Annotated in this window: 46 protein-coding genes and 1 tRNA gene; 10 read left to right on the top strand and 37 right to left on the bottom strand. The window is 47.1% G+C overall.

Features of this window, described 5'->3' with window-relative positions:
* Positions 1 to 225: 225 nt before the first annotated feature.
* The 11 genes from rlmH to IEX62_RS22055 all read right to left on the bottom strand — a co-directional run bounded on the left by rlmH (position 226) and on the right by IEX62_RS22055 (position 16,294).
* Positions 226 to 705 carry a 23S rRNA (pseudouridine(1915)-N(3))-methyltransferase RlmH gene (gene rlmH, locus IEX62_RS22105; protein WP_188778355.1) on the bottom strand — a complete coding sequence of 160 codons (480 nt, stop codon included), beginning with the start codon at positions 703 to 705 and terminating at the stop codon, positions 226 to 228.
* Between the two features lie 1,019 nt (positions 706 to 1,724).
* Positions 1,725 to 3,857, bottom strand: coding sequence for an acyltransferase family protein (locus tag IEX62_RS22100; RefSeq protein ID WP_188778353.1), 2,133 nt, complete (start codon positions 3,855 to 3,857; stop codon positions 1,725 to 1,727).
* Positions 3,858 to 4,381: 524 nt separating this feature from the next.
* Entirely contained in the window at positions 4,382 to 4,549 is a 168-nt protein-coding gene (locus tag IEX62_RS22095; protein WP_188778351.1) for a CxxH/CxxC protein, read from the bottom strand.
* Between the two features lie 290 nt (positions 4,550 to 4,839).
* Positions 4,840 to 6,111 carry a S1C family serine protease gene (locus IEX62_RS22090; RefSeq protein ID WP_188778348.1) on the bottom strand — a complete coding sequence of 424 codons (1,272 nt, stop codon included), beginning with the start codon at positions 6,109 to 6,111 and terminating at the stop codon, positions 4,840 to 4,842.
* 323 nt (positions 6,112 to 6,434) lie between these two features.
* Complete coding sequence (locus IEX62_RS22085; RefSeq protein ID WP_188778346.1) at positions 6,435 to 7,250, bottom strand: MBL fold metallo-hydrolase; 816 nt, start codon at positions 7,248 to 7,250, stop codon at positions 6,435 to 6,437.
* A gap of 6 nt (positions 7,251 to 7,256) precedes the next feature.
* The gene (gene yycI / locus IEX62_RS22080) at positions 7,257 to 8,003 is read right to left on the bottom strand and encodes a two-component system regulatory protein YycI (RefSeq protein WP_188778344.1); all 747 of its coding nucleotides are present in this window, start codon (positions 8,001 to 8,003) and stop codon (positions 7,257 to 7,259) included.
* Between the two features lie 168 nt (positions 8,004 to 8,171).
* Positions 8,172 to 9,539, bottom strand: coding sequence for a YycH family regulatory protein (locus IEX62_RS22075; protein ID WP_188778342.1), 1,368 nt, complete (start codon positions 9,537 to 9,539; stop codon positions 8,172 to 8,174).
* Positions 9,536 to 11,380, bottom strand: coding sequence for a cell wall metabolism sensor histidine kinase WalK (gene walK / locus IEX62_RS22070; protein WP_188778361.1), 1,845 nt, complete (start codon positions 11,378 to 11,380; stop codon positions 9,536 to 9,538). The genes IEX62_RS22075 and walK overlap by 4 nt, the downstream gene beginning before the upstream one ends.
* Before the next feature lie 13 nt (positions 11,381 to 11,393).
* Positions 11,394 to 12,128, bottom strand: a complete 735-nt coding sequence (gene yycF, locus IEX62_RS22065) for a response regulator YycF (RefSeq protein WP_188778340.1) — start codon at positions 12,126 to 12,128, stop codon at positions 11,394 to 11,396.
* A gap of 647 nt (positions 12,129 to 12,775) precedes the next feature.
* Positions 12,776 to 14,344, bottom strand: coding sequence for a peptidoglycan DD-metalloendopeptidase family protein (locus IEX62_RS22060; RefSeq protein ID WP_188778338.1), 1,569 nt, complete (start codon positions 14,342 to 14,344; stop codon positions 12,776 to 12,778).
* A gap of 663 nt (positions 14,345 to 15,007) precedes the next feature.
* Positions 15,008 to 16,294 carry an adenylosuccinate synthase gene (locus IEX62_RS22055; protein WP_188778336.1) on the bottom strand — a complete coding sequence of 429 codons (1,287 nt, stop codon included), beginning with the start codon at positions 16,292 to 16,294 and terminating at the stop codon, positions 15,008 to 15,010.
* 501 nt (positions 16,295 to 16,795) lie between these two features.
* On the opposite strand from IEX62_RS22055, the gene IEX62_RS22050 reads away from it, so the two are divergent.
* Positions 16,796 to 17,779, top strand: coding sequence for a phosphotransferase family protein (locus IEX62_RS22050; RefSeq protein WP_188778335.1), 984 nt, complete (start codon positions 16,796 to 16,798; stop codon positions 17,777 to 17,779).
* Between the two features lie 80 nt (positions 17,780 to 17,859).
* On the opposite strand, the gene dnaB is transcribed toward IEX62_RS22050, so the two are convergent.
* The 10 genes from dnaB to IEX62_RS22000 form a co-directional block, all read right to left on the bottom strand.
* Positions 17,860 to 19,218, bottom strand: a complete 1,359-nt coding sequence (dnaB, locus tag IEX62_RS22045; RefSeq protein WP_188778333.1) for a replicative DNA helicase — start codon at positions 19,216 to 19,218, stop codon at positions 17,860 to 17,862.
* A 2-nt stretch (positions 19,219 to 19,220) separates the two neighbouring features.
* Complete coding sequence (gene rplI / locus IEX62_RS22040; protein WP_188778331.1) at positions 19,221 to 19,664, bottom strand: 50S ribosomal protein L9; 444 nt, start codon at positions 19,662 to 19,664, stop codon at positions 19,221 to 19,223.
* Positions 19,661 to 21,670: a DHH family phosphoesterase gene (locus tag IEX62_RS22035; RefSeq protein WP_188778359.1), complete on the bottom strand. Its 2,010-nt coding sequence runs from the start codon at positions 21,668 to 21,670 to the stop codon at positions 19,661 to 19,663. Before IEX62_RS22035 ends, rplI begins: the two co-directional genes overlap by 4 nt.
* A gap of 12 nt (positions 21,671 to 21,682) precedes the next feature.
* The gene (locus IEX62_RS22030) at positions 21,683 to 22,618 is read right to left on the bottom strand and encodes a DUF2232 domain-containing protein (RefSeq protein WP_268239828.1); all 936 of its coding nucleotides are present in this window, start codon (positions 22,616 to 22,618) and stop codon (positions 21,683 to 21,685) included.
* A gap of 107 nt (positions 22,619 to 22,725) precedes the next feature.
* The gene (locus tag IEX62_RS22025; RefSeq protein WP_188778326.1) at positions 22,726 to 23,172 is read right to left on the bottom strand and encodes a CBS domain-containing protein; all 447 of its coding nucleotides are present in this window, start codon (positions 23,170 to 23,172) and stop codon (positions 22,726 to 22,728) included.
* A gap of 211 nt (positions 23,173 to 23,383) precedes the next feature.
* Positions 23,384 to 24,418 carry an LCP family protein gene (locus IEX62_RS22020; protein ID WP_188778324.1) on the bottom strand — a complete coding sequence of 345 codons (1,035 nt, stop codon included), beginning with the start codon at positions 24,416 to 24,418 and terminating at the stop codon, positions 23,384 to 23,386.
* Between the two features lie 268 nt (positions 24,419 to 24,686).
* A complete protein-coding gene (gene rpsR / locus IEX62_RS22015) occupies positions 24,687 to 24,962 on the bottom strand; it encodes a 30S ribosomal protein S18 (protein ID WP_188778322.1) in 276 nt (91 codons plus the stop codon).
* 21 nt (positions 24,963 to 24,983) lie between these two features.
* Positions 24,984 to 25,478 (bottom strand): single-stranded DNA-binding protein, encoded by a 495-nt coding sequence (gene ssb, locus IEX62_RS22010; RefSeq protein WP_188778320.1) that lies wholly within the window; start codon positions 25,476 to 25,478, stop codon positions 24,984 to 24,986.
* A gap of 44 nt (positions 25,479 to 25,522) precedes the next feature.
* Entirely contained in the window at positions 25,523 to 25,810 is a 288-nt protein-coding gene (gene rpsF / locus IEX62_RS22005; RefSeq protein WP_188778317.1) for a 30S ribosomal protein S6, read from the bottom strand.
* Positions 25,811 to 26,108: 298 nt separating this feature from the next.
* A tRNA-Ser gene (locus IEX62_RS22000) sits at positions 26,109 to 26,200 on the bottom strand.
* 358 nt (positions 26,201 to 26,558) lie between these two features.
* On the opposite strand from IEX62_RS22000, the gene IEX62_RS21995 reads away from it, so the two are divergent.
* Positions 26,559 to 27,380 carry a purine-nucleoside phosphorylase gene (locus tag IEX62_RS21995; protein ID WP_188778315.1) on the top strand — a complete coding sequence of 274 codons (822 nt, stop codon included), beginning with the start codon at positions 26,559 to 26,561 and terminating at the stop codon, positions 27,378 to 27,380.
* A gap of 611 nt (positions 27,381 to 27,991) precedes the next feature.
* Here IEX62_RS21995 and IEX62_RS21990 read toward each other — a convergent pair.
* The 15 genes from IEX62_RS21990 to rpmH form a co-directional block, all read right to left on the bottom strand.
* A complete protein-coding gene (locus IEX62_RS21990) occupies positions 27,992 to 28,216 on the bottom strand; it encodes a DUF951 domain-containing protein (protein ID WP_188778313.1) in 225 nt (74 codons plus the stop codon).
* A 286-nt stretch (positions 28,217 to 28,502) separates the two neighbouring features.
* Positions 28,503 to 29,516 (bottom strand): mechanosensitive ion channel family protein, encoded by a 1,014-nt coding sequence (locus IEX62_RS21985; protein WP_188778311.1) that lies wholly within the window; start codon positions 29,514 to 29,516, stop codon positions 28,503 to 28,505.
* A 42-nt stretch (positions 29,517 to 29,558) separates the two neighbouring features.
* Complete coding sequence (locus tag IEX62_RS21980) at positions 29,559 to 29,810, bottom strand: putative Se/S carrier protein (protein ID WP_188778309.1); 252 nt, start codon at positions 29,808 to 29,810, stop codon at positions 29,559 to 29,561.
* Positions 29,811 to 30,154: 344 nt separating this feature from the next.
* On the bottom strand, positions 30,155 to 30,661 hold the full coding sequence (locus IEX62_RS21975) for a DUF4446 family protein (RefSeq protein WP_188778307.1): 507 nt from the start codon (positions 30,659 to 30,661) through the stop codon (positions 30,155 to 30,157).
* A 289-nt stretch (positions 30,662 to 30,950) separates the two neighbouring features.
* On the bottom strand, positions 30,951 to 32,141 hold the full coding sequence (locus tag IEX62_RS21970; RefSeq protein ID WP_188778305.1) for an aminotransferase class V-fold PLP-dependent enzyme: 1,191 nt from the start codon (positions 32,139 to 32,141) through the stop codon (positions 30,951 to 30,953).
* A gap of 387 nt (positions 32,142 to 32,528) precedes the next feature.
* Positions 32,529 to 33,377, bottom strand: a complete 849-nt coding sequence (locus tag IEX62_RS21965) for a ParB/RepB/Spo0J family partition protein (protein WP_188778302.1) — start codon at positions 33,375 to 33,377, stop codon at positions 32,529 to 32,531.
* On the bottom strand, positions 33,370 to 34,131 hold the full coding sequence (locus IEX62_RS21960) for a ParA family protein (RefSeq protein WP_188778300.1): 762 nt from the start codon (positions 34,129 to 34,131) through the stop codon (positions 33,370 to 33,372). Before IEX62_RS21960 ends, IEX62_RS21965 begins: the two co-directional genes overlap by 8 nt.
* An 80-nt stretch (positions 34,132 to 34,211) precedes the next feature.
* Complete coding sequence (gene noc / locus IEX62_RS21955; RefSeq protein ID WP_188778297.1) at positions 34,212 to 35,030, bottom strand: nucleoid occlusion protein; 819 nt, start codon at positions 35,028 to 35,030, stop codon at positions 34,212 to 34,214.
* A gap of 790 nt (positions 35,031 to 35,820) precedes the next feature.
* Complete coding sequence (gene rsmG / locus IEX62_RS21950; protein WP_188778357.1) at positions 35,821 to 36,543, bottom strand: 16S rRNA (guanine(527)-N(7))-methyltransferase RsmG; 723 nt, start codon at positions 36,541 to 36,543, stop codon at positions 35,821 to 35,823.
* Between the two features lie 2 nt (positions 36,544 to 36,545).
* Positions 36,546 to 38,432 carry a tRNA uridine-5-carboxymethylaminomethyl(34) synthesis enzyme MnmG gene (gene mnmG / locus IEX62_RS21945; RefSeq protein ID WP_188778295.1) on the bottom strand — a complete coding sequence of 629 codons (1,887 nt, stop codon included), beginning with the start codon at positions 38,430 to 38,432 and terminating at the stop codon, positions 36,546 to 36,548.
* 525 nt (positions 38,433 to 38,957) lie between these two features.
* Positions 38,958 to 40,334, bottom strand: coding sequence for a tRNA uridine-5-carboxymethylaminomethyl(34) synthesis GTPase MnmE (gene mnmE / locus IEX62_RS21940; protein WP_188778293.1), 1,377 nt, complete (start codon positions 40,332 to 40,334; stop codon positions 38,958 to 38,960).
* A 231-nt stretch (positions 40,335 to 40,565) separates the two neighbouring features.
* On the bottom strand, positions 40,566 to 41,384 hold the full coding sequence (gene jag, locus IEX62_RS21935; protein ID WP_188778291.1) for an RNA-binding cell elongation regulator Jag/EloR: 819 nt from the start codon (positions 41,382 to 41,384) through the stop codon (positions 40,566 to 40,568).
* A gap of 74 nt (positions 41,385 to 41,458) precedes the next feature.
* Positions 41,459 to 42,313 carry a YidC/Oxa1 family membrane protein insertase gene (locus tag IEX62_RS21930; protein ID WP_188778289.1) on the bottom strand — a complete coding sequence of 285 codons (855 nt, stop codon included), beginning with the start codon at positions 42,311 to 42,313 and terminating at the stop codon, positions 41,459 to 41,461.
* Between the two features lie 76 nt (positions 42,314 to 42,389).
* Positions 42,390 to 42,740 (bottom strand): ribonuclease P protein component, encoded by a 351-nt coding sequence (gene rnpA / locus IEX62_RS21925; protein WP_188778287.1) that lies wholly within the window; start codon positions 42,738 to 42,740, stop codon positions 42,390 to 42,392.
* 287 nt (positions 42,741 to 43,027) lie between these two features.
* Positions 43,028 to 43,162, bottom strand: coding sequence for a 50S ribosomal protein L34 (gene rpmH, locus IEX62_RS21920; protein ID WP_017815451.1), 135 nt, complete (start codon positions 43,160 to 43,162; stop codon positions 43,028 to 43,030).
* Positions 43,163 to 44,304: 1,142 nt separating this feature from the next.
* Here rpmH and dnaA point away from each other — a divergent pair.
* Positions 44,305 to 45,657 carry a chromosomal replication initiator protein DnaA gene (dnaA, locus tag IEX62_RS21915; protein ID WP_188778284.1) on the top strand — a complete coding sequence of 451 codons (1,353 nt, stop codon included), beginning with the start codon at positions 44,305 to 44,307 and terminating at the stop codon, positions 45,655 to 45,657.
* Between the two features lie 206 nt (positions 45,658 to 45,863).
* A complete protein-coding gene (gene dnaN / locus IEX62_RS21910; protein WP_188778282.1) occupies positions 45,864 to 47,006 on the top strand; it encodes a DNA polymerase III subunit beta in 1,143 nt (380 codons plus the stop codon).
* A gap of 439 nt (positions 47,007 to 47,445) precedes the next feature.
* Here the strand turns inward: dnaN and IEX62_RS21905 are convergent, their stop codons facing one another.
* Entirely contained in the window at positions 47,446 to 47,775 is a 330-nt protein-coding gene (locus tag IEX62_RS21905; RefSeq protein WP_188778281.1) for a hypothetical protein, read from the bottom strand.
* 223 nt (positions 47,776 to 47,998) lie between these two features.
* Here IEX62_RS21905 and yaaA point away from each other — a divergent pair, with 223 nt between their 5' ends.
* From yaaA to IEX62_RS21875, 6 genes are all read left to right on the top strand, one after another.
* Positions 47,999 to 48,217: a S4 domain-containing protein YaaA gene (gene yaaA / locus IEX62_RS21900; protein WP_188778279.1), complete on the top strand. Its 219-nt coding sequence runs from the start codon at positions 47,999 to 48,001 to the stop codon at positions 48,215 to 48,217.
* A gap of 17 nt (positions 48,218 to 48,234) precedes the next feature.
* Positions 48,235 to 49,347 (top strand): DNA replication/repair protein RecF, encoded by a 1,113-nt coding sequence (recF, locus tag IEX62_RS21895; protein WP_188778277.1) that lies wholly within the window; start codon positions 48,235 to 48,237, stop codon positions 49,345 to 49,347.
* A gap of 14 nt (positions 49,348 to 49,361) precedes the next feature.
* Positions 49,362 to 49,613 carry an extracellular matrix regulator RemB gene (gene remB, locus IEX62_RS21890; protein ID WP_188778275.1) on the top strand — a complete coding sequence of 84 codons (252 nt, stop codon included), beginning with the start codon at positions 49,362 to 49,364 and terminating at the stop codon, positions 49,611 to 49,613.
* Positions 49,614 to 49,661: 48 nt separating this feature from the next.
* The gene (gene gyrB, locus IEX62_RS21885; RefSeq protein WP_188778272.1) at positions 49,662 to 51,581 is read left to right on the top strand and encodes a DNA topoisomerase (ATP-hydrolyzing) subunit B; all 1,920 of its coding nucleotides are present in this window, start codon (positions 49,662 to 49,664) and stop codon (positions 51,579 to 51,581) included.
* A 433-nt stretch (positions 51,582 to 52,014) separates the two neighbouring features.
* Positions 52,015 to 54,540, top strand: coding sequence for a DNA gyrase subunit A (gene gyrA, locus IEX62_RS21880; protein ID WP_188778270.1), 2,526 nt, complete (start codon positions 52,015 to 52,017; stop codon positions 54,538 to 54,540).
* Between the two features lie 574 nt (positions 54,541 to 55,114).
* Positions 55,115 to 56,182 carry an HD-GYP domain-containing protein gene (locus IEX62_RS21875; RefSeq protein WP_188778268.1) on the top strand — a complete coding sequence of 356 codons (1,068 nt, stop codon included), beginning with the start codon at positions 55,115 to 55,117 and terminating at the stop codon, positions 56,180 to 56,182.
* Positions 56,183 to 57,459 lie beyond the last annotated feature (1,277 nt).

Genomic DNA, 57,459 nt, shown 5'->3' with positions numbered 1-57,459 from the left:
TATGATGAGTATATTCTACAAGCCCTTATTTTTATTGTCCAACTAAGTGTAGCCGATCCAGCATTAACATAAAAAGAGTGATCAGAATTTCTAATCACTCTCTCTATGAGTACCTGTTTTCAGTATCACCTTTAACTCAATCATGGCTTCCGTTCTGGTAGGAAAGTTTGTATTTGAGCGATTGGCCGAGAGGTTTCACCATCCAAAAGTGATGAACGACGATAGTTACTTATGATACGGCTCCCCCCGATTAATCTTCACTGCCCGATACACCTGCTCCACCAGCACCAATCGCATCAACTGATGCGGCAACGTCATCCGTCCAAAACAAAGCCGTTGCTGCGCCCGTTTCAGCACCTCATCCCCAATTCCATGACTGCCACCAATCACAAACACCACATGACTACTCCCATACGTCCCCAGCCGATCAATCTCCGCCGCCATCTCTTCCGAGCTCCACAGCTTCCCATCCAGCGTTAACGCCACCACATGTGCATCCGGCTTGATCTGCGCCAGAATCCGCTCGCCTTCCTTATCCTTCACAATCTTCACTTCCGCATCACTCAGCGTATCCGGTGCCTTCTCATCGTTCACTTCCGTAATCTGAAACTTAATATATGGCGCCAGCCGCTTACTGTACTCCGCAATCCCCTGTACTAGATACTTCTCCTTCAACTTGCCTACGCCAATAATTTGAATATGCATTATGCTCTACCCCTTTTCCTCATTCCATCATTCCTATGTAAAACAGTCTCCAACCAGACCATTCGCACCCCAAAACAATGTTCACTTCAACCCAGTATATCACTCACTGCCAATCCATGACCTTCACTCACCAGCTGGTTAGCTCATTATCTCCTAACCGGCTCCATTGCTAATAGTTCACCTACTAGAATTAATCCATCAATCAAAACCTGGCAAGTAACAGAAAATTTCTCTGCATAAAATATACACTCACACACCAACCCAATACCCGACATCATACTCACTTAGCCAATCTCCTAATTTAAAAACACCCCGCATGCTATATAAGTACTATATAAATTCAGCATAACAACATCAATCAACGCATCCTAAATTTCTAATCTTATAAAATATCGCATAAAGCAATAATCAAAATCTAACGTAAACATATACAACAAATATATATATTAAGCTAAACAACTCACTACTAACACCATCTGATTATGATCCCTTGTCCATAAGCTGCTTTCACTTATAAGCCACTTTTACTCATAAGCTATTTTCACTTGTTCACTATGCACTAGATTGCATGTAGATCTGAATCTATACGCTGGAACAGCGTACACTGCCGCCCTCACCCTAAAGTGATGAGGTTCTCGGCACTACAGAAACTCCATGTACCACTTAGACTTTAGCACTTAGCACTTGTTCAATGATGCACACGCTCGGAACGCAGGGAAGGAAATAAGGGGAAAGCACGCCTTTGGAGGGGCGGGAATCTACATTCCATCCCTCATCCGTAGATTCCCGCGGCTCCACCAAGTGCGTCCCCTTATTCCTTCCCGAAGTGTTCCAGCTCCCAACCAACCGAAGTATCACCCAAAGGGAACCCCACCACTCCCCCACAAATTGAAAACTCCCTCCACACCAACCACCAACAGGTTAGCGCAAAGGGAGCACTTGCCACTCCTATACATTCCTTTAATACTATCGGCACTACGGTTTCAATATTTAATACATTATTGGAATAATGTGTAAAATTATTTTCCTTTGACTGCCTTTGCTACGAGCGTTGCGTACACTCGTGCACCCGCTGGATTCACGTGCACGCCATCGGTTGCGAAGAAGCTATCCTGCCCCTTACTTGCCGAATACCAATCGACTACGGTAATGCGGTTGTCCTCTGCTGCCACCGCATTGATCGTATCGTTCACCAGACTTTCCCATGCACGCGGTACACGCGTATTCACAAGTATGATTTTACGTGCACTGCTCAGCTCATCCAGCAGATCCTCCAGCTGTTCACGGGTAAAGGAACCGTTGGTACCGAGCTCCAGAACGACCGTCGAGCCGAGATGACCACCGCGGCGAAGCTGACGGATCACGTCCGGTGCCTCGGTCATCTGGCGACCGACACGTCCGTCGATCGTGATGCCTGGCATCGTTTGAGTCAGATAATGCGCCACGTCGAGCATAACGGAGTCACCGATCGCAGTTACACCGTTACCGGATACGATCTCCTCCAGATTTTTCTTCGTTGCAGCGGCTGGTAACGATGGGGCTGGGGAATCCAGCTTTTGTCCGTCACCGCTGGTGGAACCGGAATCGCTATTGTCGGTACTGTCTGTATTACCAGTATTCGCATCGTCACCAGACTTGGAATCGTCTGATGCATCACTACCATCTGTGCTGGAAGTATTCTTGTCTCCAGTATCTGCAGCACCCGACGCATCGTCATTGCTTTTACCCGTGTCCTTACTATCTGAGGATGCTTTCCCATCCGCATCTTTCATTGTACCATCTTCCGACTTCGTATCACCTGATCCGGAAGCATTTTTACCACCTGCTGCATCGCCTTCTTTGCCATCCTTGGTCGCATGCGACACATTGGTTGGTGACGTCGAGGACGAGCCGGTAATGAATACCGATTGTGGCTGTTGTTCTGCTTCTGCCGTTTCCGAAGCTGTACCCTTGGTCAGCAGATGACCGAGTACGGCTGCCGACAGGATAAATACCGCAGCAGACGAGCCACCGATGATCCAGCCGCGACGACTGCGCCAGTTGGAACTGCCCACACGACCGAACGCATAGCGGAAGCCTTTGCGACGAATCGGCTGCTCGACGAAGCGCCATGACAGCTCTGCAAGTGCAAGACTGACCAGCACCTGCAACACGGCGCGTATAACCGATGGCTCACCGGTATCAACCTGCGGCGTACTCAGCGTAATAACTGGAAAGTGCCACAGATACAATCCGTATGAACGCTGACCAAGCCAGCGCAGCGGCTTACAGCCTACGAGTACCGCCAGACGGCTTGCTGGATGCGCCAGTACAGCGATCAGGATCGCCGTGATAACCGAGATGAGTACCAGTCCACCACGATACAGGAATGGCTCATATTCGTTCGTGTGCCAGATTGACCACAGCAGCACGAATAATGCAGCTAAGCCTACACCATCCAGCAGCGTTTGTGCTGGAGCAGATACATTTGCTTTTAGCTTCACACTAGGCCATACGATCGCCAGCGCGGAGCCGATCAGCAGGGCGAAGATGCGTGTGTCTGTACCATAATAGACACGGCTCGGGTCAGAGCCTGGCACGTATAAGACTGCCATTAATAGTGCAGAGATAAGCGACAGACTCAGAATCCAGCCTGCCAGATTACCACGCTTCGGCAAGAATTTCAGACCGAGCATGAGCACGAATGGCCAGATCAGATAGAACTGCTCCTCCACCGCCAGCGACCAGAGGTGACCGAGCGGTGAAGCCGGTCCGAAGCTTTCAAAATACGATACCTTGTGGAAAATAAACCACCAGTTACTAATATACAGCAGTGCTGCTGGCACATCTCCCTGTAGTGCAGCCAGACGACCATGATCTCCGATCAGACACCACAGGGCCACAACCGCGATCATCGCGTACATCGCTGGTAGCAAGCGACGTGCACGCCTTTTCCAGAAGTCGACCATATCAAATCGATGATTGCGTTCCCATTGACCTGCCAGTATGTCTGTGATCAGATAACCGGATAATACGAAAAATATGCCAACGCCGAGCAACCCGCCAGGTGCCCAGTCCGTATTCAAATGGTATAAAATAACCGCCAGCACCGCGAATGCGCGGAGTCCATCCAGACCCGGCATATAACGATGCTGCTGGAGCGGCTTAGACATAATCCGTCCACCGCCCTCTATGTATATTCAAGCCGTTGACCACGGCGAGCTTGCAAAAGTTATCCTGCTCAAGCGTCAAGTGTTCCGTTCGTAGCGTCAGATCCTTGATGTCTTTCATATTCTTTTATCCTTTCCAGTGGTCACTCTCATTCCATGCATAGCCTCGCTTGCAGGAACCGACATGTCCCATTATATCCAAGTATGCAGAGTGAATCGTCTCAAACCAGTTAAAATTGGTTTACAGCACCGTCGTATTTTGTCATTTAGCATGATACTTTGTCATTTGCCATATTCGCGCGTCCAGTACGATGCTTCCGTTCGCAGGCACAGGAAAACAAGGACCCGGAAATTCCGGTCCCTGCCCTGGTATTGCGTCATGATCTGTACGCGCTATTGAGAATGTGTAGCTGGTATAAAGTGTAATGTATCGCATTCGTATTCAATCGACCTCAAGCTGAACAGGCGTTCACGCAGAAGTCGGTATCGGATAGCTAGATTCATGAGCGTTTCGGACTGGCAGGGAATCAGACAACGAGAAATTCGCCGTGCTGATCGCAATAGACACACTTCGCAGGTGGGTCCCAATCGGAAAATTCCGTTTCTTTCAGGTCAACCACATCAGGTGCATCCTCGTATTCATCAACAAATGCTTCAAGTGCATCTTCTACGTGTTCTTTGCATACTACATACATTATTATTCATGCTCCCTTTTCCCGCAGTCATAGCGTTATAACGCTGACTGTTCCGTCGTTTCAGCTAGCAAATGCTCGCCTGATTGGGCTGCATTTGCTCGATTACGTGCACAATAGATGAATAATCCATCGTGCCTGCTTTTCTTTATGGTGTATATGATTCTCCAGTCTATCTGCTGGAGAGTCGATGATGTGTTCAGTTAGAGCATATTCGGCATATGCTATCCAGCGCAGCCTTCATTTCATACCGCTATAGTTCACGATTTCAATTTCAAACTAGCTGTACTGTATTACTTGCGCTCAGGCGCATCCTGCAAGGTAGCGATAGCCGTATCTTTTTTACCCTCGCGGTAATACGTTATTTTAATCGAATCGCCGATTTGTTTTTTATCATATAAATATTTGCGAAGCTCCAGTGTTGAGCCGATTTTTTGACCATCGAGCTGAACGATCACATCGTTTACTTTCAATCCGGCATCCTTGGCAGGGCCGCTAACCTCCAGCACAACAGCGCCTTTGGTCACGTCATCGGGTAAACGAAGCTGTGGTGCATCGCTATTATCGTCTTCATCATAGGAGCGATAAGCTGACTCGTTATCCAGATCGATGCTGTACACACCCAGATAAGGACGGCTAATCTTGCCATGCTCCAGTAATTGCTGGACGTTTTGCATCACTTCATTGATCGGAATGGCGAAGCCTAAGCCCTCTACTCCGGTATCGGAAATTTTCATCGTATTGATACCAATCAGCTGACCGCGCATATTAACCAGTGCGCCGCCGCTGTTGCCTTCATTAATCGCGGCATCGGTCTGAATCACATTTTGCTCCCAGTCGTAATTGCCATCCTGATTAAGCGATACGGGAATCAGACGGTTATCATAGCTCACAATGCCTGATGTCATCGTACCATTAAACCCGAGTGGATTGCCAATAGCGAGTACGGTCTCCCCGGGACGAAGCTGATCGGAGTTACCGATGGCGGCGATTTGATCGATATCTTTACCATCAACAGACAGCACCGCAATATCGCTAATAAAGTCCGCTCCGACGACCTTTGCCTTGAGCATCGTGCCATCGTTCAGCACTGCATCGACCTCATCCGCACCGGAAATCACATGATTGTTCGTGACGATATATGCCGTACCACCATCTTTGCGGAAAATCACACCCGAACCGAGCGCGGATTCATCCAGCTTGGATATATCCGGCTCCTTACCATCCTGATAATTCACAATACTCACTACAGCAGGCCGTACCTGCTGGGCAACCTGTACGATGTTATCATACGGATTACCTGACGTTTGCTGAATCGGTAGCAGGCTGCTCGCGGTGGCTGCACCGGAATAATGATCATGATACAGAAACAGCCCGCCCATAATCGCACTGATTGTTACCGCGCTCGTGACAGCACTAATCACCACCACGCGCACCGTAGACTGACCTCGGCGTACTGGCTCTTGAAAAGAGCGAAAGGATGCGTCTCGTCCACCCGACATGACGTGGCGTTTCGATCTCCGTGATACCCGGGTGGAGTAGAATTCGTCATCAAATAGCGCCATGCTCATCGCTCCTCTGCTATATGCCTCAAACGTCATGCCATTACCTATTCTTTCTCATGGAACGGTAAGTCGCCCTCATTCTTGTTCCTGATCTGTGTTCAGCATATACGCTGATTGTTCGTTTACGTGTAGCAGGCATCCTGGCGATGTATCATACAATCGCCGATCTGCTCTGCTAATTTATGTTAGGCTCGCCTATCTACAATAGGCGTCCTTTATATTCACTCCAAAATAGATAGGTGCACCTGTATTCGTATCCATACCTGTATTCAGGAGATACGGCACAAGGCACTTTTCCACTTTATACCATCCACTGTCTCGGTTCAAGCTTCGCCAATCGCATCCCACGGTGTAGGGCGATCATAGTACGTGTCACATAGCTTGAATTCATGCTCCTTATAGAAGCAGCCCCGACTTTCCATCGCATCACGCACCGTCATTTTTGCCAGCTCCATCATATTGTGATCACGGCTCAAATGGGCTAGATAGGTACGTTTCAGCTTTTTACTGAGCAGCTCGCTCAGCACTTCGCCTGCCGTATCATTAGATAGGTGACCAATATCGCTCAAAATGCGTCGCTTCGTATTCCACGGATAACGTCCCATACGCAGCATTTCAATATCGTGATTCGCTTCCAGCACGAGCACATCCGAATCGGTAATGCTCTGCATTACCTTATCGCTCACATAGCCGAGGTCGGTAGCCAGACTGAGCTTCTGCTCTCCATCTCGGAAAAAGTACCCGACTGGCTCTGCCGCATCATGCGAGATTCCGAATGATTCAATCCGCAGTGAGCCAAAGCTTAGAAAATCGCCCGTCTGCATCACCTGCTTTTGCTCGGGTGTAATCTTACCTACTGCCTTTTCCATCGCCAGCCATGTTTTTTCGTTGGCGTAGATCGGCAAATTATATTTGCGTGCAACAGCGCCCAGACCGCGAATATGATCGGAATGCTCATGCGTGATCAGAATACCTTCGAGTTGATCACCGGTGAAATCGCGCTCCTTCATCAATTCATCGATCCGTTTTGCACTCAGTCCTGCATCGATCAGCAGGGCTGCATCCTTGTTGCGAACGATTGTGGCATTGCCAGTCGAACCGCTCGATAATACTGTAAATTGTATGCCAGTGCCTATCATGCGTGTCTACTCCTCATTTTCTGCCGCTGGGGTTGTCGTAACCTCCCCGGTAATACCCTGTACATAGTAAAAGGCTCCGCTCTCCAGCGCGATACGCCATACCGGCACCGCAAGCTGAATGTTGTCGCCGATCGTTTGTCCATAATAACCAAGCGTAATATCTTTAACGACTGCGCCTTCAGGCAGATCGTTTTCAATGACAGTTCCAAGTGCAGTGGAAGCCGATAAAATTTCCTGATTCGGCTTGCTCGCACGATCCTGCTCCAGCGTGAAGCGTGGAGCGGTGTAAGAAATTATCTTCTGATTACTATAATACAGCTCCAGATTCATATTAAACAGGGGTAAATCATTATTTATCAACGGATGCAGAACAAAAATGCCCTGTTTGGCAATTAATGCATCATATTGATATTGTCCTATATTCGGAATCTGTGATGCAAGCTGTACAGCAAGCTCATCCTCATTAAAAATAAGCTGACTATCCACCGGACGCTGAAGCGGAACAGGCTGATTGCCAGAGGATGTCATATGCTGATATGGGATCGGTGCCAGCATCGGCGTCTCGCGTGGAATCTGAGCCGTAACCTGAATTCGCTTATTCTCCAGCGCACGCTGTGCACTTTCACTGAGCGAGGCGATATCCAGATTAGACTGCGCCTGATCGCGGACATCCATCCAGAGCTGGTAGCCCAATACGATATTGAGTAATAAAAAAGCACTGATCAGTACACTTTTGGCTCGTCCCCAATCCATCGTCTTCCTCCTGCCTGTCCATCAGCCTGCGTCGGCTGGGTAATGAATCGATTTTTTAAAGCACAGGCATTGCTGATGTGCCTGCGTATCCAGCCTATCAGCGTCTGCCTGTGCGTATAGATGCTTATTCTTTTTATTGTTCATGCTTGATCTATTGCTTACGTCTATTTATTGCGATGCGCTTGCAGTTAGAAATTGCGTACTGCCATCCTGTAGCTTCGCCATCCAGACTGGAGTCAGCACGACCACGCCGTTACCAAGTGATGGGCGATACACAGGCGATAGATCGACAATCTGCTTGCCAACCGGAATCTGTGTCTTGATCATTTGCAGTAGCTGCTGTCCAGCAGGTAGCTGTCGTAGCTGGGTCGTCGCATTGCCTTGCCCTGCTGCACCGTTCGCTGAAGCTGCTCCTGATGACGATGCAGCGGATGTCGTCTCGGTCTGTGTTGGATTCGCTGCCAGATACAGCATGGAGCGCTCATAGGTCGATACGGTATTACGCTCTACCCCAAGGCGCATATAGCCGAATTTGAATGCATCGGTTTCCATGATCGGGTAAGAGCGATAATACTGACGGAATACGAAACCGTTTTTATCACTACTGCTTGTGCCCATACTTAACGTATACATGCCCGGCCATCCACCATGCTGATTAACAAAATCAACCGCTGATAGCACATTATCACTCACATTGTTGGTGCCCGATGTAGGCGCGGTCGGATCGGTATAGATCATCCAGCGCTGACGGGTGTCCACCTGTAGGCTTCGCTTGCTGTCGGTATAGATTTCGATCCCATTTTCTTCATTAATATTACGTGTCGCACCGGGATCGAAGAACAGATTGCGCTGCATCTGCTCGGTGGTCAGGCTATCCAGAGTTAATGTCACATTCGGTGCAGTAATCGCTGTACGCGGCAGATAATAGCCGGTTGACGTATATTGATAGCTGACGCCATTCGCACCAAGCAATGCACTACGGCTAATATCCTCTGTTCGCAAATCCATATCCGTAGCTTCATACACAACATCACCACTCGCACTGAAAAAGAATGCTCGTACGGTACGATCATCCGGTGCGGTATAGAGCCAGATGCGGTTAACTGCATCCCCCTCGAACAGCGAATCCGGGTTAATCTTCAAGCTGCGTTCCAGCAGACTCACCGGAATACCACTACCAAACATCAGCTCTACCCCTTCATCGTTACGAATCTGATTCCAATCCATACTTTGAAGCGATAGACGACGGAATTGCCCGAAGCTCGCTTTACGAATCGTATCATAAATGGTCGTATACTCCGTAGAAGACGGATAGAAGATCGTATGCCGACTGTTGGCCAGATGCACGATCATTTTATCGGGAAAGATCAGGCTTTCGATGCTCGAACGCGGCCCGATGTCCTCTGCCTGCACATAGCCTGCCTCCGAGTTGACGACAGAATCTGCCCCTGGCATGCGGTAAATGAGGAAATAGCTCTGCACAAGGCTAATTAGAATGAGCGCAGCAAGCAAGCCGGATTTCATCTTCTCCTTCATGCGTCCACACTTCCTTCCTCATGCAGTGGTAGCCATACCGTTACCGTTGTGCCCTGATCCAGCTCTGAATCCAGCTCAATGGTACCGTTATGAGCGAGCACTATTTCCTGGGCAATAGACAGTCCAAGTCCGGTTCCACCCATATTGCGTGAGCGTGCTTTGTCTACACGATAAAATCGTTCAAAGATACGATGCAGATCCTGCTTCGGAATTCCGATTCCGGTATCCTGAATGCGAATCGCCAGCATATCCTCGTCCACAGCGCTGTAAGCACCGAGGGTAATACTACCGCCCTCGATCGTATATTTGAGTGCATTCGATACGAGATTATCCAGCACCTGATCAATCTGGTCGCGATCAATCCACACACTTCCCACACCGGGCTGTAGATCAATCGTGCATTCGATTTGCTTTTGCTTCATTTGTACATAGAAACGGTCGGCTGTATCCTCCAGCAGCTCCAGCACATCGGTACGCTGCTTACGCAGGGTCGCTTCACTGGAATCCAGACGTGACAGATGCAGCAGATCACTCACCAGTCGGATCATACGCTGCGTCTCATTGCGGATCACGCCGATGAATCGCTCGGCAAGCGCGCGTTCATCCAGCGCTCCATCCTCCAGCGCCTCGGTATAGCTCTTGATCGTGGTCAGCGGTGTACGTAGCTCATGCGATACATTGGCGACAAATTCACGCCGTGCCGCCTCCAGCTTCTCCTGCTCGGTCACATCCTGTAGTACCGCGATCACACCTGCATGACTGATCTCCTTCCGTCGATGCACCGGACTGAACGTCACCCGTACAACCGAGCTGCTGCCTTCCTCTGATGAGCCTAGATTGAGAATCGTCTGGCGCAGCGTGCCATTTTGCAGCTTTGCTTGATCCTGCTCGGATAAAGGCAACAGACTACTTAGCTCTTTGCCAGAAAGCTGTGATTCCATATCGCCCAGCATCGCCGCAGCGACACGGTTCACCAGAATGATGCAGCCATGCTCATCGGTGGCGATTACACCATCGCTCATATTTTTCAGAATAGAGGCAAGCTTCTCCTTCTCTTCCTCATTCTGAGCCAGCGCATCCCGCAATCGACTGGTCATATAGTTAAAGGCTTCACTAAGCTGACCGATCTCATCATTACTGTACACAGTCATATGATGATCGAATTCACCCTCTGCGACCTGCTTCGCTCGCTTGGTCATTTCCTTGATCGGCTGTGTAATCGTATGCGCCAGAATCACACCCAGCACCGCCGTCATGCCTAAGGCGATCAGAATACCGGATAGGAAAATACCATTGATGCGCTTCATCGTATCATACAGCTCTGCCATTGACGCGACGATATAGACCGCACCTACGGTACGATTTCCACTGATGATCGGCTCAGCGACAACGCGCTTGCGCTCACCGGTATCATCGATAATATACTCCTCGTTATCGCTAATGCCCTGCAATGCACGGCTCACGACCGTCTGCGTATTCCTGCGCGCCTCACTACCCGAATCGGTCTTGAGTGAGGAGATCAGAATCCGTCCGCTCACATCGAGCACCTGAATCTCCTGAATTTGCGTACCGCTCATATTGTACAGATTATCCACCATTAGCTTCAGATCATTGACCGAGTTGGAAACGTTCTCTCCACTGCCCGACCATTTATCCGCAGCCAGCACCGACAATAGCTGTGCACGCTCCTGCAAATCCTGGGTAAAATTACTCGTCAGCGAGTTCTTCATCGCACTCACAAAGTACACACCAATGAGCTGCATCGCAATCAAAATCAACAGCACATAAATAATAATCAGCCGCGCCTGAATTGTGCGGCTGAAGCCGGGTAACAGACGCAGCTTGCGCTTCACCTTACATGCCTCCCACTTTTGGACTGCGCATCATATAGCCGAGTCCACGCCGGGTTAAAATATACTCCGGCTTACTTGGATCATCCTCGATCTTCTCGCGCAGACGGCGAATCGTCACATCAACGGTACGCACATCGCCAAAATATTCAAATCCCCAGACCGCTTGCAGCAAATGCTCACGAGTCATCACACGACCTGCATTTTTCGCCATATAATACACGAGCTCATATTCACGATGGGTCAGATCAAGCGGCTCCCCATCCTTATATACCATATACATATCTGTATCGATAAACAGACCGAACAGCGCCAGTCCATTTTTCGGTTCATCCACCTCAGGCACCGTTACCGTAGCAGTAACTGGCGCTTGCTTCTGGCGCCGACGCATATGTGCCTTCACCCGTGCCAGTAGCTCGCGCGTACTGAACGGCTTGGTCACATAATCATCCGCACCAAGCTCCAGACCGAGTACTTTGTCGATCTCGGCATCTTTTGCCGTTAGCATAATGATCGGCATATCGAGCCGGGTTCGCACCTCACGGCATACGTCCATACCGTCCTTGCCGGGCAGCATCAGATCCAGCAGCATCAGATCAGGCTCCTCTGCGAATGCCTGCTCTACTGCACTAATGCCATCAAAGGCACAGATCACCTCATAGCCTTCTTTTTCAAGATTGAATTTTAAAATATCTGCAATCGGTTGTTCATCGTCAACGACCAGAATTTTCCCCTGCATGGTGCTTCACCTCATCACGGCTTTGATTTTTTTATTCTATCATATTCCCGGGGCTTGTTCTCATTACGACATGTACATAAACTGTTTTTGCTTGGAGAGACACCACTCCATGAAAGAATAAGGGGACGGACTCCGGTCTCGCACAGGAATCTATGGAGTAGAAGTGGATGGTGGATTCCCGTGCTCAAAAGTCGTCCTTTCCCCTTACTTCTTTCCTTCCGTGCAGCTTACACTTATAAAAGTTTGCATAAACGCTATGGAAACATTCAGATCCATATTCGTTCAAAAAGAGTAATTTATAATAAATAAAAAAGACCACCTAATTTTATATCGTGGATGGTCTTGATCTAAAAGGGAATACATGCTCTGCAAATTGATAGTACCTGATTAGGGTTAGTCTCTGTTTATTGCACCTCGAATCCTTTACAGTCAAATCGCATGTTTTTAATCACTCGATTTGCCTATCAGCAGAAAGCACAGATTTTAAAGAAAGACTGGTATTCCTTCACAAGCTCCTAACAAAAAAATGGCCCACCCTTTTATGCATCAGATCCATAACGATCTGCTAGGCCGGGTGGGAACTGTTATTTATAACATACTATAAAATTGCGTTTCATTCAGCAATTCACGATTAAATCCAACCTAGATTAACGCAGATAAGACAGTGGATTTTGCAATGCTCCACCACTATGCACCTCAAAGTGCAGATGCGTACCGAAGGAGTGCCCAGTATTGCCCATCACACCGATATGCTGACCCTTCTCCACGACTGTACCACTGCTCACATCAATCTGGCTCAGGTGACCGTACAGTGTCTGATAGCCATTGCGATGGTCGATAATGATCGCATTACCATAGCCTGTCATCGTACCTGCAAAGGTCACGAAACCATCATCGGCTGCCATTACAGACGAGCTGCCAACCATATCGATCCCTTTGTGCATCCGACCCCAACGCTGACCAAATGGACTCGTTACCGTCGCGCCGCTAACTGGCCAGATAAAGTTACCGCTACCTTCACCGACAACGACCTTTGTACCTTTGACGATGATTTTCGGCGACGATTCCTTCACGACTTCCTGACCTACCCATTCCTCACGTAGCACCTGACCGTTTTCCTTCACGACACGATAGTCGATCCGTTTTAGACCCTGTGAGCCGCCAGAGATCACTTTACTCTCGCCTGCACGCATATTGTCGCTCTTACGAATCTCGACGTCTGGCTCGGTCACTACCTGCTCGGAATAATCCTCCACTGTCGTTACAGTGATCGGTGGCTGTGGCACGGTTAGTGTCAGCTCGTCTCCAATTTGCAGCGAGGTTTCTTTAATACCCGGATTATGCTCAAAAATTTCCTTTTGCGAAATATCATAGCTGGACGCGATCGAGCTGATCGTATCGCCCTCACGCACGTTATATTTCAGTGGAGCCTCCACGCCAGTCAGCATCACCTTGGCAAGCTCCTTGCTGCTGAGCAGCTTTTGTGGATTCGCCTTGATCTGATTGGCAGCTACCTTCTGGTTGATCTTTACCGATTCCAGCTTGTTTACTTTTTTACTGTACGCATAGCTTTGCGCCAGCTTTTTAACCGAGCTTTTATTCATATTAGCAGCTGCGGCTTCGGCTTTCTGAGTGTACGTTTTTTGGACGATTTTCAGTGCCGAATCGATCGTTGCCTGATCTTTAACGACACCGATCTTTGTATCGCCTACTGTAACCTCTACACCTTTGGCATACGCTGTCAGCATTTTATCTAATTGCTTGAGTGTACTTTGCGAATCGATCTGTGCTTTGAACGCTTTTTCCTCGGTGGTTGTGATGCCATTCGTATTCAGTACCATACTGGCATCTGGATACTTTTTCTGATAAGCAGCACGCTTTTGCTGGAATAGCTGCTCCAGCTCCGATTTGTTCAAAATACTACCAATCGCCTGACCTTTAACCGAAACGACATAATACGGAACGGTATTCGCTGTCACATAATGATTTCCCGCCAAAACAAGTCCGCCTGCCACAGCCACACTGCCAATTACAAGCATAAGGCGCGTGCGTACTTTGTTTTTCCCCTGACGAAGATGATCAACCGTGATCGTATACCATTTACTTCCCTGTGGATCCTGCTCCCCAGCAGGTGACTGTGCCTGTTTCCCCGGCTTAGCCTTTGAAGCATGCTTTGATGTCAGCTCTGCTTCTTCTTTTCCTTTCAAACTTTTCATGACCGTCTCCTTTTGCTTTCCATGCTAAAATTCAATACGTATATTCCGTTTCATGTCCATTAGATTCCCAATTCGTCTGCAAATAGAGCGATTCGTTATGTCGCTATCATCGCGGTGTATGCCATTATCATCTATACGATGAAGCCTCGTCCTTAGGTAGTCTGGAATGATCATCAGCGAGCATTTCACAGGAGAAGAAGCTATCGTGGCAATTCACAGGAGGATAGGCATAGCAGCCTAATAGGCAGACGATCATCGTGTACGATGTGTAGTGCGGTGATGTATAGTACGATCCAATACAGCCATAATTATTAAAATCTGTCATACAAAAGTGTCAAAAAATTAACCTTTTTGACTCCCCGTTTACTTTACCATAATCTCTGCCCTGGTTTCAACTTTACAATTCATATAACAGAATCTTCTCCAAGAGCCGACCAAGCCGCGTCCTACATACAAAAAAGGCATCCCCGTAAGGATGCCTTCCTCTAAAAATTAAAGATGATAACAGGCGATTGCCCGTATTTTTCGTAACAACTCGATTGAATTCAGCGATTTGATAAGGGAATCATCGTCGGTCTATTCCCACTAACTGAACAGTAACCGGAAAATACTGTAACAGTACCCTCTATATCTCCAATTCAATCGATATCATAATGATGCAAATTAAACGTAGATTGGAGCTACCTGATTCGTCTGCTCACGGTTACGTCCAACCGAGAAAATCGCGATCGGAATACCTGTCAGCTCGGATACACGGTTCACATAATTGCGAGTCGTTTCAGGCAATTCTTCCAGCGTCTTCACACCTGTAATGTCCTCGCTCCAGCCCGGCATTTCTTCATATACTGCTTCACAGTCAGCCAGATGCTTCAGGCTTGCTGGGTAGTGTGTGATGAATTCGCCTTTGTATTTGTAGCCTGTGCAGATTTTTACGGTGTCCAGACCTGTCAGTACATCCAGCGAGTTCAGGGACAAGCCTGTAATACCACTCACGCGACGTGCATGACGGACAACGACCGTATCGAACCAGCCCACACGACGTGGACGACCTGTTACTGTACCATATTCATGACCTTTTTCACGAATCGTATTCCCTACTTCATCATACAGCTCAGTTGGGAATGGGCCATCACCGACACGAGTCGTGTATGCCTTCGCTACACCGATAACCTGCTGAATGCGAGCCGGACCTACACCGGAACCGATGCACACGCCGCCAGCAGACGGGTTAGAGGAGGTAACGAACGGATACGTACCCTGGTCGATATCAAGCATAACGCCCTGTGCACCCTCGAACAGCACTTTTTTACCTTCATCGATTGCATCGTTCAGGACAACGGATGTATCGCGTACATACGGGCGCAGCTTTTCAGCATAGCCGAGATAGTCGGACAGAATTTGCTCTACATCGACTGGCTCGCCGCCGTATACTTGCGTGATCACCTGATTTTTCTCTTTGACGAGGTGGCGCAGCTTTTGCTCAAATTCTTCTGCATCCATCAAGTCAGCAATACGGATACCCACGCGGGACGCTTTGTCCATATAACAAGGGCCGATCCCTTTACCGGTTGTACCGATCTTGTTCGGGCCTTTACGCTCTTCTTCCAGCAGATCCAGTACCATATGGTATGGCAAAATCACGTGCGCACGATCGCTGATCGTCAGGTTTTTCGTGGAAAATCCATTTTCATGCACATAGCTGATCTCGTCGATCAGTGCAGCCGGGTTGATCACCATACCATTACCGATTACACATGCTTTATCTTCATAGAAGATACCGGAAGGTACCATCGTCAATTTATATTTTTTCTCATTAATCAAAATCGTATGTCCAGCATTGTTACCGCCTTGATAGCGTGCAACAACGTCCGCACTCTCCGAAAGATAGTCGGTAATTTTACCTTTGCCTTCGTCTCCCCATTGTGTTCCCACAACGACTACAGTTGACATATTCATTCCTCCGTAGGTGTATGTACACCGTATATTTGCGCTGTCGCTTTCTGTGCATAAGGGCAACAAGCCGGGCATACACGCCACAGCCGACTTACCAGCGACAGAAAAAGCACAGCATGAAACCTCCTTGCGAGGAACGGTCGGGCAAATGCAAGCATACAAACCGTTTTCGCGGGCGGAAGCTCGTCCCATTGCGGTAAAGGATCAGAACGTATTCTGATCTAACAGGATATTGACATCCAAAAGCACTATTGCGCTTTACCGCAGCATTTACAGTGTAACAGGACAATTTTTTAAAGTCAAATGAAAAGCGAACGATAACATGATATAAAATTATCATCGTTCGGAAATAAAACATTATATCTTGCAAATAGGAATAGATTTCAGAAACTTTACCTATATTTTAAAATGTAAACCGCTCAGCCAGTCTGCCTGTTTTTCAGGGTTCTCGCATCTTTTGAGTATAATGGAATCATACTTGCGATAAAGGAGAACCCTATGAAAGAAAATTGGGAGCATAAAAGTACCGCTAATGAGCTATCCCCTATTTTATTGAAGCAAATGATCCAGCGTGCATTTTCAGGCAAAACCGTGGCGCAGCTACAGCGAACCAGCACCGGGCTGAGTAATGGCAGCTATCGCTTCACACTGGAGCAGGAAGATCGCCCTTATCTGCTGCGTGTCTCGTCAGGTAGCCCGGACATCGCCAGTAAGGAAGTGGCCATTACCCAGCTGGTCGCTGCTACAGTTCCTATTGCAGAATACATATATTCGGAGATTAAGCCGATCAGCGAAGGCCCTTCGTGGGCGATTATAGAATGGAAAGAAGGGGTTTTGCTTGCAGACATTATTCGATCAGGCGATCAGGCTCGCATAGCTGCCGCTGGCAGAGCGGTTGGTCATGACCTCGCCTGTATACATCAGCATCATTTCTCACAGGCTGGCTTCTGGGGTGCCACACTTGATATCGTTGAGTCGCTACAGCCTGGTATCGAGACATGGACTGCCTTTGTTCAGCATAGCCTTCAGCATCATCGCAGCGGTCAATGGCTGGATGAACAGGAACAGCACGCTGTACAGCAATTTCTTGAAAATAGCCGTGAGCGCCTGCTCGAGCTGGAGCTGAATGAGCCACCACTTCTGGTGCATGCTGACTTTAACGGGCTGAACATTTTGATACAGGAATCAGCTCAGACTGCCTCAGTAGCTGCGGTGCTGGATTGGGAATTTGCCTTTGCAGGTACACGCTATACCGATATTGGGAATATGCTACGTTATGAAGCGGTCGATTCGCTGTACGAGCAGCATTTTCTGGAAGGCTATCGTGCAGGTGGAGGTACACTACATTCGGAATGGCGACTCCTATCTCGGCTGGAAGACCTGATCGCTCTATGTGATATGCTGAATAGCTCAGATCAGCATATGCCCCGGCGTATTGCCGATCTACGCCGATTGATCGCGCGGTCGATTCAGGATGTCTAAGTTATAGCCCTACTATGTATGACATTTAATACAAAAATGGCAGGACAGCATCCCTTCGATGCCATCCTGCCATTTCTAATCTATCCCGTGAACATATCCGATTGGACACGTTCGTAATTGACGAATTTATTGAAGTTTTTCAAAAAGACAAGCTCGACCGTACCGACCGGGCCATTACGCTGTTTGGCGATAATGATCTCGATGATATTTTTCTTTTCCGTGTCCTGATTGTAGTAATCATCACGATACAGGAAGGATACGATATCAGCATCCTGCTCAATCGAGCCAGATTCCCGAAGGTCAGACATCATCGGACGCTTATCCTGACGCTGCTCGACACCACGGCTGAGCTGAGACAGGGCGATAACCGGCACATGCAGCTCACGGGCGATCTGCTTGAGCGTACGCGAGATTTCAGATACTTCCTGCTGACGGTTCTCGCCCGCTTTACCGCGACCGGAGATGAGCTGGAGATAGTCGATAACGATCATTCCAAGTCCCTTCTCCTTTTTCAGTCGGCGGCATTTGGCACGAATCTCGGATACCGTAATACCCGGTGTATCATCGATATAGATCTCCGATTCCGACAGGGACGCAATACCCATCGTCAGCTTCATCCAGTCCTCTTCCTTGAACTCACCGGTACGCATCACGCTCGCGTCCAGATTGGCTTCGGCACAGATCATACGCTGTACTAGCTGTGCAGCCGACATCTCCAGACTGAAGATCGCAACTGTTTCCTTCGCACGTACGGCGACGTTTTGCGCGATATTCAGGGCAAACGCCGTTTTACCTACAGACGGACGTGCAGCTACGATAATCAAGTCACTGCGCTGGAAGCCAGCCGTCATTTTATCCAGATCGATAAAGCCTGTTGGAATCCCGGTCGTATTACCGCTATTCTCACTCAGCGTTTCGACGCGCTCGAATACCTCCATCAACACATCGCGAATAGCGATAAAGCCACTGCCACTGCGTCGGTTGGAGATTTCAAGGATTTTACGCTCGGCATCGCCTAGCATACTGCCGACGTCCTCGCCGCCCGTATAGCCTTCACTAACGATCTGTGTCGCTGTACGAATCAGACGACGCAGCATCGATTTTTCTTCAATAATCTGTGCGTAATAATCTACGTTCGCTGCGGTCGGCACCGCATTGGCAAGCTTCGCCAGATAGCTTACACCGCCCACATCCTCCAGCTGCGTACGATCCTGTAGCAGGGAGGTGAGTGTAATCAGGTCAATCGGCTGATTCTCTTCCCCCAGATTGACCATCGCTTCATAGATCAACTGGTGGGATTTGTCGTAAAAGTCTTCGGTGTCGATACGCTCCATGACGCTGATTAGCGCTTCGGATTGCAGCAAAATGGCACCCAGAACCGCCTGTTCAGCTTCCAGATTCTGCGGAGGAACCCGGTCGTAAAATATTTCGCCGCCCATGCTTATTCCTCTGTAACTTGGACTTTAAGCGTAGCTTTTACTTCTGGGTGTAGCTTTACCGTTACCTGAGTTACACCCAGCGTGCGGATTGGCTCGTCCAGATCAATTTTACGCTTATCGATTTTGTGACCCTGCTTAGACAGCGCCTCGGCAATTTGCTTGCTGGTGATCGCACCAAACAGGCGACCGCCTTCACCGGATTTTGCTTTCAGCTGTACCGTAAGCTCCTCCAGTGTTTTGCCCAGCTCTTGAGCCGCTTCTTTTTCCTCTTGCTTGTGACGCTCTACCGCAGCATGCTGTGTTTCGAGGATTTTGATGTTACCGCCGGTTGCTGGCTTCGCATGACCATTTTTGATCAGGAAGTTTTGTGCGTAACCGTCCGATACTTCTTTAACCTCACCTTTTTTACCTGTTCCTTTAACATCTTTCAGCAAAATGACCTTCATTCAAATAACCCCTCTTCCTCATTCATTTGATTCAGTACATCCAGCAGACGCTTTTCTGCATCTGCAATATTGCCTTCAAGCTGTACAGCAGCGTTCGTTAAATGACCGCCACCGCCCAGACGTTCCATGACGACCTGAACATTCATCTTGCCCATCGAACGGGCACTTATGCCGATCAGTCCGTCCATACGCTCACTAATGACGAACGAAGCGTACACATTGTTCATATTCAGCAGCGCATCAGCTACCTGTGCGATTAGCATCTGTGATTCCTGCTGTCCCGGGTCGGTAACCGCAAGCGCAATATGCTCGTGAATGATGCGAGCCTTTTTCATGATCTCCGATTTGGCGATAAACTCGTTCAAATCCTCCTTCATCATCTGCTGCACCATCACGGTATCTGCACCATTCCGGCGTAGGAAGCCTGCCGCCTCGAACGTACGCGAGCCGGTATGCAGAGCAAAATGCTTCGTATCCAGCGTAATCCCGGCCAGCAGTGACGTCGCTTCCAGCGTCGTGAACTGTACCTTGTCATGAATATATTGTAGCAATTCAGTGACCAGCTCACAGGCAGAGGACGCATACGGCTCCAGATAGACAAGCACCGCATCGTTGATGAACTCCTCACCACGACGATGATGGTCGATAACGACCACACGACGTGCGCGTTCCACCAGCTTGGGCTCAATCGTCATCGATGCCTTATGCGTATCCACGACGACCATCAGCGTACGCTCGGTAATAATACTGAGCGCTTCCTCCGGTGTAATAAAGCGTACCGACAGACGCTCATCATTGTTAATACGCTCCATCATCCGCTCAATCGACGGATTCACACCGTCCAGCACGATATAAGCTTCAACCTCGTACATATCGGCTGCCTTCAATATACCGATACAGGCACCGATCACGTCCATATCCGGGATTTTATGCCCCATCACCAGCACCTGATCGCTATCCAGCATCAGATCGCGTAGCGCATGCGAGATCACGCGTGCGCGGACACGAGTACGCTTCTCGATCGCATTGGACTTGCCGCCATAAAAGGATAATCGCTGCTCGGCACGCACCGCTGCCTGATCGCCACCGCGTCCCAGCGCCATATCCAGACTCGATTGCGCCAGCTCACCCAGCTCGCTGATCGTCTCGGTACCGAAGCCAATCCCGATACTGAGCGTGAGTGGAACCTTCAAATCCGCCGTCATCTCGCGCACCTCGTCCAAAATAACGAATCGGCTCTGCTCCAGCTCACGCAGCGATCTGCGATCCAGCAGCAGCAGATAACGCTCGGACGACAGACGGCGCACATAGATACGATACGTTTTCGCCCAATCGGTAATACGTGTCGCCACCCGTGCAATCAGGCTTGCGCGTAGCTGATCATCCATCCCCTGCGAAGCTTCATCAAAGTTATCGAGCAGCACTACACCGATCGCCAGACGCTCATCCTCATACCGATCACGCAGACCGGCAAACTCGGTCACGTCCTGCACATAGATCAGCCGCTCATCGGGCAGCACAATACACTCTAATGTACGTGCATCATGCTGTAGCTCAAAGCGAACTTCCTTAATCGCACTCTTCTCCCGCGTGGCTTCCTTACGCGCATCCAGCGCCTTTTTATACTGCTCCTGAAAATGATTAAAGCATTCGTCCAGCGGCGAGCCAACCAGCGTCTTACGCCCAAATAGACCCGCGATATAACGGTTATGCCATTCAATCGAAAACTTGTTGTCATACAAAACAAGACCGAAAGGAAGCGTACTGACTGCTTCCTCCTCGACGCGCCGGATACGAAATGACAGACCCGCAATGTATTCATCCAGTTCACGGCGAAAGGCAAGCTCTGAACGAACCAGAATCACAGCGAACACAGCGACTGCACATAGAGCCACCAGTCCGACGACCCAGTTGAACCAGGAGAGCACGATCACAAGCACCAGCATGAGCAGTGATGCCCATACTGACCGGTATCCGTGCCAGCGGTTTAGCAAAAAATTAGGCATCATTCATCACCCTTACCGTTTCGGTCTCGTAATATACTCGCGGAGCGGAAATGCCAGATCCAGAATACCGATAATCCGCAGCGGCGGAATCAATACGACAACGATCGATAGCACGAAGGGCAGGAAAGAGCCCCATTTTCGATGACTCGCCCAGAAAAAGACAAAGCCAATCGTCTGGATCGTGAATGCCAGATGTACCAGTGGCATAAAGTTTAATACAATCGCGGCAAGTACGCCTGTGATATTTGCCCGCGCAATGATCTCCAGAAATACAGCGATCAAATAGTACCAGATCAGCGAGCGTGGCAGACGCCAGTCGCGTGCAGGCTTGAGGCGTGGTACCGAATAGCCCATACTTTCCAGCAGCGGACGCGAGATGGCATGCGTAATGATTGCCATCGTAAAGGAGGCAATAATCAATCCGCTCGGAATGAGCGTGAGCGTATAATTGCTCAGCCCGATAATATACTCCGGTGTTAACACATCACTCAGATCGGTATTCACATCTGCCATCGCACGCAGTGGTGTAATCGCAATTTCGATCACATCACGTACATACTGACCCAGACTGAAATGGAATACCGCTGTTGCAATGAGCAGCAGCACCAGTAGCTCGACCAGAGCCGTTAAGCCGCCTGCAAAAATAATCCGTAATGCAGGGGTGAATTTCTTATACATCCTGCCCATGACGATACCGGGGATCATGAAAAATAACCCGAGTATCGGTAAAAACAAGCCCGCCTGTCCGGCAAAAATCAAGGCAATCAGCCACACCGGAATCATATGCATAATGAATTGGCGCAAGGTCAATGTTGAATACAGCACGACGATGGGTACGATGAGAAATAGCATACCAATGACTCTGACAGATGTTATTAAAGATAGCAGCAGGAGCAGATATGCAGCGCTCCAGGCTATGGATGTCCAGCGCAGTTTCAAACGATTCACCTCTTACGCACAAGTTGTTCGGCCTCGCTAAAAAAGATTTACTCATAATTATAGCATAGACGAAGGCACGGACGCACGGAATTATACAGCGGGCACAGCCTCCTGCATTAGCTGCCGGAGATACGGTTTTTTTCGGCGATATACTCGCCACCTCGTACAAATTGCTCACAATATTCAATAATCTGACTACGACGTACAATGCCGATAAATCGGTTCATATCGTCAACAACAGGCACAAAGTTCTGTACCTTGGCGAGATTAATCAGGTCTTCCATATTGGCATCAATCGATACCGGCTTATCATCCCGCTTGAGCGGAATTTCAGATAGTAAAAACTTTGAAGCATTTTCAAACGTAACCTTGCCACCGGAATTTTTCATAAACCAGAGCAGGTCTCCTTCGGTAATCGTACCGACGTACTTTCCGTTCTTATCCAGCATAGGAATTGATGTATAGCGGTGGTACTCCATCCGTTCCAGCGTCTGGCGCAGCGTCGAATTAAGGGTGACGCAAACGACCTCCTGCTTGGGCAGCAGAAAAAACGCGATATTCATGAAAAAATGTCCTCCTCGTCGTATTACGGCCTTCAGGTGCCATAGAGCAGCCTGGTGCAGCAAAGATTGACTCGATGTAGCGACAGAACAGAGAATCGAACAGCTTACTCATTCCGCCGCAGTAGCTTGATATCGTACCGTATGGCATGGTGACGATGCTTCTCTTCTATTTTAAGCGATAAAGGGATCACAATAAAGCGAGTTGCCCAAGTTATCGAACTTCGGACTTCGATGTGACCGTTTCGGTGCTTCCCTCTGCCGCATCCTTTGTCGGCTCAGACGGCTTCGCATCCGGCCCTTCCTTACTCATCCAGTCATCGATCAGTTGCTTGGCCTCCTTCAGCTCATCCTCATGCGGGATATCATAATAGACGCCATCGATCTTTTTACCATCTCCAGCAATCGTGAACGCTTCAACCTGCGGCTCACCTGTGCGCAGCAATTGACTCAGGATGCCCGTTAAAAGCTCTGGACGCATATCGGTTTTAAAATTATCCCCCATAATATTCAGCAGCTCCGGTACACGATCCAGCTGCTTCAATTGAAACGCCTGATCAGCCATCGCCTGCAAAAAGATCTGCTGACGCTTTGTCCGATTAAAATCGCTATCCTCGCGGTAGCGTACATAATAAAGCGCTTCCTGTCCTGAATATATCGGCTTATTGGCCTTGATCGTGAACTGCTCATGATTCGGATCACGGTTCACAATATCCTTTTCAATCGGCAGCTTCACACCACCCAGAGCATCGACCGCATCCACTAATCCGTGAAAATTAATCGAAGCATAATAATTCAGCTTCTCATCCAAAAAATGCTCGACCGTATCCATTGTCATCTTAATCCCGCCAAAGGCGTAAGCATGATTGATCTTATCCATCCGATCGCGCCCGACAATCTCGGTATACGTATCGCGCGGAATCGAAATTAGCAAAATTCGATTCTCCAGCGGACGTACGACAGCATAAATAAGCGTGTCTGAACGCGCCTTCTCGTTCTCACGCTGATCACTTCCGACGAGCAAAATCGAGAATGGTTCTGTCATTACAATTGCCGGTTCCGTTTCCTCCTGCTCGCCGCCCATCTGACGTACAGGCTGATACGTCTGCTGAAGCTGAGTTTCCAGTGAATCGGCGACAAACCAGTCAAACATCGTAGCTGAAATTGGCTTCCACCATATCCACACGCTCGCTAGTAACAGCAAGCAAGCAGTCGCAATACCAGTCCCTATTTTTTGCTTTCTTGTCATTGTCCCATTCCTCATTTCAGGCAGACCTATGTTTTAAGTTCATTAAACGTAAGATGCGCGGAATGACACAAATTACATTATTTTACACCACCATCTCCAGTGTGGAGGATGACAGGCTTCATTGCAAGTATTTTACGAAATCCATCTATCGTATGTGCTTCATTGTCTATGTACATACATATAAAAAAGCGTACAGACGACCGATTTCACGAGGAAATACGGCGCTGTACGCTCGGTCTGATTTGCAGACAGGCTGCAAGGTCAGATACTATTCAGTAGTGTATGGCAGCAGTGCGATTTGACGGGAACGTTTAATCGCAGTAGTCAGCATACGCTGATATTTTGCACTTGTACCAGTCACACGACGCGGCAAGATTTTGCCACGCTCGCTGATAAATTTACGAAGCAGGTCCGTATCTTTATAGTCGATGTGAGTGATTTTGTTTACAGTGAAGTAACATACTTTACGGCGTTTGTTGCGACCGCGGCGTCCACCTGGACGTCTGCCTTCGCCATCTCCGCTTTCACGTCTATTAAAGCTCATCTGATTCATTCCTTTCCTACATTAAAATGGCAAATCATCATCGGAAATATCTATCGGTTTACCGTCATCGGAAAATGGATCGTGATTGTCGCGAGAAGAGCTGTTTCCATTGCTGCTGCGGTTACTACTATTGTTGTTACCGCCGCCGTAAGGTGCTTCCTCACGATAGCCTCCACTATTGCTGTTACCACCATCGCGGTTCGATTCAAGGAAACGTACATTATCAGCAATAACTTCAGTCACGTATACACGTTTACCTTCATTATTCTCATAGTTACGCACCTGAATGCGACCTTCGACCGCCGTTAAGCGACCTTTACGTAAGTAGTTGGCGCAAGTTTCTGCCAGTTGTCTCCATGTTACGACCGGAATAAAGTCCGCTTCGCGCTCTCCACCCTGGCTCGTAAAAGGACGATCCACTGCCAGCGTAAACTGCGTCACAGCCACACCTGCAGGTGTATAGCGAAGTTCCGGGTCTTTGGTCAACCGTCCGATCAAAATGACACGGTTTAACAATCCAATCCCCTCCTCAAACGAGTTTACAATTCAATACTTAACAATTACTTCGTAACGTCTACAGTAATCAGATAACGAATAACGTCATCAGAGATCTTCATGATACGCTCAAGCTCAGCTACTACAGCAGGAGTTGCTGTAAAGTTAACCAGAACAAAGATACCATCACGAATTTTGTTGATCTCATACGCAAGACGGCGCTTGCCTTGAATATCATGGGCAGTTACTTCGCCATCAGCTGTAATGATGCCTTTGAAACGTTCAGTCAACGCTTCAACAGCCTCCTGTTCCAGTTCTGGACGCAGAATGTACATTACTTCATAGTTGCGCATAGTTTTCACCTCCTCTTGGACTAAGGCCCCTGATCAATGCCAGGAGCAAGGAACGAGCACAAACTCGAACTGTAATATCATATCATATATAGCGACCACATACAACAATTTATTATTGATATTTACTATGTTTTTTCGCTGCTTTAACTTTACATTTCGATTTTGAACAAATGGATCGGCATCGGAATATATCTAGAATTTCAAGCCGTATCGGAAGCCACATATAAAAAAGCTCCGCCGCAGAACACTGCAACAGAGCTTAGTCACGAATCATATATGTAACAAATCAATAATGGGATGGCGGAGAGAGAGGGATTCGAACCCTCGCACGCCCTAAGACGCCTAACTGATTTCGAGTCAGTCCCCTTATAACCGCTTGGGTACCTCTCCATAGTACCAATCGCTATTCTGCAACAAGCAGAGCGATCAATTTACAACAAAACTGATTATACTTCATCATTTCGCGCTTGGCAATAGATACGTTTACATTTTTCCTGGGGGCTGAATTAGAAGGGTGTGCTAGCTAATCGAGGATGGAGATTAGCTTTATCGAATTGATACTCTTTTACCGCTACATCTGCATAGAACTCGTCCTCGGCTTATCGAGCAGCATGATTCATTTCTGCTGCTCTACTCCTTTATTTACAGGTTATCGTGCATCTCTTACACTGAAGAGGCATCATCGCATAAGACCCGGAGACTATCGATACAGGTATCCATTTAAATTCAAGCAGGGGGAATGTTCATTATGCATCAATCACAACATATTCAGGAAGCAAAAGACTATATTTTGAGCCGTACAGGTGCTATCACACCGGTGATCGGTCTGATTCTGGGCTCTGGCCTTGGTGGACTGGCTGACGAGATCGAGCAGGCTACCGTTATTCCTTATGTGGAGATCCCTCATTTTGCTACATCGGCTGCGGTAGGACATGCGAATGAGCTGGTAATCGGGCAACTGATGGGTCAGACCGTCGTAGCGATGAAAGGTCGTCTCCATTACTATGAAGGCTTTACACTGGATGAGGTTACCTTCCCTGTTCGTATTATGAAGGCACTCGGCGTGGATAAGCTGATCGTTACGAATGCTTGTGGCGCAGTCAATACAAGCTTTGCTCCCGGCGAGCTGATGATCATTACCGATCATATCAATCTGGTTATGAATAATCCGCTGATCGGCCCTAACAACCCAGAGCTGGGTACTCGCTTCCCTGACCTTTCCCAAACCTATCATCCTGAAATGCGCGAAATCGCATTGCGCGTTGCTGCTAAACAGGGCACCTCACTCCAGCAAGGTGTGTACGCATGGTGGACAGGCCCTGCTTATGAAACGCCTGCCGAAATCCGCATGATTCGAACACTCGGTGCAGATGCTGTGGGTATGTCGACTGTACCAGAAGCGATTGTAGCTGTGCACGGTGGTATGAAGGTGCTTGGCATTTCCTGTTTGACCAATATGGCTTGTGGTATTCTGGATCAGCCGCTCAGTCATGATGAGGTAATCGAGGTCGCTGCCAAGGTAAGAACAACGTTTGTTGATCTGATCAAAGGGATTTTGCAAGAAGTTTAATTTTGTTATTATGGAGTAACTTTTTTCATCCTGAATATAACGAGCGCAAAAACGTTATTACCATTTGGGGATGTTGTCTTTTGGCAATGAATGATTATTGACGAATCTGGATGCTTGATGTTACGTTGTAGGGACGCATTTTTGAAAAAGAATAGCGCGCGCTGCTGTTACTTTGAATACATGTTATTCTGTATTCTGTGATGATCAGCAGCATCATATTGTATCTGGTAGAAGCAAATAATACTCTTTTCTCTGATAATTGAAGGGCTTAAAGGGAATTAGGCTGTTTTTTACTATGATCGACTACACCAAAAATATCTCCTATCCTGATATCGTTAACGACAGGCGCTACCATTCGATACATTCTTCAATTCAACATACCGTGAACATATCGATGTATAAAAAAGAGGTTATCCACAGTGGATAACCTCTTTCACACGCTTTTTACTCGTTCATTCGTTAGCAATCCATAGAAAAACGCCATCATTAAAGCTGTGGATAAACTGTTTATGACTTTTTTCGCTTTGACCAATGGATAAGCCTACACGATCGCTCTCTTGTTCCACTTCGATTCGTTTCTTCTTGCAAACGCTACCCTTATTTTGAAGCGATCACTCTGTTGTCGATGCAGGTTCACTTGCATCATTCACAGAACGAAGTACCTTTTTCATATTCTTCTCAAACTTCGCTCGTGGCACGAGTACACTGTGTTTACAGCCCACGCACTTGATTCGGATATCCATTCCCATGCGGATAATCTCCATCTCATTACTACCGCACGGATGCGGTTTTTTCATCTGTACGATATCTCCTAGCTCGAATTGCTTGCGCTCCATTCGGTTCACTCCCTCCGCTCATCTGCATGCTATAGGTGTCATTATATCATCGTCATCAACCTGTGGATAACCATGTGAATGAATGAGACGCCCTCGTTCATGCTCTTATCCACAATCATTTTAGCAGATTTTGTACGTTTTAGGTGACTGTGGATAAAATTATGCATAAAAAACGACCTGCTCATCGTTCATAGCAGGTCGCTTCGTGTATTTTACTATTGTATTCGATAATTATGAAAGTTTCTATCGAACCGCTTTTTGTTCCAGCCATTCATCAATCGCTACTTCATCCATTATTCGAAATATCAGGATCGCGCTTATCATTGGCTTCGGTACGTAAATGCTCACCGGAGTCTGCTGCCTGCTGTGCTGCTGCTTGCTCAGCAGCCTTCCGCTCATCTTCTAGCTTCTGCTCTTTTTCACGATCCAGCTCCTGCTTCACCGCAGTATGGATCGCACGCTCTACATCTGCACGCGAGTTCGGCTGACATTTTGCAATGATACGCAATGAATATTCGCCTGTTGTCAGCGTCTGAATACCGAGCACCTCCGGTACATCCAGCACCTCAAGCTTGTCCGTTTTCATACTTTCTGTGGCGCGCGTTACCATGCCTCTTGCATCCTCCAGCGAACGCTCCATACTCATCGGAATATCCACCACTGCAAGCGAATTGGAAAGCGAGAAGTTCGTTACGCTAATAATCGAACCGTTAGGAATAATATTCACTTCCCCATTCCAGCTCACCAGGCGCGTCGTACGCAATCCTACCATCTGTACGGTGCCCTTATATGTACCAGTCTGAATCACATCACCAACCGCGAATTGATCTTCAAAAATAATGAAAAAGCCGGTAATGATGTCCTTCACGATACTTTGTGCACCAAAACTGATGGCCAGACCTGCAACGCCGGCCCCTGCCAGCAGTGGCCCCAGATTAAAGCCAAACTCATTCAAAATGAGCATGATCATAATAAAGTTAAACACACTGGACACTACATTTTTGCACAGCTCTCCGATCGTCACAAATCGACGGGGATTGGTAGCAATCCGGCTCTTATCCCGTCCAGATAACGAACGCTCAATCACCTTATTAATTAGCTTGATCGCAATTCTTGTTAGGATAAAAATAATAATGATGCGAATCAAGGCAAACGCAAAATTCGTCCACATCGGTACATCTGTTAACCATGACCACAGGCTATCGGTAAACCGATTAATCTCTCCTGATGCACTACTCGCTATTCCTTCGCTACTCAGTAGATTAGTCGTCCACTGACTGGCTATGTCATACAATCTCATACATGATCCTCCCTGCTGTTTGTCGTGCTGACCTGTTATCCATTATGACTCGATCTGAATATACGTCTCACCCTGCTGACGAAATATCCCTCTAATCTCAACCTGCTCCTGCGCGATAATCTGCTGCACCTGCTCTAGCTCCTGCTCAGGAAACTGCAAGGACAGGGCGCAGCCTGCTGTGATCTGCTTAGGTGTCGGGAACATATCATTTTCAATATCTGCATATTCCAGTAGCATCTCTGCGCGTAACGCTTGTTGAGTGGAGTCGAATGCCATAACCAGATTACTATCCATCTTTACCTTTACCCCTCTCAGCATCGACTGTCACGTGTATGCCCTGTTTATCCATGCTCGCTACGGTTCAACTATTGTAGTTGTAGCGTTGTTGTAGCATCATACGGATAAACGGCTAGCCTTGAATACGATCACTTCAAGTGACAGTGTACAGCTCAACATAGTATCCCTATTGTACGCAAAATCAACCACATTGTTCAATTGTCCTTGCACAGCTCGTCCAGAAGCTGGAGCTAAACATGAAAAAACCGCCCATCACAGTGCACGTTTTACGGTAGCACTATCATGTGGCGGTTCATAATGCGGATATCTGCTTGAGGCTATATTCCGGGCTTGATCGATACTCAGCTTTTGGCTGAGGAGCGCGCCAGGCTAATCGCTTCCTGCTCTTCTGGTGACAGATTGTACGTCGATTGTCCTGCCGCGATCGGCTTCGCGTATACATAGGAGCTCTCACGATTATGCAGACCGGTTAATACAAATCCGTCCATATTATCGTTTAACAGGGCAACCGAGAAGCTCAGGTCACTACCATGCTCGGAGAATGCATTGTAACGCTTGATGCCTGTGTACGCCTGTACGGTGCGTAGCTTCGCTTCAATCGCTGCAAAGCGTGCTGTTCTCTGCTTTTCCCCATCTTCGAGCGAATCCATTTGCAGCTTCAGATCCAGCAGCAGTGACTCCAGATCCTCTACTCCACTGCCTGACATCATCAGTTCATAGCGCTTGCGCATTTTACGAAGCTTCGCGCCCTGTACGATTACAATAATCAGTAGCAGCAGGATCAGAAATGCGATCACACCCAAAATCAAAAATAGTTGCTCTGCAACCAGACTGTTCAATTCCGCCATCGTTGTCCGCTCTCCTCTTGTTTCTTTGCCTTATCAGGAAACTATGTCTATTTCCGTAGCTCCTGTATTGTGTTTGTCCGCCATCCGTCATGATCGTTTCGTTCATTTTGCTGGCACATCCAGCATGGTATCCATTATGAATCCTATAGAATTATACTTGGATGAATGACTTTGTTCCATTACCGTTACAAATTTGTAATTTTTTTATTTGCATCTATCATTTTGATCGATGTGCCCTGTACCATTTGCTTGTGCATTCGCTACATTTCATAGCTTAATCGACGATCCTCTACTTTGCTGTACGCTGAATGAACTGTACAGCCTCCAATAGCTGATCGACATGCTGTTCGGTTGTCCCGTAGCCGACACTGGCTCGTACTGCGCCTGTCGCTACCGTACCTGCCATACGGTGTGCCAGCGGTGTACAATGCATACCCGCTCGCACAGCGATGCCATATTGCCGATCCAGTTGAAAGGCAATCTGTGCCGGGTCTTGCTGCTCCATAACAAACGAAACGATACCGGTACGCGGCTCATCTGCCGCTGGCCCTAGCACTCGCAAGCCCTTGATATCTGATAAGCCATCCCATAGACGTGCGACAAGCTGCTGTTCATGAGCAGCGATCGATTCAATCCCCTGATCAAGTACGTATTGAACCCCTGCTGCCAGTCCTGCAATTCCAGGCGTATTGGGCGTACCTGGCTCATATCGATCTGGACGAACCGATGGCTGATCTGCTTCCTCTGATTGACTGCCGGTGCCTCCATATAGCCAAGGAGACAGATCAAGCTCAGGTGCAATGTATAAGCCACCTGTACCCTGCGGACCGAGCAGACCTTTATGCCCTGGGAACGCCGCCATATCGATCTCCCACTCCTGTAGCTTAACCGGAATATGCCCGGCACTTTGTGCAATATCCAGCAGGATACGAGCGCCATGCCGATGAGCAAGCTGCGCCAGCTCTGCCGCAGGCAAAATGCTGCCTAACAGATTGGAGCTGTGATTACAGATCAATAGACGAGTCTGAGCAGTGAACGCCTGATCCACCTCATGTAGATCCAGCTGTCCACAGGCATCAACAGGAATATACGTTACCTGTATACCTGTAGAGCGTTTTAGTGCTTCTAGTGGACGCCACACCGAGTTATGCTCTGTCATCGTCGCAATCACATGATCACCTGGACGCACATAGCCGAAAATCGCCATATTGAGCGCTATCGTTGTATTTGCCGTAAACGCAATATCAACTGGATTGCGCACATCCAGCAGTCTGGCAAGCTGCTGTCTCGCCTTGAGTAGCGTACGACTCGCCTGCACTGCCATGCGATGGCTACCTCGACCCGGGTTAGCAGATTCGTGCAAAAGCGCATGCTGAACAGCCTCCAGCACAGCAGGTGGCTTAGGCCATGATGTCGCCGCATGATCCAAATAAATAATATCGTCCGATGTCGCTTTTCTGGCTGATTTTTGAACGTTCAATGTGCACCCTCCACCAGCTATCTATCCTTGCTCATACATCGCGAATAGCTGTCTTGTTGTTCATCCCTATTCCAATTCCCTGCACGCTTGCACACTATCATCCTGAATCTCAATCGTCTATCCATAAGAAAAGACGCCCGACATGATAAAGACGGGCGCCTGATCAGCCTTAGAATGATGTTCCTTTGAAATTATTGGCTATACCCATACCGCGAAGTCTATACCTCATTCCGAAGTATAAAATCAGCAGTATAAAGATCAAGCTGTAATTCGCAGCGTTCGTATTCACTTTACACTTATTCTTAAATGTATCAGCATGTCACTACATTCTCTTATCATCGCAACATATCGCATCAAAACCTGCCTAGACTGATTCCTGCCACTACATTAAAGCTTATTAAACAGCTCAAGCAGGCGTTCCAGCTCCTGACGGTTATGATAGCTCAACTCGATTTTCCCTTTATCCTTGCTGCTGTTACGAATCTTCACCGTCGTTTGGAAACGATCACGTAGCGTATGCTCCAGATCAGCCAGATAAGGATCGGCTTTTTTATTCGTATCAGCCTCATTACCTTTACGCTTGTTCTCCAGATTTTGCACAGCTTCCTCTAGCTGACGCACACTCCATTCGCCTTCGATCGCCTTATGAGCAATCGCCAGCAGCAGATCCTCTTTTTTAATACTGGCAAGAGCACGTGCATGTCCCATCGATAATGTTCCACGTGAAACATATTCTTTGATCTCTTCTGGTAACGAAAGCAGTCGCAGGAAGTTGGCGATATGGGAACGAGATTTACCTACACGCGCGGATAGATCCTCCTGAGTGAGCTTAAACTCATCCATCAAGCCTTGATATGCAGTCGCGATTTCCATCGCATTCAGGTTCTCACGCTGTAAATTCTCGATCAGCGCAATCTCCATCACCTGCTGGTCGCTGAACGTACGCACGACAGCTGGAATGGTCGTTTTCCCGGCGGTTTGTGCGGCACGGAAACGACGCTCACCCGCAATAATCTCATATCCCTTTAGAACCTTACGGACAATAATCGGTTGAATAACACCATGCTGAGCGATCGAATCTGCCAGCTCCTGCATGCCTTCATCGTCAAATGATTTACGTGGCTGGTACGGATTCGGACGCAGCTCTTTGATTGGAATTTCGATCACTTTATCATCCTCGCTTACAGACAGGGAAGGAATCAGCGCATCCAGTCCCTTACCGAGACGTTTACTCATACGATACCACTTCCTTTGCCAGCTCTAAATACACCTCTGCGCCCTTGGAACGCGGATCATAGGTGATGATCGCTTTGCCATGGGAAGGCGCTTCACCCAGTCGTACATTACGCGGAATAATCGTCCGATAGACCTTATCCTGAAAATACTTTTTCACTTCTTCAATTACCTGCAAGCCAAGGTTCGTACGTGCATCCAGCATAGTGAGCAGCACACCCTCAATTTGTAGGCTTGTATTCAGGTGCTTTTGCACAAGTCGCACGGTATTGAGCAATTGACTCAACCCCTCCAGCGCATAATACTCGCACTGGATCGGAATAATGACCGAATTGGCAGCCGTTAGAGAATTAATCGTCAAAATGCCAAGCGAAGGCGGACAATCAATCAGTATGTAATCGTACCCCTGCTTGACCTGCTCAATCGCATTTTTGAGACGCAGCTCACGCGAGATGGCAGGCACCAGCTCCACCTCTGCCCCAGCCAGCTGAATCGTCGCAGGAATAATATCCAGACCTTCAATCGCTGTAGACTGTACGGCATCCCCTGGTGCTATATCATTAATGATAACATCGTAAATACAATTTTCCACATCCGCCTTATTGATACCAACACCGCTTGTCGTATTGCCCTGCGGGTCGATATCAATCAACAACACACGTTTGCCCAGCGTAGCCAGACAAGCGCCCAGATTTACAGATGTTGTCGTCTTGCCGACCCCACCTTTTTGATTCGCTATGGCAATCACTTTGGACAACTACTTCACCCCAATGTTAGAAAGTCACTTGATGTACGGCTTTGTGGATACAGAAAAAGCGGCATCATGCCGCCTTTCTGTCAGCGCTTTGGTATTTTAATCACGATCTCGTAATGATCATCATGATCCTGTTCCGATGTATCAATCGCAAGACCGGAGCCGGATACCATATCGATCGACTGACGAATCGTATTCAATGCCAGACGAACATCCTTGCTGTACGAGACACGCTTGGATTTCTTCTTGGTCTGACTTTTCTCCTTGTAAAAAGCAACCCGCGCTTCGGTCTGCTTCACATTTAGTTCTTTTTCGATAACTTCCTTCATAATACGCAGCTGTAATTCCTCACTATCGAGTGATAACAGCGCACGTGCATGACGCTCGGTCAATTGACGAGCCATGAGCGCCTGCTTAATATCCTCGGGAAGCTGTAGCAGACGAATCTTGTTGGCGATGGTCGACTGGCTTTTGCCCAATCGCTGCGCCAGGCTTTCCTGTGTGAGAGCGTGCAGATCAAGCAGCTTCTGATAAGCGATCGCTTCCTCGATAGAGGTTAATCCCTCACGTTGCAGGTTCTCGATTAATGCAATTGAAGCAGCTTGCGAATCGTTAAATTCACGTACAATCGCTGGAATCGTCGGCAAGCCAAGCTTGCTTACTGCTCTCCAGCGTCGTTCACCTGCGATAATCTCATATTTTCCATCGCGTACGCGCACAACAATCGGCTGAATGATGCCATGCGTCTTGATCGTCTGGCATAACTCATCGATCTTTGCATCGTCAAATATCGTGCGGGGCTGATATGGACTGGTCGTGATGTTCGCAACCGGGATTTGTTTGACTTCATCCCCATTTACTCGTTCGGACAAGCCAAACAATTTGGAAATTTGTTCTTTCATTCCGTATGAGACCACCTAATCTTATGATAGCAGCACCTGTCCATACAAGGCAGGCGTACTTAAAATACCGATAACCGGCAAGCGGACTCGCTGCCTGTATGCCCGACATTGAGGCATGTTTCGTCTCCCCATTTTATCACTTTTCCATACATAATCCTACGATAACTGAATAAATTTCTGTGAAACTTGGTAGTGAAATTGTTTTGGAAAATTAGTGTGATTTGCAGGTTTTTTCGTAGTGAAGCACTTGTTTTGGTTACTTAAATGATTGTAGTGATCATAATATGGGCGTATTCGTGTGAATGGTTGTATACGGGAGCGTATGAGGATTTGTATATGTTGTTATGTGCTGAAAATAGTATGGAGATTGCGCTAAATGTTCCACGTGAAACATCCACATGAAAGACTCCACTTAAATTATCTATTAGATGCTCTAGAGGCATTAGACACTTTAGACACTACATGATTAATTCAGTCTGAATAACTCTATCATAGCCACCCTACGCGCCTGTATGTTTCTTTTACATTTCTGCTCGAAATAAAAAAGCCCCTTCATCCTAACTTGTGGGTAAAGGGGCGATACTTGTTCTTACTTGTTCTTACTTGTTCTTACTTGTTCTTACTTGTTCTTACTGATTCTATATCTATCAGCATTATTAAATAGTAACGTAAGCATTAGGCGAGCATTGTCTATAGCACCCATATATTCATTCAAAAATCCACATATCAGCTACCTATCAACAATGTATACCCAATCTAATAAACCTGTACATCTACATACCCATCATTATCAAATCAGCGGCTCTTTCAGCGGTGTACCTGCTTTACGTGGATACTTAGCCGGTGTAGCGGCTTCTTTTTCGATCAGGACGATATGACGGTCGGATTGCTCGACTGGCAATTGGAAGTGGTGCACCTGATCGAGCTTGCCTTTAAGCAAACCGAGACTACGACGAGATTCCTTAATCTCTTCTGTCAGGTCGCTCCCCTTCATCGCAGCGAATGTACCGCCGGGCTTAACAAAAGGCAGGCAGAATTCATTCAGGACAGCCAGACGTGCAACGGCTCTGGCGGTTACCAGATCATGTGCATCACGATAGCCTTCCTTGCGTCCCCATTCCTCAGCACGTCCGTGGATTAGCTCAACACCTTCTAGTCCAAGACGATCCACCACGCTTTGCAGGAATTTGATGCGCTTGTTGAGCGAATCAATAATACGCAGCTTCAGATGTGGGAAAGCAATTTTAAGCGGAATACCAGGAAAGCCAGCACCTGAGCCGATATCAGCCAGGCTTGAGACCTTACCCATATCGGTATAAAAGGCAAGCGTAAGCGAATCGTAGAAATGCTTCGTATAGACCTGATCTCGCTCTGTAATGCCAGTCAGATTCATTTTTTCATTCCATGTGATAAGTTCTTCGTAATATGCTTCAAATTGCTGGAGCTGGCGCTCATCCAGTGTGATGCCCTTGGCTTCCAGCATATCGGTAAATTGTTGCTGTATCGAATCCATCATTACCCCCGGGATGCTGTTACGCGGTTATAGTGCTCCAGATAGACGAGCAGAATCGAAATATCGGCTGGTGTAACACCAGAAATACGGAAAGCCTGTCCAATCGATAGCGGACGGATTTTCGCCAGCTTTTGCTGTGCTTCAATCGCAAGTCCCTTCACTTCCTCGTACACGATATCTTCAGGCAGCTTCTTTTTCTCCATCTTTTTCAGACGCTCCACATGGGCAAGTTGCTTTTCGATATAACCAGCATATTTTGTCTGAATTTCGACCTGTTCTTTCATGTCTTCTGTCAATTCCTCTGGTGAAGGAGACAGGCTTTCGATATCGGCATACGATACTTCTGGACGACGCAGAACCGTTAGCAGATCAGTACCATTTTGCAGCGGTGCAGATTGGCGGGATTCCAGCATCTCATTCACATCAACTGGTTTCACTTTCACTTTGCTAAGACGCTCGACTTCACGTTCAACTTTTGCTTTTTTGTCGAGGAATCGGTGATAGCGATCTTCAGTAATCAGACCGATATCATGACCGATTTCAGTCAGACGCATATCTGCATTGTCATGACGAAGCAATAGACGATATTCCGCACGGGAAGTGAGCAGACGATATGGCTCATTCGTGCCTTTGGTAACGAGATCGTCGATCAATACGCCGATATAACCCTGTGAACGATCCAGTACAATGCCTTCTTTGCCCTGTGCACGGCGAGCAGCATTAATACCTGCCATTACACCCTGCCCAGCTGCTTCCTCATAGCCAGACGTTCCGTTGATCTGACCGGCTGTGAACAAGCCAGGTACACGCTTCGTTTCCAGTGTTGGCCAGAGCTGCGTTGGCACCATAGCATCGTATTCGATCGCATAGCCATTACGCATCATCGTAACATTTTCCATACCCGGAATGGAGCGCAGTACACGCAGCTGTACATCCTCAGGCAGACTGGTAGACAGACCCTGTACGTAGTACTCGGATGTGTTTTTACCTTCTGGCTCTAAGAAAATCTGGTGCTTCGGCTTGTCGCTGAAACGAACCACTTTATCCTCAATCGATGGGCAATAGCGTGGGCCTGTACCCTCAATAATACCGGAGAACATTGGCGCACGATGCAGGTTGTCATTGATGATCTGGTGCGTTTCTTCGGAAGTATACGTTAACCAGCACGGCATTTGCTCATTGCTGGACGATTTGGTTTCATAGGAGAAGAACTTCGGCTGGTCATCACCAGGCTGAATTTCCGTTTTGCTAAAATCAATCGTATCGCGATGTACACGCGGTGGTGTACCTGTTTTGAAGCGCACCAATTCAAAGCCTAGCTCACGCAGGTGATCGGACAGCTTGAGCGATGGCTGCTGATTGTTCGGGCCGCTCTCATAAGCCAGCTCACCCATAATGATTTTGCCGCGCAGATACGTACCGGTCGTCAACACGATCGACTTACCTTTATAAGTCGTACCTGTCTGGGTAATCACACCTGTACATACGCCATCTTCAACGATCAGACGATCTACCATCCCCTGACGCAGCGTCAGATTCGGTTCATTTTCCATCGTTTCTTTCATTGCGTGCTGATACATGAATTTGTCTGCTTGCGCGCGCAGTGCATGTACCGCCGGGCCTTTCCCCGTATTCAGCATACGCATTTGAATAAATGTTTTATCGATATTGCGACCCATTTCGCCGCCCAGTGCATCGATCTCACGCACCACATGACCTTTTGCTGGACCACCGATCGACGGGTTACACGGCATAAATGCGATCATGTCCAGATTGATCGTTACCATCAGTGTGCTACAGCCCATACGTGCCGCAGCCAGTGCTGCTTCAGCGCCTGCATGCCCGGCACCGATGACGATAACGTCGTATTCTCCACCCACATAGCTCATGGGTATTCCTCCTCTATTGCTCAAGCCACGATATGATCGTGACTGCAAGTAAAATAAATAAAATGCCATTTCCTACACATCATGACTCTATATCGGCATCGACTGGTTAAGGACGGATAAGTGTTACTCTTTAAGGAAAGCACAACTGAATCACCTTCCATTGTAATGAGCACCGTCATTCATCGATGTCGAATATCCTACTTTGTCCATTGTATTACTATGCTTTTGCAGGCTGAAGGTTATACACAGGATCACTCAGAACGTATCCCTATCTATTCCAGCGTGATCGCATACGATCATCACTGCTATACTTCATAGCCATACGATCTCATCAGCCACTATCTACTTCCCGTTTCGTTCCGTAGACACGTCAGAGTAGCCCTCAACCATATCGAAAAGGGCTACTCCAGTAGTATAACGTATAATTTACGATTTTATAGACGTTTTCCACAATAAAATCGGCAAAATATCAAAATTTTAAGCATCTTTCACCTGTATTTGAGCATCTGTGCCTGTGGATACGTTTTATTTTCCGAGACAGAACTGCGAGAAGATCTGATCAATCAGCGAATCCGGTGCGGAATCACCGATAATTTCACCCAGCTGCTCCCAGGCAAGACGCACATCGATCTGAATCATATCGATCGGAATCAACTGATCGGCTGCTTCATACGCATCCTGTAGCGAGCGCTTCGCCTGCTTGAGCAGACCGATATGACGCACATTACTCACATAGGTCACGTCATTTGCTTCCAGCTTTCCGCCAAAGAACAGCGACGAGATCGCCTGCTCCAAACGATCCACACCCTGATCATCCTTCACTGACATCTCGACAATTTGCTGCTCGTTAAAATGCTGCAACAATACACTACGATCCAGCTGTGGCGGCAGATCGATTTTGTTCAAAATCACGATCACCTGACGACCGCTAATCTGCTCCATTAGCTCAATCTCATCCTCATGCAGCGGCTCGCTGCTATTGAGTACAAACAGCAATAGATCCGCATCATTAACTGCACCACGCGAGCGCTCTACACCGATCTTTTCCACCACATCCATCGTTTCACGAATGCCGGCTGTATCCAGCAGCTTGAGCGGAATATTATTAATCGTCACATATTCCTCAATCACATCGCGCGTCGTACCCGGAATGTCCGTTACAATCGCCCGATTATCATGTGCTAACGCATTAAGCAGGGAGGACTTACCCACATTCGGACGTCCTACAATCGCTGTTGTAATGCCTTCGCGCAAAATCTTACCTTCATTCGCTGTACGCAGCAGCTTATCGATCTCAGTCATCACTTCAGCCGACTTGTTTTTGATCAGATCAGCGGTAAAGGATTCCACATCATGCTCAGGATAATCGATATTCACCTCAATATGCGCCAGCGTTTCGATCAATGTCTGCTGTAATGGCTTAATCTGGCGTGACAGCTTGCCCTCTACCTGCTTGAGGGCGACCGAGAAGGCACGATCTGATTTGGAACGAATCAGGTCAATAACGCCTTCTGCCTGCGACAGGTCAATCCGACCATTCAAAAAGGCACGCTTCGTAAACTCACCCGGCTCCGCAATCCGGATACGCTGCTGTAGCAAAATATCCATCACACGACGCACAGCAACTACGCCACCGTGCGAGCTAATCTCGATTACATCCTCCATCGTAAACGAACGCGGCGCGCGCATAATCGTCGCCAGCACTTCCTCTACTCGTTCGCCAGTAGCTGGATCAATAATATGTCCGTAATGCACGGTATGACTATCCGCTTGATCCAGTGGAACGCGTCCTTTAAATATATGACTTACTTCTGCGACTGCCTCCGGTCCGCTCACACGAATAACCGAAATACTCGCTTCGCCTACAGCGGTAGCAATCGCTGCAATTGTATCGCTAACCATCTCCACTCATCCCTTCCGATCTATCGACTATGATTGTATTTTCCTACTGAATATTTTAATGTTAACTTCAATTCCAGCATACCGATCTTCTATACGTGCAATGTGCAGTAGCTATACGATCACTGTATACGCCGCTACTACCATCTAGTGTGCAGAGTTATGCCCTAAATAAAAAGCAATGATTTTCTACCCGAAGGTAAAAAATCATTGCAATACGATACGTTCTAAACATCAATTCCGCTCGCTTCCAGTAGCAGAGCCCGAGCGCAGTGCAATCACAACGCGGCGATTCGGCTCTTCCCCTTTACTGGCGGTTTTGACACGATTATGATTTTGCAAACGTGCATGGATCACCTTGCGCTCCTGGGAGGACATCGGCTCCAGTACAACCTCTCTACCCGAACGAACCACCTTGTTCGCCAGCCGATCGGCTAGCTCCTCCAGCGTCTTACGGCGGCGGTCACGGAAGTTCTCCGCGTCCAGCACAATCCGAATAAATTTGTCCGAGTAGCGATTGGCAACGATATTCACCAGATACTGAAGTGCATCCAGCGTTTGACCGCGCCGTCCGATCAGCAGCCCGAGATCACTACCTGAGATGCTCATCACATAGCCATCACGGTTACGTTTGACATCCACCTGTAGCTCCAGCCCAATACTTGTACCGACATCGCGGACGAGTTGCATCGCTTCTGCACATACCTCCTCCGGCGAAGCCGGACGATCTGTAGAAGCAGCAGGCTTCACAACAGCAGTATCCTCCTGCGGTGTTGCTGGTGGAGCTGTCTTGGTCACGGTAGGCTCTGTAGCGCGTTGTTCACGCGGAGATACCGTTGTAGCTGGCTTTGGCTTACTGCTCGGAATAGAAACCTGTGGTTCCAGCAACGTTAGCTTGACCTGGGCCTGCTTCACACCGATCAAACCGAGAAATCCTTTGGACGGTGCTTGCAAAATCGTCACGTCAACATATTCTTTGGTCGTATTCAGACGGGCAAGCCCTTCCGAAATAGCATCATCAATGGTTTTTCCAGACGCAATGACTGTAGTCATCTCGATGTTCGGCCCTCCTCAACTGTAGTAAGGATACTTAAGAACACTCCGGATTTACATGAAAAGGTATGCGTTTAGCGACGTTTCTTTTTCGATTTCTTCTTGTTGCGGTTTCTGTTCGCAGACGGGGTTTTCCCTGGATCAACTGCGACACCCAGATCGGTTACAACCGGCTGGTTGTTACGATACAGGAAGTAGTTTTGTACGATGGTGTAAATGTTGCTGTATACCCAGTACAGTGGCAATGCCGCTGGGAATGTCCAGGACATGATCGCGATAATAACTGGATAGATATACATCATCATCTGCATTGGACCCTGCATCGAAGCCGGGTTCATACGCATCATCATCCATGTTTGCAGGAATGTCGTTGCAGCAGCGATGAGTGGCAAAATATGAAATTTGTCAGGCTCGCCAAGCTGGAGCCATAGGAACGTGTGCTCACGTAAAGCACTGTTATAAATAATCGCATTATACAAGGCGATAAAAATCGGCATTTGAATCAGCAGCGGGAAACATCCGGCAGCAGGATTCACCTGATTTTCTTGGAACAGCTTCATTGTTTCAGCTTGCTGCTTTTGTGGATCATCCTTGTATTGCTCACGCAGCTTTTGCAATTGCGGTTGAATCGCTTGCATCGCTTTGGAGCTTTTTACCTGCTTGAGTGTTAACGGCAAAATCAGTGTACGTACAATCAACACCAGGACGAGGACAGCCAGACCATATTCACCGTTAAACCAGTTGGCAAATGTGTCCAGTGCATACGCAAACCAGTACACCACATACCGGTTCCACCATCCATGGTTTAATAAATCTGCTGTTGTATGGGTCTGTACCGTACTAGGCGTACAACCAGCCAACAGGGCTACCACTGCGAAAGCAGCGATAAGGAGGAACCATTTTCCCCCACGAGTCTTCAATTGCGACACTTCATAACCCCTCTCTTGACCATTGCATTTCCTTGCAAATCATATCATATTTGACAGCACAAATAAACCGAAAGCGTTACCGCCGCGAGCGTTTGAGCAGTGAAGATTTGCGCAGCACATGCAGAATGCTTTTCTCCAGCTCCTGGTAAGAAAGCGTGAGCGCTCCCTTGCGTACGATAAAGATCATATCGATATGCGGCACGATCTCCTCCGCATGATGACGCACAATTTCCTTCACAACCCGGCGCATCCGGTTACGAACAACCGCATTACCGACCTTTTTACTGACCGATACCCCCATGCGGAATTGCTCAATGTCCTTTTTTTGAAACCAGTACACAACAAACTGGTGATTGGCAAAAGACCGTCCATGACGGTATACGCGACTAAAATCAGCGCGGTTTCGCAAACGCAGCTTTTTTTGCACCCTTCATTCTCCTTAGCTTTGGCGTCCGGCAGATTATCAAGTAGGCAGCAGGCCGGTACGCGCTATTTTTGCCCGGTAGTGATGCATGGCAAAAATGCTTCCTTGTGTCGAATTCTTTAGTAGCATTCTTAGTTGTTTTATCATTCAATCGCTTGCCCTGTATAGAATACGAAACATCATCTACCTATCGCTGGATAAACAGACGAATGAGCAGATGAATATACCCTTTACAGGACAAACGGTAATATTAAGAAAAAAAGACCACCGCAGTGGTCTTTGTGTACATATTAGGCACTGATGACTTTTCTGCCTTTAAGGCGACGAGCCGCCAGCACTTTACGGCCGTTTTTTGTACTCATTCTTTTACGGAATCCATGTACTTTACTGCGTTTTCTTACATTCGGTTTAAACGTCGGTCTCATATTGTGCACCTCCTTGCAGGTAATCTATATCCCATATTGATTCTATGTCTGTTCACATAAAAATACCAATTTATATTTAATCATGGAAAACACCATGCCGTCAATGAATTTTCCGCATTTCGTAGGAATAATTTTTTCGGAATGTGAGCTAGAATACGGTGCAAAAATTTTACTTCTATATATGCAGGTAAAACTTTAGCGGAAGTGGGTATAACGTGGATTCGATCTGGATTTGCTCTAACAGGTGTGAGTCGCTTTGGCTGATGTATATAGATTAACGATTCGATAGGTATAACAAACGCTCCGAAAAAGGCTAATACAACGAACTCAGGTGGAGGCATGAGAATTTACGTTTTATTTAGAGTAGATATAGGTTATTCCATTCAAAATGATTAGCGGATAAACAATTAGTCGTATTCATTAGAGTAATAAGTAAGGACGTAGCAAAACAATAAAACAACGTTAAAACCATTTTTCTTATTTTTTATCACGTGAGCTATGTAATCCCAATAAAGTTTCAACAATTCCAAAGACTATTTTTCATTTATCAATTTGGCACATACTGATGATCGCTTGATCATCCACCATATATTAATGCTTAAAGTATTGAGTTGCTCTTTCCCTACTGCTCCTCCACCTGATTCCTTTACCGTATCCCTTCCCGAAACGCTTGATGCACATCCACATCAAAGAGGCACAAGCCATTTATCCACAAACCATTTTAACCCCAAACTTATACACAGTTATCCACCATCAGCCATTTTGCCTGTGAATAGCGAAAAATTTTTCTCCACAACCCATCCCATGGTTCCGAACAAATTATAAACAATATCTTGTGGTGTGCATAACTTTTATACACAACAGATTGAATTTGTGGATAAAATGTCAGTTTTCATTGAAATCAAGGGTTCTTTTTGCTATTATGATATTGTTTTCGATGTGAATAGATCATTACAATCTAAAAATTATCAACAGCCTGTGGATAAAGTTGTGAACAATTTCCTCTTATCCATTTTTTATTTTATCCACTGCTTTGGTATTCTGGGGATAATTCTACGCCATTGAATATAACAATTTTCATTATTTTCGATATCCTCGCATGGCTTCAGCCACAATTGGAAGTTTAAAAGGAGTGACAGTCTGTGGACAGCCATACCTCCGAATTATGGCAGCAAATACTATCAATCATTCAGACAAAGCTCAGTAAACCGAGCTTTGATACCTGGTTCAAGGCAACCAAAGCGCTGACATTTACGGAACATTCGATCGTGATCTCAGCACCGACCACCTTCGCAGTCGAATGGCTGGAAAGCCGCTACACTAAACTTGTCAGCTCCACCGTTTATGAGGTTTTAGGTAGACAGGTTGATGTGAAATTCGTGATTGAGGAAGCAGTGCCAGAAGAGGCGCTCATTCTGCAACAGACACCCGCGCAGCCGGCAGCGGTGCAGACGGAAGAGCCTGTGGCTAATATGCTGAATCCCAAATATACATTCGATACATTTGTAATCGGAGCGGGCAATCGCTTTGCCCATGCGGCCTCACTGGCAGTTGCAGAGGCCCCGGCCAAAGCCTATAACCCGCTGTTTTTGTATGGGGGCGTAGGACTGGGAAAGACGCACCTAATGCATGCGATCGGACATTATATTTTGCAGCATAATCCGAATAGCAAGGTCGTCTACATTTCGTCCGAAAAATTCACTAACGAGTTTATCAACTCCATCCGCGACAACCGGGGCGAAAGCTTCCGGAACAAGTACCGCAATATCGATATTTTGCTGATCGATGATATTCAGTTCCTAGCGGGAAAGGAATCGACGCAGGAGGAGTTTTTCCATACGTTTAATGCGCTTCATGAAGAGAGCAAGCAGATTATTATCTCCAGTGACCGTCCGCCGAAGGAGATTCCGACGCTGGAAGAGCGCTTGCGTTCACGGTTTGAGTGGGGTCTGATCACCGATATTCAGCCGCCAGATCTGGAGACACGGATTGCGATTTTGCGTAAAAAAGCAAAAGCCGAAAATCTCGATATTCCGAACGAAGCGATGATGTATATCGCCAACCAGATCGATACGAACATTCGCGAGCTGGAAGGCGCACTGATCCGCGTGGTTGCCTATTCTTCGCTGACGAATCAGGATGTGACCTCGCATCTGGCAGCGGAAGCGCTGAAGGATATTATTCCTTCCAGTCGCCCTAAAATGATCACCATCCAGGATATTCAGCAGCGTGTAGGCGAGTACTACAACCTGAAGCTGGAGGATTTCAAAGCACGCAAGCGTACAAAGGCTGTTGCCTTTCCTCGTCAGATCGCTATGTATCTCTCGCGTGAGCTGACCGATTACTCGCTGCCGAAGATCGGCGAAGCATTTGGCGGACGAGATCATACGACCGTGATTCATGCGCACGAAAAAATATCCCAGTCGCTAAAATCCGACCAGGATCTGTTTAAAGTGGTTAACAATCTGATGGACAAAATCAAAAATCCATCCTGAACAACTAGCAAGCCTATACACACTTTATACACATGTGGATAGGCTTAATTTTATGCGGCTTGAAGGCACTTATCCACATATTCAGTGTCCCTACTGCTACTGCTATTAAATATTTAAAACATTCTTCTTGCTAAAACGCACCTCTCGGTGCTGATTGAAAAAAAGGATATGTACAAGCATGAATCATGCTGGTTAGGAGTGAAACTATGAAGATCCAAATCTCTAAAAACTATTTGAACGAATCGATACAACATGTATCCAAAGCGATCTCCAGTCGTACGACCATTCCCATTTTGAGCGGAATCAAGTTCGATGTGAGTTATTCCGGTGTAACCTTAACAGCGAGCGATACGGATATTTCGATTCAATCTTTCATACCCGCTGAAGACGATAGTAAAACGATCGTAGAGATCGAACGCCCGGGTAGCGTCGTTTTACCTGCCAAGTTTTTCGTTGAAATTATCAAAAAGCTGCCTTCTCAGGAAATCGAAATGGAAGTCAAAGATGGCTTCCAAACGTTCATCCGTGCAGGGGCTACTGATATCCAGCTCGTTGGTCTAGATCCTGAGGAATTCCCGGTGCTGCCAAACATCGAAGAAAACCAGCAAATCTCTGTTCCTGGCGATCTGTTAAAAAATATGATCAAGCAAACGGCGTTTTCTATTTCCACACAGGAAACAACACCAATTTTGACAGGTGTGCTCTGGAATCTGGTTGAAGGCGAGCTGAAATTCGTTGCGACTGACCGTCACCGTCTGGCAAGTCGTACGGTAAATCTTGGTGAAGATACTGGCGTTCGTTTCAGCAATGTGGTTATAGCTGGTAAAACATTGAACGAGCTCAGCAAAATCATTCCTGACCAAAATCAGCTACTCGATATCGTCGTCGCCGACAATCAGGTGCTATTCAAAATTGATCGCGTGCTGTTCTACTCGCGCATTCTGGACGGAACGTACCCGGATACATCCAAAATTATCCCAACCAGCTTCAAAACCGAGCTTGTGATGGATACGAAAAAACTGGCTGATTCGATCGACCGTGCGTATCTGCTTTCTCGCGAGGAAAAAACGAATATCGTTCGTATGCAAACACTGGAAAACGGCGCTGTTGAAATTTCCTCCAGCTCTTCCGAGCTTGGACGTGTAACCGAGCAGCTGGATATTGCGAAGTTTGAAGGCGAGCCACTGCGTATTTCGTTCAACTCCAAATATATGCTTGATGTGCTGAAAGTAATCGAAAGTGAGCAGCTGTCGATCCAGTTTACCGGCATCATGAGCCCGATCATCATCAAGCCGCTGGATGAGAGCCGCAGCCTGTACATTATTCTGCCTTACCGGACAACGAACTAATCTCATCTCGTAAACAGTTCAAATTTTCAGGCATTCATGGTATGCTGAATAGCCTGTTGCCGAAACGCCATGTAGTTCTGGCAAAGAAAGCAGCGTGAACTTGCCTGAATATTAAACAGAATCTGGATCATATATGTGGTGCCAGAGCCTGTGAATAGATTATTTTCAAAAATCTTATGCACATGTGTATAACTTTTTGGTGAATCAAGATGCCTTCGTTTTTCCACATGTGAAGATTTCTAGTTCGCTTGGAGCATCCCGATAGAGCTATATGTGCGATATGCATTTATTGCATCATCGTTTAGCAAAAAGGCAGGTACCCATGGTTGCGGTACCTGCCTTTTATCATGTTGCATCATGTGCTGCATGTTGAGAATGCTGCTGACTTCAAAACTTTTATGAGCTTTCCTACTAAGCCCATTGCCAGACTTAGCCGCATTCAAAAAGGAGTCTGTCCCTTAAACGGCGCAAACCGATCAAGATCAGCGCCTTTGTTAACCAGACACGCCAGTGCTTGCTCCACATCGCTATATTCCTCATACTGTTCGACCGCAGCCTCTTCATGGTTATCCATCTGATCCACATCCACCTGAAAATAATAAGCGACATATCGGTGATTGCGCTTCTGAACAGCATACTGGATCAATTGACCCGAACCCGACACATTCCTTGTCGTATCAGAAGACTGTTCAGGATGAGTGTAGTATGAATAGCCTCTCATTTTGCCATTGTTCAGATCACGGATTAAACGTTGCATCGAATCGCTCATTGTTATCCTCCTCTGTTGCTAGCCTTGCTCGGTATTATAATTAAAAAAGATTCAGTTGTCCCAGTCATCCGAGTCACAAAACAGACCCTTGGAGCAAAAAAGAGCCAGGTACTTTGCCCATAACCATAGTAGTGCAACTTTGACTATGGTATGATGCTAAGACCTGGCTATTCATTTGGATCGGCCCAATAACCCATCGTCGAAAGGACGGTTTACAAATATTATGAAAAACATTTCCATTTCCACGGAATATATCAAACTGGATCAATTTCTAAAACTGGCAGATTGTGTCTCCACCGGAGGAAGCGCGAAAGCACTTCTACAGGAGCAAATGGTCAAGGTTAACGGAGAGCTGGAAGAGCGTCGTGGTCGCAAACTTTATCCTGGCGATGAAGTGGAAGTACAGGGTGAAGGCAGCTTTAAGGTTCAGAGCGGGCAATAGACCGGAGGAGCTTATCCATGTTCATCAACCAAATCAGCCTACAAAATTATCGCAACTATGAGAGCCTACAGCTCGACTCCTTTGGCCCGGTCAATTTGTTTATCGGACAAAATGCACAGGGGAAAACGAATCTGATCGAGGCGCTTTTTGTGCTGGCTCTGTCCAAGTCGCATCGAACGAGTAAGGACAAGGAGCTGATCTCGTTTGGTGCGGACCATGCGCGGATTACATGTGATGCGGACAAGCGGTACGGCAAGGTGAAGCTGGAGCTGAACTTTTCAGCGCGCGGAAAAAAGGCAAAGATCAACGGGCTGGAGCAACGCAAGCTGAGCGATTTTGTCGGTACGATCAATGCGGTCATGTTTGCGCCGGAGGATCTGGAGATCGTAAAGGGCTCACCCGGTGTGCGTCGCCGTTTTCTTGATATGGAGATCGGTCAGGTACAGCCAAGCTATCTGCATCACTTACAGCAGTACCAGAAGGTGCTAGTACAGCGTAACAATTTCCTCAAGCAAGCATGGGGCGCTGGCAACAAGGACAATACGATGCTCGACATTTGGAATCAGCAGCTGGTGGAGCACGGCGTGAAGATCGTACAGAAGCGCAAACGTTTTATCCACAAGCTACAGGGCTGGGCGGAAAATATCCACATGGGGATAACCGGTGGCAAGGAACAGCTCCTATTATCGTATGTGCCCTCATTTGGTACGGTCGAAGAAGAAGATGAAGCTGTCTTATTTGAGCAATTTATGATAAAATTATCACAAGTGAAAGAACAGGAATATCGCCGTGGCGCGACTCTGGCAGGTCCGCATCGAGACGATCTTGCCTTTCACATTAACGGCAATGAAGCAGCGGTGTTTGGCTCACAGGGTCAACAACGTACGACCGCTTTATCGCTGAAACTTGCTGAAATCGAATTAATTCACGAGGAGATCGGGGAATACCCGATTCTTTTGCTGGATGACGTTTTATCCGAACTGGATCCTTACCGTCAAACTCAGTTGATTGAGACATTTCAGGACAAAGTGCAGACTTTCATCACGGCTACCGGAATCGAGAGCCTCAATGCCGGTCGTCTGAAGGAAGCCCAGATTTTCCATGTCCATCAAGGGCATATTGAGAAGTAAGGGAGGTCCGTTCCATGTATATACATTTGGGTGGCGAGAAGATCATCCGTTTTTCGGAGCTTGTTGCCATTTTTGATATATCGATTGAAAAGTCATCCAAAATCTCCAAGCAATTCGTAAGCTTTGCCCACGAAGACAAAAAGGTTGAATCGATCGGTGAGGAGGAACCGAAGTCGATCGTTGTGACCAAAAATAAAGTGTATTATTCCCCCATTTCCTCCGCCACGCTGAAAAAGCGGACTAATAGCTTTTTGATGAATGCTTAGGCACAGCCAGAGAAGGCTGTCTAAAATACAGAAGTAGGTGAAAATAGCATGTCGACGAATCAACCGGCTTATGATGCCAGTCAGATACAGGTGCTTGAAGGTTTGGAAGCGGTACGTAAACGTCCGGGTATGTATATCGGATCGACCAGCTCCAAAGGCTTGCATCACCTGGTCTGGGAAATTGTAGATAACAGTATTGACGAGGCGCTTGCCGGATACTGTGATCATATCGAAGTAACGATCCATGAGGATAACAGCGTGACTGTTGTCGATAACGGACGCGGTATTCCTGTAGGCGTAGAAGCGAAAACACAGCGCTCTGCGCTTGAAGTCGTTATGACCGTACTCCATGCCGGCGGTAAATTCGGCGGTGGCGGATATAAAGTATCCGGCGGTCTGCACGGTGTAGGTGTGTCTGTTGTGAACGCATTGTCCGAGCATGTACGCGTTGTCGTTAAACGCGAAGGCAAAGTGTATCAGCAGGAATACAAACGCGGTGCACCGGTCGAGGATATCAAAGTATTACGTGATATGACCGAAGACGAAGGCACAGGTACAACTGTAACCTTCCGACCGGATCATGAAATTTTCACTGAAACAACCGTGTATGATTATGATACATTGCTCGGTCGTATTCGTGAGCTGGCGTTCCTGAACAAGGGCATCGCTCTAACGCTGACAGACGAGCGTACTGGTGTATCCAATCATTTTCGCTACGAGGGCGGTATTATCGAGTATGTGCAGTATCTGAACCAGAATCGCGAAGTGATCAACGAGCAGCCGATCTATGTTGAAGGCGTGCGCGAACAGATCCAGGTTGAGATCGCGCTGCAATACAACGAGGGCTATACCGAGAATATCTACTCCTTTGCTAATAACATCAACACGCATGAGGGCGGTACACACGAATCCGGCTTTAAGAGTGCTCTGACACGTATTATTAACGATTATGCACGCCGTAACGGCCTGCTGAAGGATAATACAGGTAACCTGACAGGTGAGGACGTGCGTGAAGGTTTGACGGCCATCATTTCCGTCAAAATTCCAGAGCCTCAGTTTGAAGGTCAAACGAAAACAAAGCTGGGTAACAGTGAAGCGCGCGGTATCGTAGAATCGCTATTCTCCGAGAAGCTGCAAGAGTTCCTGAACGAGAACCCTTCGGTTGCACGTCGCGTACTGGACAAAGCATTACAGGCTTCTCGCGCACGTGAAGCGGCTCGTAAGGCACGTGAGTTGACTCGCCGTAAAAGTGTACTGGAAGTGAGTGCGCTGCCTGGTAAGCTGGCAGACTGCTCGTCTAAAGACGCTTCGATCAGTGAACTGTATATCGTTGAGGGTGACTCTGCGGGCGGTTCTGCGAAGCAGGGACGTGATCGTCATTTCCAGGCGATTCTGCCACTGCGAGGCAAAATCCTGAACGTTGAAAAAGCACGTCTTGATCGTATCCTCGGTAATGCCGAGATTCGTGCAATCATCACAGCACTGGGCACAGGGATCGGCGACGAGTTCGATCTGTCCAAGGCACGTTATCACAAAGTGATCATCATGACGGATGCCGATGTCGATGGCGCGCACATTCGTACGCTGCTACTGACGTTCTTCTATCGTTACATGCGTCAGATCATTGAAGCAGGCTATGTCTATATCGCACAGCCGCCACTGTTCAAGGTCGAGCGTAACAAAACAGCGGTCTATGCTAACTCCGAGCGCGAGCGTGACGAGATCATTGCAGGCTTTGGCGAAAATGCCAAATTTAACGTACAGCGTTATAAAGGTCTGGGCGAGATGAACGCGTCTCAGCTGTGGGAAACAACGATGGATCCAGAAAGCCGTATTATGCTACAGGTTAGCATTCAAGATGCTATTTTGGCGGATGCGATCTTTGATACGCTCATGGGTGATAATGTTGAACCACGTCGCGATTTCATTCAGGAAAACGCGAAGTATGTGAAAAATCTCGATTTCTAAACTCGATCCTTGTTGTCTAGCACAATAGACAGCTGGATAGAACGTAAGCAAATCGGTGTAATTATGCAAATTAAAAAGGGGTATCTACCACATGGTGGATGCCCCTTTTATATTGATAACAGCAGCAAGACAGATAGAAATCGCGTCCATTATGTCGCTTACAAGATTTTATATCAAAACCGTGTGAAAAGTGCTGCAAATAGCGCGAAAACACAGGACATCACACGAAAAAAATGGTATAATAAAGTGATGTAGCACCGGGCATAGCATCATCACAAAATCGCCATGATGGCGAACGATTTTCCTATCATTCTGGCAAGAGGAAACTTATTTTTATACAGGATCGCTTAGGATGGCTCACCACCATTCATAGCAGAACCAGAGAGCATCCATTTGTGCAAACGAAGGCTGCAATAAGGAGGCTAAGCTTAGCATGGCGGAAGAGAAATTTTCGCAGATTAAAGACCGGGATATCGGGACAGAAATGCGCGAGTCCTTTATGGACTATGCGATGAGTATTATCGTCAGCCGGGCTTTGCCTGACGTACGTGACGGACTCAAGCCTGTACACCGGCGTATTTTATATGCAATGTCGGAGCTCGGCATGGCACCGGATAAGCCTTACAAGAAGTCGGCGAGAATCGTCGGCGAAGTTATTGGTAAATACCACCCGCACGGAGACACGGCTGTTTACGATACGATGGTTCGTATGGCACAGGACTTCTCCATGCGCTATATGCTGATTGATGGACACGGTAACTTTGGTTCCGTCGATGGCGATATGGCAGCGGCGATGCGTTATACCGAAGCACGTATGTCCAAGATGGCATTGGAGATGCTGCGTGACCTGAACAAAGAAACCGTTGATTATATTCCAAACTATGACGGTGAAGAGCGCGAACCGGTCGTATTGCCGGCTCGTTATCCTAACCTGCTCGTAAACGGGGTTTCCGGTATCGCTGTAGGTATGGCGACTAATATTCCACCTCATAATCTGGGCGAAGTCATTGACGGCGTGCAGGCGATGATCGAGAATCCAGATATCACCTCGATGGAGCTGATGGATTATATCCACGGCCCTGACTTCCCGACCTCCGGTTATATTCTTGGTCGTTCTGGTATTCGTCAGGCGTATCAAACGGGTCGTGGATCGATCACGATGAGAGCGAAGGCAACGATTGAGGAGAACAACAACAAAGCACGTATCGTCGTTAACGAGATTCCGTATCAGGTGAATAAGGCGCGTCTTGTTGAGAAGATCGCTGAGCTTGTACGTGAGAAACGCATCGAGGGTATTACCGATCTGCGTGACGAATCTGACCGTAACGGTATGCGTATTGTCATTGAGCTGCGTCGTGATGTGAATCCGAACGTTGTATTAAACAATCTGTACAAGCATACAGCGATGCAATCAACCTTTGGTGTGAATATGCTAGCGATCGTCAATAACGAGCCAAAGCTGCTCGGATTGCGCGAAGTTATCTATCACTACATTCAGCACCAGATCGAGGTTATTCGTCGTCGTACAGAATTTGATCTGAAAAAAGCCGAGGCACGTGCGCACATTCTGGAAGGCTTGCGTATTGCACTGGATAATGTGGACGCGATGATCGCTTTGATTCGTGGCTCGCAGACAACGGATGCGGCACGTGAAGCACTGATCGAACGCTTCTCGCTTAGTCAGGAGCAGGCACAGGCGATTCTGGATATGCGTCTGCAACGTCTGACTGGCTTGGAACGCGATAAGATTGAGAATGAATATAACGAGTTGCAACGTCTGATTGCAGAGTACCGTGAGATTTTGGCAAGTGAATCCCGAGTGCTGGAAATCATCAGCGAAGAGCTGGATGAGGTTAAACAGCGCTTTGGTGATGAGCGTCGCACTGAGATCACCGTCGGTGAAGAAAGCATTCTGGACGAAGACCTGATTCCACAGGAAGAGGTTGTTGTTACGGTTACGCATACCGGCTATATCAAGCGTTCCCCAGTAACGACATACCGCAGCCAGCGCCGTGGTGGTAAAGGGGTTATGGGTGTCGATATGAAGGATCAGGACTTTGTCCAGCATCTGTTCGTAACGAATTCTCACCATCACCTGCTGTTCTTTACCGACAAGGGTAAAGTATACCGGATCAAGGCATACGAGATTCCAGAACTGGGACGTACGGCACGCGGAACGCCAGTTATCAACCTGATTCAGATCGAACAGGGTGAATCGGTCAACGCGGTGATTCCAGTGCAGGATTTCGAGGGTGATCAATATCTGTTCTTCGGTACGCGTCAGGGTGTCGTGAAGAAAACGCGTCTGGATGATTATGTGAACATCCGTAAAGGCGGCTTGATCGCGATCAATATGCGTGAAGACGATGAACTGATCGAAGTGAAGCTGACGGATGGTAAGCAAGACATGATTATGGGTACAGCCTACGGCATGTCGATTCGCTTCAACGAGACCGATGTTCGCGCCATGGGACGTAGCGCGACAGGCGTTAAGGGTGTAACCCTGGACGAAGGCGACCGTGTAGTCGGTATGGATATTATCAGCGACGACATGAAAGTGCTCATCGTTACAGCAAAAGGCTATGGTAAACGTACGCCTGGTGACGAGTATCGTATTCAGAGTCGTGGTGGTAAAGGGATTAAAACGATGAACGTAACAGATAAGAATGGTGAGCTGTCCGGTCTGAAGGTCGTTGGCGATACAGACGATCTAATGATCATTACGACCAGTGGTACCCTTATCCGTATGGGCATCGAGACCATCTCGACTATGGGACGTAACACACAGGGGGTACGCCTGATTCACATCCGTGATGAAGATGCCGTAGCAACGGTATGTGTTACAGCGAAGAGTGAAGATAGTGAGGATGAGCTGGAGCCAACTGAAGAAGGCACAGAGGTAGAAGCAACAGAAGCTGAATCCTCCGCTGGCGAATCAACAGAAGAAGCTGAAGAATAAGTTATACTTGATCGAATAGATTCAATCTATTCTTAATAAAAGAAGCTCTACCGTGTTCCGTCCGAATCAGGACTTGTGGGAATACGGTAGAGCTTTTTTGCTTGTAACTCAGCATTTTATATATTTCATTACATAGGTAGATGCCCAGCTATCATATTTAGCCGTATAGCACCAATAAAAGGTTCAAATAAAGTAGCCACATGCTACACCGCATCCCTCTAACCGACTCTATTCTTTAAAGCTAAGACCAAAGATATACATTGTTAGCTAGATTATCCGCAAAATCATTGAATAAATTTGGTATTTTAGTTAATAATCAATTGTTTTATAGGTCTTTGGATGCTAATATATGTACATAATTATAAGTAAATATACCCAGTCCATAAATAGACATACAGCAAGAGCTACATATAGATCGTATAAAGTGGACAACGGCATATCCATATTCAAGGTGCAGGACATACCTGATATACAGTAACGCTACAAGTAGCGCCTCAAGCTGGCAAGCTATTATGCTGTTCATCGGGAGCGTCATTGCATGATTTCAATACTAAAAAAGCGAGGTTGAAATGTGATGGTAATGACACCTGTACATGAATTGAAGCCAGGCATCCAGTTATATAATGACGTATTTACAGAACGTGGACAATTGCTTCTACCTAAAGGCAAGGTTTTAATGCCACGTGATCTGATGATTTTGAAGGCATTTTTGGTTACTGAGATTGATAATGAGCGTCCACTACCACCGCTTGCAGCAGAGATGCCTGTTATTTTAGAAACAACCATTATGAGCCATCCTGATCGAGTTGCGTTTGAGAAGGTATACGAAGAGATGATTCGGACACTCAAGCAAAGCTTCCAGTCTGCACTGGTGGAAGAAATTCCGATTTATAAGCTCCGTACAGGCCTGGAGCAACTGATTAACAACTCCAAACAATATAATATACTCACCTACACACCGCAGCGCCTAAAAAAGGAAGAGTACATGTATCACAATGCGCTACTGACCGGTATGACCTCCTATCGTATTGCAAAATGGATGCATTTACCTCCTAATGAAGGAATGCAGGTTGCGCTTGCAGGTCTGCTACACGATATCGGTAATATCCGCATCGATCCAGATATTTTGTACAAGCCGACTCAGCTTGAGCCTGGAGAGGTTGAAGAAATGCGCAGACATACGCGATATGGCTATGATCTATTAAAAAATGTCAAAGGTATCAATGAAGGTGTGAAGCTAGCAGCTCTTCAGCATCACGAAAAAGTAGACGGCTCCGGTTACCCATTACGTCTGGAGCAGTCCCAAATTCATATCTATGCCAAAATTGTAGCCGTAGCGGATATCTTCCATGCAATGACCCTATCGAAAAACTATCGTCAGGCGCAATCTCCTTATCTCGTGCTAGAACAATTAGAAACGGAATCATTCGGCAAGCTAGATCCAGCGGTCGTGACTACATTTATTCGCAAAGTGACCCAGTTCCATAATGGCGCCAAAGTTCGTCTGAACAATGGTAGCGTAGGTCGGATCGTTTTCTCCGATCGCGACCATCCCACACGTCCCATGGTGGCTGTAGGAGAGATCATCTATAATCTGATCGAAAACCGCCAGCTGCATATCCAATCTGTTGTACAACGCTAAGCTAATCGCTCTTTTTTATTCTCTGAGATAAAAGAGTGATGTTCGTCCAAGTGGATCTATTCGTTTTCAAACAATAATTGCCCATAAACGATGAGCCATTGTGACAGCATGAACAATTTGTAAAGTGCATAGTAGTGTAGAGCGATGTATGCGAGCAATAATCTACTAAATGAGCTATTAGCAAAATCTTCTATATAAGAAGCTGCTATAAACTATCACTTGAACAGTTACTTGTATCATCATTATTTCTGTAACTGCTAGAGAATCTTAAAAAGTGCTATGACCACTTCTCTAGTCACATTGTATTCAATCACCAGTGCGATCCATACGTCCAGAACGATCGATACGTATAGAAGGAAAGCATCACAAGTAAAACAGATATCATTAAAAGTTTGAATACTAAGCTAACAATAGTCCACATCAAAATAGTAATAATATAGAAATAGATCAAATCGATTGTCTCTAATTACTATCACCGCATCATTTCAACACACAGCTTTGATCACGAATACTCAGCGACGCATATACTTCTTCAATACAGATAGAGATAGAAGATAAAGACGAGTCTATCTTAACGGTAAGAGCATAACTGTCCTACTAAAGAAACTGCATCAAGCAGCTTTAGCAAGATAGTCATGCTCTTTATTGTATGTAGATTGTATATATTGAGAATTCTAAACATATATTTCTACACATATATAATAGGAGCTAGATAAGAGTATGATCCATAAAGAAATATCAGCACACTGTATTGTGCAATACCGTTTATTCTTAATTATAAAGATAAGCTTGTATGCGATCTACCTCAGTTTTATATCTCATATCACAGAACTTCTATTTATCCAAGAGAAATTAGGATCATAAGCGCAGCTACACAGATAGAAAGATAGCGAATAATCACTATAAATAGAACCAATATAGCGTTATAAAGAAATATTAATATTTTGCTAAAAGAAGTGTTGACTCTCTATCTAAGTATATGATATAGTCTTATGTATAAGTCTTTGAGACACAATCTGCTTTTCAAACTCACGTCAAAATGAGCTTGATAACAACTTCAAAAAAAGTTGTTGACAGATGGTTGAGTAGATGATAAGATATAAGAGTTGCTGCGAGAGACACTGAGCGGTAACGAAAGAGTTTGATCTTTGAAAACTGAACAACGAGTGAGTGAAGAACTTTGTTCTTCAAAATATAGAGAACAGTAATGTTCTCGCCAGCAAGAAATGAGCAAGTCAAACACTTTATTGGAGAGTTTGATCCTGGCTCAGGACGAA

It is taken from the genome of Paenibacillus hunanensis, assembly GCF_014645615.1.
In the GTDB taxonomy this organism is placed as follows: domain Bacteria; phylum Bacillota; class Bacilli; order Paenibacillales; family Paenibacillaceae; genus Saccharibacillus; species Saccharibacillus hunanensis.
The sequence above is the reverse complement of the archived record's forward strand: the minus strand, read 5'-3'. Positions and strand labels throughout refer to the sequence as shown.

Bases quoted from the DNA above. Each gene is read 5' to 3' on its own strand.
- IEX62_RS22055 (WP_188778336.1), bottom strand. From the start codon at position 16,294: ATGTCAACTGTAGTCGTTGTGGGAACACAATGGGGAGACGAAGGCAAA.
- IEX62_RS22090 (WP_188778348.1), bottom strand. From the start codon at position 6,111: ATGGCGCTATTTGATGACGAATTCTACTCCACCCGGGTATCACGGAGA.
- IEX62_RS21875 (WP_188778268.1), top strand. From the start codon at position 55,115: ATGGTAATGACACCTGTACATGAATTGAAGCCAGGCATCCAGTTATAT.
- dnaN (WP_188778282.1), top strand. From the start codon at position 45,864: ATGAAGATCCAAATCTCTAAAAACTATTTGAACGAATCGATACAACAT.
- yycI (WP_188778344.1), bottom strand. From the start codon at position 8,003: ATGGATTGGGGACGAGCCAAAAGTGTACTGATCAGTGCTTTTTTATTA.
- IEX62_RS21990 (WP_188778313.1), bottom strand. From the start codon at position 28,216: ATGGAGCGCAAGCAATTCGAGCTAGGAGATATCGTACAGATGAAAAAA.
- IEX62_RS22035 (WP_188778359.1), bottom strand. From the start codon at position 21,670: ATGCCTAATTTTTTGCTAAACCGCTGGCACGGATACCGGTCAGTATGG.
- IEX62_RS21905 (WP_188778281.1), bottom strand. From the start codon at position 47,775: ATGAGCGATTCGATGCAACGTTTAATCCGTGATCTGAACAATGGCAAA.
- dnaB (WP_188778333.1), bottom strand. From the start codon at position 19,218: ATGGGCGGCGAAATATTTTACGACCGGGTTCCTCCGCAGAATCTGGAA.
- IEX62_RS22095 (WP_188778351.1), bottom strand. From the start codon at position 4,549: ATGTATGTAGTATGCAAAGAACACGTAGAAGATGCACTTGAAGCATTT.
- remB (WP_188778275.1), top strand. From the start codon at position 49,362: ATGTATATACATTTGGGTGGCGAGAAGATCATCCGTTTTTCGGAGCTT.
- rpsF (WP_188778317.1), bottom strand. From the start codon at position 25,810: ATGCGCAACTATGAAGTAATGTACATTCTGCGTCCAGAACTGGAACAG.
- yaaA (WP_188778279.1), top strand. From the start codon at position 47,999: ATGAAAAACATTTCCATTTCCACGGAATATATCAAACTGGATCAATTT.
- noc (WP_188778297.1), bottom strand. From the start codon at position 35,030: ATGAAAGAACAAATTTCCAAATTGTTTGGCTTGTCCGAACGAGTAAAT.
- IEX62_RS22100 (WP_188778353.1), bottom strand. From the start codon at position 3,857: ATGTCTAAGCCGCTCCAGCAGCATCGTTATATGCCGGGTCTGGATGGA.
- IEX62_RS22025 (WP_188778326.1), bottom strand. From the start codon at position 23,172: ATGAATATCGCGTTTTTTCTGCTGCCCAAGCAGGAGGTCGTTTGCGTC.
- rplI (WP_188778331.1), bottom strand. From the start codon at position 19,664: ATGAAGGTCATTTTGCTGAAAGATGTTAAAGGAACAGGTAAAAAAGGT.
- IEX62_RS22020 (WP_188778324.1), bottom strand. From the start codon at position 24,418: ATGACAAGAAAGCAAAAAATAGGGACTGGTATTGCGACTGCTTGCTTG.
- IEX62_RS21995 (WP_188778315.1), top strand. From the start codon at position 26,559: ATGCATCAATCACAACATATTCAGGAAGCAAAAGACTATATTTTGAGC.
- IEX62_RS22085 (WP_188778346.1), bottom strand. From the start codon at position 7,250: ATGATAGGCACTGGCATACAATTTACAGTATTATCGAGCGGTTCGACT.
- IEX62_RS21980 (WP_188778309.1), bottom strand. From the start codon at position 29,810: ATGGATAGTAATCTGGTTATGGCATTCGACTCCACTCAACAAGCGTTA.
- IEX62_RS21985 (WP_188778311.1), bottom strand. From the start codon at position 29,516: ATGAGATTGTATGACATAGCCAGTCAGTGGACGACTAATCTACTGAGT.
- gyrB (WP_188778272.1), top strand. From the start codon at position 49,662: ATGTCGACGAATCAACCGGCTTATGATGCCAGTCAGATACAGGTGCTT.
- rsmG (WP_188778357.1), bottom strand. From the start codon at position 36,543: ATGGATTCGATACAGCAACAATTTACCGATATGCTGGAAGCCAAGGGC.
- rlmH (WP_188778355.1), bottom strand. From the start codon at position 705: ATGCATATTCAAATTATTGGCGTAGGCAAGTTGAAGGAGAAGTATCTA.
- IEX62_RS21965 (WP_188778302.1), bottom strand. From the start codon at position 33,377: ATGAGTAAACGTCTCGGTAAGGGACTGGATGCGCTGATTCCTTCCCTG.
- mnmG (WP_188778295.1), bottom strand. From the start codon at position 38,432: ATGAGCTATGTGGGTGGAGAATACGACGTTATCGTCATCGGTGCCGGG.
- IEX62_RS22060 (WP_188778338.1), bottom strand. From the start codon at position 14,344: ATGAAAAGTTTGAAAGGAAAAGAAGAAGCAGAGCTGACATCAAAGCAT.
- IEX62_RS22075 (WP_188778342.1), bottom strand. From the start codon at position 9,539: ATGAAGGAGAAGATGAAATCCGGCTTGCTTGCTGCGCTCATTCTAATT.
- IEX62_RS21975 (WP_188778307.1), bottom strand. From the start codon at position 30,661: ATGGCGGAATTGAACAGTCTGGTTGCAGAGCAACTATTTTTGATTTTG.
- IEX62_RS22050 (WP_188778335.1), top strand. From the start codon at position 16,796: ATGAAAGAAAATTGGGAGCATAAAAGTACCGCTAATGAGCTATCCCCT.
- rpmH (WP_017815451.1), bottom strand. From the start codon at position 43,162: ATGAGACCGACGTTTAAACCGAATGTAAGAAAACGCAGTAAAGTACAT.
- yycF (WP_188778340.1), bottom strand. From the start codon at position 12,128: ATGCAGGGGAAAATTCTGGTCGTTGACGATGAACAACCGATTGCAGAT.
- rpsR (WP_188778322.1), bottom strand. From the start codon at position 24,962: ATGAGCTTTAATAGACGTGAAAGCGGAGATGGCGAAGGCAGACGTCCA.
- recF (WP_188778277.1), top strand. From the start codon at position 48,235: ATGTTCATCAACCAAATCAGCCTACAAAATTATCGCAACTATGAGAGC.
- gyrA (WP_188778270.1), top strand. From the start codon at position 52,015: ATGGCGGAAGAGAAATTTTCGCAGATTAAAGACCGGGATATCGGGACA.
- jag (WP_188778291.1), bottom strand. From the start codon at position 41,384: ATGACTACAGTCATTGCGTCTGGAAAAACCATTGATGATGCTATTTCG.
- mnmE (WP_188778293.1), bottom strand. From the start codon at position 40,334: ATGGTTAGCGATACAATTGCAGCGATTGCTACCGCTGTAGGCGAAGCG.